The sequence below is a fragment of the Xanthobacter sp. NM-59 genome, assembly GCF_021401125.1.
Taxonomy (GTDB): domain Bacteria; phylum Pseudomonadota; class Alphaproteobacteria; order Rhizobiales; family Xanthobacteraceae; genus Xanthobacter.
On record NZ_JACBFQ010000008.1, the window covers coordinates 111,218 to 168,888 of the forward strand.

A 57,671-nucleotide genomic window follows, 5' to 3' on the forward strand; every position below is an offset into this window, starting at 1 on the left:
GCCCTGTGGCTTCCAGACATCCCGGCATCCGAGCGTTCGCTCACCCCCTTCCCGTTCCGGGCAGTTCAGGCTCGGCCGGTGAGCCTGAACTTCGCGCCGCTGTAATGGGCGTCAAAGGCGAAGCGGGTCCGTTCGGGCGGCAAGTGGAAGGCCTCGATGATCGCCGCGCGAAACGCATCGCCCGCCAGTTGCCGGTCGATATAGGCGGTGAAGACCTCATCACGCACGTGGTAGACCACGCGCCCACGGGGCCAGTCTTCATACTCGCCCATAAGCTTCAGCCTCTTCCTCAGCCCGGGCCAGAAATCGTAATGGGCCATCGCTTCGGTTTTGAAGTCGCCATAGTCCTCCGCATCGGGCCATGGCGTCTGGCAGGTGAGAAGCTCGGGGCAGCCGGCCTGCATCACGAACCAGAAGATGCCGACGCAGGCACTGGCGCCATCCACACCGCCCGCCGCCTCGGCGGAAGGGAGCGGGGCCGCGCTCGTCTGTGGCTTGGTGGTCATCGCGGGGTGCTCGTGTTCGGGGGCGCGAAGGGGATGCGACGTGCGTGGATCCGGCATCGGGAAACAGCACTATGTAACCACCATACCGTCTCGATCTCATCCGGGAATTGATACCTGGCACCGGGGCTTCGGGGCAAAATAGTCGCCCCCGGGCCGGGTTGCACCATCGCGCGGCCCGTATCGACCCGGCGCGAACCAGTGAAGGGATGCCCCATGGTCGTTCCGGATTGAATTGATGCACCTGCACTGCGTCAGTTTCGGTCGTCCGTCGGACCGGACCCTACCGCCGAACCAGGAGGCAGGACGGCAGGGGACAGGCGGCGCGGGGAGGCGTCAGGCTGCGATCCGGCAGCGCTCACCGCGATGGCCGATCCGGCGCAAAACCAGGGCTGGCAATGCGGATTAGCGCACGCCAAGGCTAACATTGACCAGACTAATGCTGCGCAATAACGGTAGAAACGTGCGTTGTGAGCTCGCCACTTCCGAGAGTGGACAGGTCCGCCGCCATCCTCAGCGCCCATGGGCAGCGGGGGGGATGATCGCGGCGGCCTCATGTGAGCCCGGGCACTTCCGCCCACATTGATACCCGGGAGAGCGTGGCGTGGGATTCAGTCGGTCGCCGGTGCGAAGGGCCCAGGTCGACGGACGGCTCGCGCGCAGGATGACGCTTGCCGATGCCTTCGGCCTCCTGGTTACCGGCCTCCTCACCACGGCCGTTCACCTGCTGCTTGATCGGGTGATCCTCGATCAGCGCGACTCCGCCACCATCATCAACGTCGCCGGGCGGCAGCGGATGCTGTCGCAGCGCATTGCCCTGCTCTCGAACCACCTGAAGAACGGCGACGAAATGAGCCGGGAGCCGCTGCATCAGAGCATTGCCCTGATGGCGCGTTCCCATGCCGCCCTGATCGACGGCAACGACCTGGGCATCATCCATCCCCTGCCGAAGGAGATGCGCGGGTATTATTTCGAAGGCCCCAATGCCCTCGATCCCGCGGTGCGCAGCTACATCGCGGCGGCGCGGGAGTTCACGGCCAACGGCTCGCCGGAGGCCTATGGGGAAATCCAGGGCACCGCGCGGGAGTCCATTCTGCAGGCCCTCGATGGCGCCGTGACGCTGTTCGAGCGGCAGGCCACCCGCCATATCGAGCAGCTGCGACGGGTGCAGAAGGCCCTGTTGGGCGGGCTGCTGCTCGCGCTGGTGCTCGAGGCCCTGCTGATCTTCCGGCCGCTGGTGCGCAACGTGGGAGAATACAGCGCCCGGCTCGGCGACCTTGCGGCGCATGACGGGCTGACCGGCCTGTTCAACCGGCGCTATTTCATGGACATGGCACAAGGCACGCTCGCAGCCGCCAGGCATCCGCCCCGACGGGCCGTCTCGATCCTGATGATCGACCTTGATCTCTTCAAGCGCGTCAACGACACCTATGGCCATTCCACGGGGGACCGCGTTCTCCAGCAGTTCGCCGAGGTGGCGCGCAAGCACCTGCGCGAGGGCACCGTGCTCGCGCGCATCGGCGGCGAGGAGTTCGCGGTGCTGCTTCCCGACACGAACCGCACGGATGCGGAAATCATCGCCCAACGGCTGCGCCACGCCGTCGCCACCTCCACCCCCCAAGGGCTGCCGGCGGTCACCGTGAGCGTGGGTGTCGCTACCCTCCGGCCCGAGGAAACGCTGCTGGACGAATTGCTCGGCCGTGCCGACCACGCGCTCTACCAGGCCAAGATGCAGGGGCGGAATCGGGTCTGCGTCGATTAGGCTTTGCGCGAACGCGCGGACCGGGCAGCGGCCGCCCCCTCATCGTCCACCGCTCAGGCCGGGTTCCACCCGCGCTCGCTCAGGGGCCGGTCGGGGGCCTCGATGGTGATGAAGCTCGCCAGTTCCGGGCCGAAGGTGGGCAGCGCCATGGGGCAGCGCACTCCGGGCAGCACCCGCACATCGAACAGCTCGCGCACCCCGCCTTCCAGCCGCAGCCATTCCACGATGTCGCCATGGCGCGTGTCGATGATCTGAACCCCGCACCAGGCGGATGCGCCGCGCCGCTCCAGCTCATCCTGCAAGGCGAGGCCCGAGAACACGCCTTCCCGCCGCGCCAAAGAGAGGCCGACCACCGCGTGGCCATCGTGAAAGGACAGCCCGCGCAGAAAGCCGGGGCAGAAGGCCACCCGCGCCCGCTCCCGGCTCTGAAGGTCCAGCCGGGTGAGATAGCCGTTCCCGGAATCCAGGAACCACAACGCACCCTCATGCAGTCGCGGCGAATGGGGCATGGAGAGGCCTTCCGCCACGATCTCGTCGGTGGCGATCTCCACGATCACGCCGCCATCGCGGCGCCGGTCGCGCCAGCCGTCCACGATATCGGTGGTGGACACGGCGGTGACGTAGCGCGGCACGCCCTCTTCCATGGTCAGGCCGTTGAGGTGACAGCGATCCTCCGGCGCGAGGCGGGAAATGAAGGGCGGCCGCCACACCGGCTTGAAACTGTGCACCGCGCTGTCGGTGGCGAGGCAGGAATACTTGGTGTTGACGAAGATCAGCCGCCCGCTTGTATCGATGCCGAGCTCGTGCACATCGAGATCGGACACGGTCTGGCCGCGCCGGGGCACATACAGCCGGTCGAAATGCTCATTCGCCCGCTCGTTCGGCGCCAGCACGTTCTCAAAGCGCCAGACCTGCGCGAGGCCGGCCAGAAGCAGCGTCTGTCCATCACCGATGAGGCCCATGGCGCGCACGAAATTGCGCTGGTGAATGGACAGCGCCCCATTCTGCAGCACCCCAACCAGGAAGAGCTGCCCGGTCTGGTAAGAGGTAACGGCGAGCGAGCAATTGTGCAGCGCCAGCCATTGCGGCAACCCGCGCGAACACGTGATGCGGGTGGCGATCTCCTGGGCGGCGGGGGCATCCGCCTGCGCCAGGGGGGCCGGCGCATCCGCAGAGGTTTCGCCGGCAGCTGGCACCGCGGCTTGCGGCGTGTCGTGGGAATCTGGCGTCAAGGTTGCGATGTCCCTCGGGTGGAGAAGGCCGGGCAACCCGGCCTTCCGCGTCGTGCGGTTTCCTGAAGCGGTTTTCTGGAGTGTCGTCACGCGAGCTGGAGACCAGAGCGCGTGAGGAAAACGCCCCTAGAACTTGTAGCCAAGGCGCAGGGAGCCGCTCTGGCTGAAGTAGTCGTCGGCAATGTTGGCGCCGTACTGCACCTTCATTTCCAAGCCGTTGGCGCCATAGAGGTCGACGCCCGCGAGCATCCGGCCCACCGTGTCGGCGATGGGATAGGTGGTCTCGAAGGGCATCATGCCCGGCGTTCCGGCAAAGCGCGCCCTTGAGGTCCACTCGCCGCTCGAGAAGAAGCTCACGCCCAGGTCGAGATAGGGCCGCACGACCAGCCCCGGGGCAAGCTCCGCGCGGGCGCCGAACTCGATGGCGGGAGTGACCCCGAAGACGACGGAGCTGGCGCTGTCCACCATCAGGTTGAGGGCGCCGGCCCCGGTCTCGGTATAGGCCCGCTGGCTCACACCGATCACGTCCAGATCCACGATCGGCTTGGCATAGAAGCTGTCGCCGAACAGGAACTGGTAGCTGGCGCGGAAGCGGCCGAAGGCGAAGCCTGAATCCGGCGTGCCTTCCGCCTGCGCGAACAGGGAGCCGGCCGCGATGGTGCGCGTGGATTCGCCCCAGCTGTAGCCGCCGCCACCCGCGAGGGCGAACAGCCACGGCCCGATCTGATGCTTGAGCGCGATGGCGCCGAAGGCGGTGGTGGTGTTCAGGGTTTCCGCCCGGCTGTCGCCCTCGTACCAGTTAGCGAGATAGCCGATGGTTCCGCCCAGGAACCAGTCATCGGCAAACTCCTTCTGCGCGCCCGTCTGCAGCCCCGCGCCCGAGCCGGAGAAGCCGGACATGCTGGCGGTGGAGCTGCGGTCCATGGTGCCGCCAAGGGCGCGACCCCACACGCAGCTTCCCTCCTCCAGCAACGCTGAGCCAGGCACGAAGTCCGGGCAGCTCAGCACGCTGGAGGCCACCGACACGGCATTTTCAGACGCCGTCGCCAACGGCACCAGGGAGGTGGCCGAATAGAGCTTGGACAGCAGGGTTTCATAACTGGCGGGCGTCGCCGCATAGAACAGGCCGAACACCGCGCCGAGGTCGATCTCGGTGGCGGAGGTCAGGCCCGCCCCGCCATTGGCGGATGCCACCCAGGCCGAGTTGAGGCCCTCTGCCGCCTTGGTGGCATTGGTGCTGGAGGTGCTCCAGCCGGCTGGCGTGAAGTTGGCGCTGGCGACCGAGAAGCCATACCAGCCATTCGACTGCAAGGTGGGCGTGGTGAAGTGGTAGAGGAGGGTCGGCAGCACGGTGACGGTGGCATCGTTGCTGCCCTTCACCTGGAACAGGTCGACCGTGTGTCCCGGCAGCAGGGAGGTCGGAGCCAGCGTCACGGCGAAGGCGCCCGAGAGGTTGCCATTCACGATGAACTGGTCCGAGCGCCCCTTCGCCATGTCCACGTCCACATGGGCGATGACACCGCCATTGCTGCCGGTGGGGGGAGAGCTCCAGGTCTGCGGCGTCACACCGCTGTAATAGGTCAGGGTCTGGCAGCCCCAGCTGGCGCAGCTGGCCTTGGATTCCGCCGCGGTGGTGACCGGAGTCGCGAGGCCCGCAAGGTCATTGGAGAAGGTGGTCGTGGTGATGTGCCCGACGCCGCCGACATCAATGCTGCCGTAATTGTTGAACACCCCCACATTGGCGACGCTGCCGGTGACGACCGTCGCGGCGCCGGCATTCTTCACCTCGGTGGCACCGCTCGCCGCAAGATCGATATTGCCGCGAATTCGGCCGAAATTGGCGACGGTGACGGTTTCCGCCAGCCCTCCGGACCGGACCGCATAGGCATCGGCCGCCTCCACCGAGAGGGAGCCGCCCGCCTCCACCTTCACGATGCCGGTCGCGGAAGCGCTGTAGATGCCGCCCGCGCTCTCGCCGAGGGCGAGCACATGGCCGCCATCCTGCACCGTGACATAGCTGGTGCCGAGGCCGCTCTGGGCCCAGATACCCCACGACCCTTCGCCGGAAACCGCGATGGTCCCGCCCACGGTGACGTCGATGGTGCCGGTGCTGCCGCCATTGCGGTTGAGGGGGCCGGCATAGGTGGTGCCGTTGGCCGCCTGGATCAGGCCGCCGCCGCCCGAGAAGGCCTGGGCGAAGATGCCGTGGGCATTGCTGCCCGTGGTGACGATGCGGCTGCCCGACGCGAGCGCGACCGACACGGAGGGATCGCCCCCCGCCGCCGCCTGGCCGGACGCATAGGTGAACGCCGTGCTGCTCCCCGCATTGGCGACGATGGCCTGTGAGGTGTCGGCAATGATGCCACCGCCGCCGCCGATGGACTGGGCCAGGATGCCGAAGGCGCCGTCGCCGCTGGTGACGATGCCGGCGCCCTCGCCGAGGGAGACGCCCACGGCATAGGCCGCGCCCGCCTGCCCGTCGGCATGCTGGAACACCACTTCGTCGATGAGCGCCGAAGGCACGCTGAGCGCGCCGCCACCGCCGCCGATGGATTGCGCCAGAACGCCGCTCGCCCGCGCGCCAGACGTTTGGATGGCGCCCTGCACATCGACGGTCACGGTACCGGCGTCGCCGGTGCTGCCGCTATTGGTGGTGATGCCGCCCAGCGTCGCCTTCAGCGCCTTCTCATAGCCGGCCCCGCTGGCCGCGGAGGCATTGCCCTGGGCGATGGCCGCGAAACCGCCGCCGCCGCCGATGGACTGGGCCACCACGCCGAAGGCATCGTCACCCGCCGTCTGGATCATCGTGCCGGCAAGGGTGGAGACGGTGACATCCCCGCCGATGCCGGTGGACGCCTGGGTGGAGCTGCCGCCGATATTGAGCTTGATGGAGGGCACGGCAAAGCCCGACACCGCGCCGGTGCCACCGCCGCCGCCGATGGACTGGGCCACCACGCCGCTGGAGCCGAAGCCGGCGGTGGTGATGTTGCCGGCATAGACCTCGACAATCCCGCCACCACCCCCGGAACCGCCCGAGGCGCCCAGCGAAAGCCCGGCATAGAACGGCCCCGACGAACCGCCCGCCGAGGAGCCGGTGGAGACCGCCGCCGCGCCGCCGCCGCCGCCGATGGACTGGGCCGTGATGCCGTTGGACAGGATGCCGGCGGTCGCGATGCTCCCGGACACGACGACATTGCTGCCGGCCGCGCCCGAATAGGCCCGCGCGGTGCGGCCGACGATCACCTCGCCGCCATTGCCGCCATCGCCACCGCTCTCGCCCGCCGTGATCGCAAGCTCGGAGGTCTGCGCCGCCGTGTCGCCGGAGGGCAGGTAATTGGTGATGGTGCTGGGGGTGGGAACGGTGATGGAGGAATCCCCCGCCCCCGCCATGCCGCCGCCGCCGCCCACCGACTGGGCCAGGATGCCGTCCGACCAGTCGCCGGACGTGACGATGGACCCGGCATTCCAAACCTGGAGGCGGCCGCCCGAGCCGCCATCCGAGCCTTTTGCGCCAAGGCCGATGCTCACGCCCACGGTGCCCGCCGCGGTGCCGCCACCCCCGCCGGCCGTACCGCCACCGCCACCGATGGACTGAACCAGCATGCCGCGTGAATTGTTGCCGGACGTGGCGATGGTGCCGGTGGTGCCATTGCCGGCATAGACATCACCGCCGGTGCCGCCGCCGCCACCCAGGGCGCCAAGGCCAATGGAGAGCGAAGCCGAAACCTTGCCGTCCGCCGCCGTGCTCTTGCCGTTGCCGGTGGTGGCATTGCCGCCGCCGCCGCCGATGGACTGCAGCATGATGCCGTCGGAAAACAGGCCCGATGTGACGATGGAGCCGTTGTTATAGGCGCTGGCGCTGGCGCCCGAACCACCGCTGCCGCCGCCACCGCCCAGCGTGACATTCACCGAGAAATCAAAGCTTTCCGGGTCGGACGCTCCGGTGGCGTAGTTCACCATCTTCTGCAACACGCCCGCCGACGCATTGGCGTAGGAATCGCCGCCCGCGCCGCCGCCGCCGCCAATGGTCTGGACCAGCATGCCCACCGAGCCGTCGGCATGGGTGGTGATGGTCCCGCCTGCCACGTTGCTGGCCGTGGCCATGGCGCCATTGCCGCCATCACCGCCCGTGCCGCCATGGGAGAAGCTGAGCGCCACCGAGAGGGTATTGCCCGATTCATCGATGGGAACGCCCGCCACCAGCGACTTGGCGGTGGCGGTGCCGCCGGCGCCACCACCGCCGCCGATGGACTGCACCGTAATGGCCGCCGCATCCGCGCCATAGGTGGTGATGGCACCGGCATTGACGGCTTTGGCTCCGCCACCCGCGCCGCCACCGCCACCGGTCCCGCCGAAGGCGAGGGAGATGCCGATGCCGATGCTGGCCGAAGTGGCCTTGGCGGCGCCGCCCGTGCCGCCACCGCCGCCGATGGACTGCACCAGCACGGCGCTGCCATTGGTGCCCCGGGTGGTGATGGCGCTGTCGGCCGTCAGATGGGCATAGGCGATTCCGCCTTCGCCACCGCTACCGCCGGAGCCGCCCTTCGCCACCGAGAGCGCGCCGCCCCAGGTGGTGGCCTTGCCGCCCGCGCCGCCGCCGCCGCCCACCGACTGGACGATGACGCCCGAGGCATAATCCCCGCTGACGACCACGGTGCCCGAATTGACCACCGTCGCCTCACCGCCGGCGCCACCGGGGCCGCCATTGCCGCCCACGGCGAAGAACAGGCCGTGCTTGTTGCGCCCCGCGCCGCCGCCGCCGCCGATGGACTGGGCGACGATGCCGTGGGCTTCCGAACCCAGGGTGGTCAGCGCTCCCGAATTGCTCACATAGACGGTGCCGCCGGGGCTGCCCGCGCCCGCGGAGCCGCCGCCGCCGAACAGGCCGGAGGCGCCCACACCCATATTGGTGCCGCCACCGCCGCCGATGGACTGGGCGAGAATGGCGATGCTGCCGCCCACGTCCGCATAACGAGACGCGCCGGCCCAGGCGAGATTGTTGGTGACGGTGCCCGCCGCATAGCCGCCGAAAGTGGAGATGGCCGCGGTGTTGGTGACTGTGACGGTGCCGCCATAGATGTTGGCGCTCTGCCCGCCCACGCCCTGCTGGGTGCTGGACTGGCCGTAATTGTTCGTCTCAACGGTGCCATTGGCATTGAGGGCGATGGCGCCGCTGGAGCTGAGCGCGCCGCCACCGCCGCCGACGGATTGGGCCAGGATGCCGTGGGAATCCACGCCATAGGTGCGGATGACGCCATGATTGGTCACGGTGACGTCGGCGCCCGCATCGGAATTGGCGTTCTGGTCGCCCCAGGTAAAGCTGCCGCTGGAGCTGTTGTTGTAGAGCCCGCCACCGGCCCCCGCCGAGAGGGCGAAGATGCCCGACGACTGGGTTCCCGAGGTGGAGATGGACATGACGTTGGTCACGGAGACCGCGCCTGCCTGCCCGCCTATCGCGGTGTTCTTATCGGCGCTGGTCTGCTTGCTCTGGCCAAGCCCGCCCAAGGAGACAGCCACGATGCCCGAGGAATAGGCGCCCTGTGTGGTGATCTGCCCGCTTCCGACGGTCGTCACCGTCACACCGTCGCTGCTGCCGCCCTTGTTGTCCTCGCCGTTGCCGCGCCCGCCATAGCTCAGGGCATAGATGCCCGCCGAGTTTTTCCCGGCGGTGACAAGCTGGGCGGTGGAAGTGCCATAGAGGGTCACCGCGACCTGGCCTGCATTGCCGCCATCATCGCGATAGGCGTCGCCGCCATAGGCAACGGCGGAGATGGCCGCGCCGGTGCTGATGGACCGCGCCGAGAGATTTCCCCCAAGGCTGTTGGGTGCATTGGTGGCGATCGAGCCGGAGAACCATGTCTCCCGCGTGCCCACCATCACCTGCACCCCGTCGGCATTGCCGCCGCCGCCGTAATTTCCCGTGCGCCCGCCATCACCGCCATACGAGGCGGCGAGGACGCCGGCGCCCCTTTCGCTAGACGCGACAGAACCGGTGACGACGATCTGCACCGTGCCGCTATTGCCGCCCGAGGCCGAACTTTCGGTGGTCAGGCTCGCCGCGCCGCCATGGCCGCCCCGCGATATGGCGACGATACCGAACGATTCCGCGCTGACCGGGGCGAACGACGAGATCACGATGGACCCGCCTGCTCCCCCCGTGCCCGCCGAGCTGGCGGTGGAGCCGGTGCCGCCCAGGGAATAGGCCTGGATGCCGGCACCCGGAGCGTTGGTGATGGCGCCGTAATTGGTGATGACGAGGGTGCCCCCGTCGCCGCCCGAAACGTTCTTGCCGGAACCGGTGGTGTCGTTGCCGCGGGAATAGACGGCAACCCCGTTGAACTGGGTGCTGGCCATGCGCGGCAGGCCGGTGGCCGTCGGATCAATCATGTTGACCGTCGGCGTGCCCGAGCTGACGTCGATGGTCGCGGAGTTGATGATGTTGATCGACAGACCCGGCTGGCTGATGTGCGGGCTGGAATTATCGTACCAGGTGTAGACGCCGGCATAGGCGTATTGCGATTGCGTCACCGCCCCTGAGGGGATGGTGCATGTGATGCTCTTGGTGGAGGCATCATAATTGGTGGTGATGGTCGCCACGGAAGGGCTGCAACTCGCCTGGCCATAGGCCCGCGAATAGGTCGGCAGCAGCACCGGCAGGCCGACGAGGCTGGTGGCCAGCGCCGTGGACTGGAACATCAGCGTGGTGGCGAGGCGCGCCACATGCCGCGCACGCTTGCCGTTTCGATCGGTCGCGACGTTCGCTTCCGTCTTGCAGCCTGTCTCCACGGGCGCGTGGAAATCGTCCCCGCCCGCAACCACGCTCTTCGTCTCCCGGACCATCATCAGGTCAAGCCTCCCCCCTGGCATGAACCCGCTCGGCCATGTGGAAACGCCGCAGGGCGCTCCGCAGGATCGAGATGCTCCTGAAGACCGTGGATCGAAGCAAAGACGACCGCGCACCCCAAGCTCCGGTGGAGCTTCGGGCTCTCCCCGTCCGGCGCCGCAGGACGCCCCCCGATCCGCTCCCCAAGGCCGAACGAACCATGCAAGGGCAACCGCCAGACGGCAGACCCCGACTGCCCTGACAGTCTTCGCCCCCAGAGCCGCGCCCAAGCGGGTGCCCTTGCGGCTTCAATAGGGCAACCGAGAGGAGCCGTGTCAATTACATTTAGGGAATGCGCGAATCTTCAGCGACTTAATGCAGCCTATCTGCTGGGACAATCGGAGATATTGGCGGGTTATCGCCCGTTATTCCGGAATCGATATGCGATTCCATTGTCGAAATGAAGTGTAATTACATAAAATTACATATATCGATATGCGACCCACGCGCAGTGTTCCACCGCAGGTATAGCGGCCGGGAGATCGCGGCTCCGGCGGCAAGGCTTCATCCGCCGGGGCGCACCGATGGGTCGCACGGGGCGTCGTGCATGAAGACATAGCCATAGCCGCGCACGGATTGGATCGGCAGGTCGCAGCCGCACCCCTTCTCCACTTTGCGCCGGAGGCGGAAGATCAGAACTTCCAGGTGGGCGGCGCGCACCGTTGGCCCCTCCTGGGTGTCCTGCACCGCGGCGGCGAGGTCGTCGCGGCTGACCGGGCAGCCGGGCGAGGCCATCAGCCGACGGATCAGGCTGCATTCGAGGGGGCTCAGGGTCACCATGCGGCCGGCTGGGCTGGTCAGCGCCCAGCGCTCGGGATCGAAGGACCAGCTCGTCGGGCGCTCCAGGCGCTCCAGCCGGGCGTGGAGGTTGCGGATGACGAGCGCCAGCTCGGTCATGTCGAACGGCTTCACCAGATAGTGGTCGGCCCCCAGCGAGAGGCCCGTGAGCCGGTCCTGGCGCGCCGAGCGGCCGGTGAGCATGACGATGCCGGCGCGGCGGTTCAGATGCAGCCGCTCAAGGGCGGCAAAGCCGGTTTCCCCGGGCAGGTTGATGTCCAGCACCACCACATCGGCCGGCGCCGCCTCGAGCGCCCGCTCAAGACCGCCGGCGCTGCCCGTGGCCCGCACCTCCATGCCCGCCAGCCGCAGATAGGCGGCGAGGCTCTCGCAGAGGTCCGCATCGTCCTCCACCACGATCACGCGGATCGCGGCCCTCGGATCCTCCAGGCTTCTCTTCGCGTCTGCCGCTGTCATCGGATGTGGTCCACTCCTTTGTCCCGGCGCCACGCCTGCCCCCCCGGTCAGTAGCCCCGGAACCGGCTCCCGACCATTCCCCATTCCAGGCGACGGGGGAATGCGCCAACCGATCGAGCGGACGCGTTTTCCTTACCCGAACCGGCATCCGGCCCTAGCCGGGGGATGGCGCGTCAGGGCGTTCCGGAAGGGTGATGACGAAGGCGCTGCCCGGCGCGCCGTCCTCCACCCGCGCGCTGCCGCCATGCAGGGTCGCGACCTGGCGGACGATGAACAGCCCCAGCCCCGCGCCCGGCAAGGCGGCATGGGAGGCCGAGCGATAATAGCGCTCGAAGATCGCCTCGCGCTCCGCCGGATCCACCCCCTGCCCCTCATCGGCAACACGGATCTCGATGGCTCCCCCGCCCGCGCGGTACCCGATCTCCACCCGCCCGGAACTGTATTTCAGCGCATTGCTCACGAGATTGCCCACCGCCAGCCGCAGCAACAGGGGATCGACCAGCGCCGGCAGGTCGCGGGGGCCACTGACGGCGATGGTGCGCTCATCCTCGGTCCGCGCATCGGCCGCCACCTCCGCCAGCAGGGCCCGGAGGTCCACCCGGCGCACATTGAGCTGCAGCGCGGCCCGGTCGAACCACTCCTCCGCCAGGAAGGTGTCGATGAGGCCGCCCAGGCGGGTGGCGGCCCGGCCGATCTTGCCCAGCTCACGCGCCTGCATTCCGCCGAGCGGGCTTTCCCCCTCGCGGATCACATGGACCGCCGCGCCGATGGTGGCGAGCGGCGTTCGGAATTCGTGGCTCACCATGGACACCAGGTTGCGCTGCTCGCGCAGGGCTTGGCGCAGCGCCCGCTCCGCCTCCTTGCGGGCGGCATTCTCTTCGCGCAGGGCCAGGGTGCGTGCGTCCACCGCCGCTTCCAGCACCTTCTCGTTCTGCTGCGAGGTCACGAGCAGGCGGTGCTCCAGCTCCCTGCGGGTTTTCTGGCTGCCCTGCATGGCGACGGCGATGCCGATGAAGATGGCGAGGATCTGCCCCAGCACCAAGGCCGGGAACACCCAGGCGCTCAGCGCCGTCAGGGGCAACAGGCCCAGCACCCGGCCCGCATAGGCCATGAGCCCCACATTGTAGACGGAAAAGCCGATGAAATACCAAAGGCCCGCCGTCTCCCCCGCGCGCATCCGGCGGTAGGAGGCGAGGATCGTCAGCGCGCAGAACACAAGCGAGAGCACCAGCAGCACCGGCAGCAATTGCGCGTGCTGCCCGAACGGCGCCAGAACCAGCCCCACCAGGCAGAAGGCCAGGAACCCCTGCATGAAGCGCCGCGTCCACGGCATCTGCCTGAAGCCGCGGAAGATGGCCATGATGGTGACGATCATGGAACAGGCGGTGAGATACAGCAGCGCCCCGTGCAGGGTATAGACGACGGTCGGCGAAAAGCCGGACAGAAGCTGCAGGGCAAGGCCGTTGATGACCACCTGCAGCCCCGTCATCAGGCCGGTGCTGACGCCGAGCAGCACCAGCGTGCGCTCCCGCAGCCACGCGCCCACCACCGCCGCCGCCACGGCCAGCAGCGCGGCCGCCCCCAGCAGCGCCGACAGCACCGTGGTGACGGATACGATACCGCCGACCAGCTCCGGCAGGCGCGACACCTGCACCTGCGCCCGAATGGTGCGGCTGCCGGCGAGACGCACATAGACCACCTGGCCTTCATCGGTCGGCAGATCCATGCGGAACACGAACAGCGACACCGGCAGGTCACGTGCCGCCACCGGCCGGTCGGTGCCAGACATGCGCCACGCATGGGCCGTCCGCCCATCCGCTCCGGCCACCGGCACCAGCGCATCCACCTCCCCCGTCAGCGGATGGGCATCCACCGCGAGCCACCACGCCCCGCCCCTTTGCCCGCCCCCCTGCCCGGTGGCGCGCAGCTCGAACCGCAGCCACCAGGCGCCAGCATTGTCGACGCCTGGATTGAAGGCGCCGGCGACCGGCTCGAAGGCACCGGCGGTGGCCGCGGCTTCCACCGCCGCAAGGTCCATCTCGCCGCCCACATCGTGGAACGCCGCCAGATGGCCTTCCAGGGAGAAGGTGGATTGCGCATCGCTCAACACCAGCGGGGCGGGTCCTTCGGCGGCGGCGCACAGCCCGCACAGCCAGAGAAGGCCCAGCAGGACCAGCAGCCCTCTCACAGCGCCGCTCCGGCCCACCGCTGGCACCATCCCATCCCCCGTCTGTGACCGCGAGAGCCGCGCGCCCTCGCCCGCCCCTTCATCTGATCGCGCCCAAACCGGGTGTCCGGCGCCGCTCCGAGCGGAGCGACCCTTTCGCATGGACGCGGCGGGCTGCATAGCCGTGCCGGCCGACAACCGGGAGCGGTGCCACAAAGTGGCCCAACAATCTCCCCGCGCGCACCGTGTGCCCGTAAGCGGCCTGTAAGCTCAGCTTTGCAAGGTCCGCTCGTTCCTCACGGCAGGACGAGCGGAAATGAGATTCGTGCACATCGCGGAGCCCGACGACGCCGACCGCGTCGACGTGGAAGCCTTCATTCAGAACATTTATGGCCGCCAATATGACGCGCGCATCGCGCGCTTCGCCCGCCAGCTCCTCTGTTGCACCGGGGCGGATGGCGAGATCCACTGCGCCGCCGGCCTGAGGCTGCCCGGCGACGGCTTCTTCTCCGAGCGCTACCTGGACGAGCCGGTGGAAGCCGCGCTTTCCCGCGCCGCCGGCCAGCGGGTCCACCGCGAGGACGTGTTCGAGGTGACGACCCTGGCGAGCCGCTCCCCGCGCGAGCTCTCCACCTTCATCGACGACATCATCGCCTTCGGCGCCAGCAACGGCCTGTCATGGTGCTTCTTCACGCTCACCCGGCGGCTCGCTTTGCTGGTGCAGCGCCGGCACCTCGCCCCCATTCAGCTCGCCGACGCGGACCCCGCGCGCATCCCCGGCGCCGAGGCCTGGGGCCGCTATTACGAGACCGAACCCAAGGTGTTCGGTGTCTGCGGCGCCCGCGTGGCGCGCGCGTCCTTCTCCCTGGCCACGGGGCCCTCGCAGCCGGCGGTGTCCCATGCGCTCCTTCCTTGAGGCAGTGACGGGGCTCGCCCGTCGCGATCCGCACAAGATCGCCTTTTCCGATGAGCGGGGCACGCTCACGCGCTCCTGCCTCCTGGCCAATGCCGCCAGGCTCGCCGCGAACCTGCCCGATGGGGCGCGCGTGGTCGGCCTGCTGCTGCCCAATGGGCGGGAATGGGCGGTAGCCCAGCTCGCCTGCGTCGCCGCCGGACGCATCGCGGTGCCGCTGCCGCCCTTCTTCAGCCCGCAGCAGCTCGACCATGTGATCCGCGATGCGGGCATCGAGCTGGTGCTGACGAGCGGGGATGGGGCGCCCGCCGGGCTTCCGGCACGCACCGTCGCCATCACCGGCGACGAGGGGGACGAGCCGGTGTTCCGCGAGGGCTTCGGCGCGGTCATCTATACGTCCGGCAGCAGCGGCCGGCCGAAGGGCGTGCGGCACGAGAGCGGCCAGCTCGGCTGGGAGGCGGCGGCCCTCGCCACCGCCATCGGCGCGCGGGAAGCGGACTCCTATCTTTCGGTGCTGCCGCTGTCGCTGCTGCTGGAGAACCTGTGCGCGGTCTTCGTGCCGGCCCTGGTGGGCGGGCGCACCCACTTCGACACCGCCCTGTCCGACCGGGTGGCGCGGGGCGCCCCGCGCGGCATCGCCACCGCCTTCGCCGCCCACCGCCCCACCACCAGCGTGGTGGTGCCCGAGCTGCTGCGGGTATGGGCGGGGGAACTCCTGGCCACCGGCGCCCGGGCTCCGGACAGCCTGCGCTTCGTGGCCGCCGGAGGCGCGCCGGTGCCGCCGCGCCTGGCGGATGCGGCCTGGCGGCTCGGCATTCCCGTCCATGAAGGCTACGGCCTTTCCGAATGCTGTTCGGTGGTCGCCGTGAACCGGCCCGGCCGGCGCGCGGCGGGCACCGTGGGCACGCCCCTGCCCGGCCTCACCGTCACGGTGCGTGATGGCGAGATCCTGGTGGAGGGTCCCTCCGTCACCGATGGCTATCTGGGCGGCGGCGATGCGGCGCACCCCTGGGCCACCGGCGACCTGGGCGCCTTCGACGCGCACGGCAATCTCATGGTGCACGGCCGCAAGGATAATCTCATCGTCACCGCCAACGGGCGCAACGTCAGCCCCGAATGGGTGGAAACCGCCATCCTCGACGACCCCGGCATCGCCGCCTGCGCGGTGGGCGAGGCGGAGGGCCAGCTTGCGGCCCTTATCGTCCCCACCCCGGCCGCCGCCGGCTGGTTCGCCGCGGCCCCGCCCCATGGCCGGGTGGCGCGCCTTGCCGAAAGCTGCGCGGCCCTGCCCGCTTATGCCCGCCCCGTGCGCGTCGCGGTGCTGGACCTCTCCGAGGCGCGCGCATGCGGGCTCCTCACCGATAACGGCCGCATCCGCCGCGCCATCGCCCGCGCGCTGCTTCAGCGCGCGGGGGCCGCCTCTTCCTCTCCCACCCCTGCCGAGAGCTGTGTCGAACCATGAGCTTCCACGACCGTCTTCTTGAGGCAACCGCGCCCGAGCGTGAGCGCTTCCTCTCCATTCCCCTGGTGCAGCAGGCGCTTACCTCCGGCGGGCCGCGCGACCTTTACGTCGCCTTCCTGACCGAGGCCTACCACCATGTGAAGCACACCTTCCCCCTGCTGGCACTCGCCGCCGCCCGCACCACCGACGGGCGCTACCAGGCAGCCCTGCTGGAATACATGGAGGAGGAGCGCGGGCACGAAGCCTGGATCCTCGACGACATCACCGCCATGGGGGGCGATGCGCAGGCGGTGCGCAACGGCCCGCCGGGGCCGGCCTGCCGCATCATGGTCGCCTTCGCCTATCACGCCATCGAGCATGTGAGCCCCTATGCCATGCTGGGTTCCGTCCATGTCCTCGAAGGCATGTCGGTGCGCCTTGCCGACCGGCTGGCGGATATTCTCCAGCGCCAGTTCGGCGCCGGCGGGCAAGGCGGCTTTTCCTACCTCACCACCCACGGCAGCCTCGACCAGGAGCATGTCGCCTTCTTCCGCACCCTGGTGGACAGCTTCAACGATCCGGTCATCGAAGACATCATCATCGATCACTCGAAGATGTTCTATCGCCTCTACGGCGACATCTTCCGCGATCTCGGCGCCGGCGTGGAGCTGAGCCATGCGGCTTGAAGGCAAGCGCGTCCTCATCACCGGCGGCGGCTCGGGCATCGGCCGGGCCCTGGCGGAGGAAGCGGCCCGGCGCGGAATGGACGTGGCCCTGTGCGGCCGCCGGCCCGCCGCGCTGCGGGACACCGCCGCCGCCCTGCCGGGCGCGACGCCGCCGCTCCTGATCCCCGCCGACATCACCTGCGCCGCCGATCGCGCCCGCATCGCCGCGAGCCTTGATGCTGAATGGGGCGGCCTCGACGTGCTGGTGAACAATGCCGGCGTGGTGGAGGGCGGCCCCGTGGAGCAGGTGGGCGATGCGGCGCTGGACACGCTGTTCCACACCAATGTGACCGCGCCCATCGCCCTGACGCGGGAACTAGCGCCCCTGCTCGCCGCCGCGCGGCCGGCACGGGTGGTGAATGTGGGCTCCATGTTCGGCGACATCGCCTATCCCGGCTTTGCCGCCTATTCCGCCTCAAAGTTCGCGCTGCGGGGCTTTTCCAGCGCCCTGCGGCGGGAATGGAAGGGGCTCGGCATCGGCGTCACCTATGCGGCGCCGCGCGCCACCCGCACCGATGCCGCCTCCGCCTTCGACGGGCTCATCGCTGCCACGGGCATGACCCTCGACGCGCCGGAGCGGGTCGCCGCCGGCATCTGGCGTGCGGTGGAACGGGAGCGGGACGAAGCCTATCCGCCGGGCGCCGAACGCCTGTTCGTGCTGGTCCAGCGCCTCGCCCCCAAACTCATCGACCGCGCCCTGTCCCGCACCGCCGCCGCCTGAGACGGCCGCCCGGACATCCTCCCCCACTTCATTCCAAGGACAAGATCCATGCGAACCTCTTCGCACACCCGGCTTCACGCCGGCCTCACCGCCCTTATGCTGCTGGCCGCCCCGGCCGCCTGGACCACCGCCGCCCGGGCGGACGATGCCCTGGGCGCCCAGGTGAAGCAGCTCCAGATCAAATGGGAAACCATCAAGTTCACCGTGCCCGAGGGCGACAAGCAGACCGAGCAGATGAACGCCCTCGGCACCGAGGCCGACGCCCTCGCCGCCAAGTATCCGGACCGGGTGGAGGCGCTCATCTGGGATGGCGTCGTGACCAGCGAGCGGGCGTCCATGGTCAATCCCATTTCCGCTTTGTCGCTGGCGACGCGCGCCCGCGACACGCTGGAGAAGGCCTACAAGATGAACCCGGACGCCCTGGAGGCCGGCGCCCCCACCAGCCTCGGCGTGCTCTATTATCGCGTGCCCAGCTTCCCGGTGGCGTTCGGCGACAAGGCGAAGGCCCGCCACCTGCTGGAGCAGGCCACTGCGGCCGCCCCCAACGGCCTGGACGCCTGGTACTTCTACGGCGACTTCCTGCTGAGCCAGGGCGAATACGCGAAGGCGCGCGAAGCCTTCACCCATGCCCTTGCCATCCCCACCCATCCGGATCGGCCGCTGTGGGATGAAAACCGCCGCCTCGTGATCCGCGAGAAGCTCGACACCATCAAGGCCAAGCTATGACCCGTCCCGAACCCGGCGCCCCGGCGGCGCCGACGGCGGCGCTCGATCCGGACCGGAGCCTGTGGCACCGGCTCGGCGCCCAGCTCGCCCATCCGGAAGGCCCGTGGGGCGCGCTCACGGGCCGCCTCATGGCCCGCATCAATGCCCGGCCGTACCGCCACGCCATCGCCGCGCTCGGGCCCTATCCGGACCACCGGGTGCTGGAGATCGGCTTCGGCCCCGGGGCCGGGCTCGCGGAGCTGGCCCGGCGGGTGACGCGCGGCCATGTGGCGGGCCTGGAAGGCTCGCAGGCCATGCTGGAGCTCGCCCGCGCCCGCAATGCCGAGGCCATTGCCGGTGGACGGGTGTCCCTCGCGGCCGGTGACTTCCGCCACCTGCCCTGGGCGGATGGGAGCTTCGACCGGGTGCTTGCCGTCAATGTCGCCTACTTCTTCGACCCGGCCGGCCGGGCGGTCAGCGAGATCGCCCGCGTGCTGAGGCCGGGCGGGCGTGCGGTTCTGTATGTCACCGATCGCGCCACCATGGCCCGCTGGCCCTTCGCCGGACCGCAAACCCATGTGACATATGATGAAGACGACCTGCGTCGCCTGCTGGTGAACGGCTTTCCGCCATCGGCCGTCAGTGTGCGGCCGCTCGCGCTGCCGTTCGGCATGAAGGGGCTGGTCGCGATCGCGCGGCGGACGGAAGATTGAGGCGCCTCACGCCCCATGGCCCGGCGCAAGGGCGGTGAAGATCATCTCCGCGCAGGCGCCGCCGGTCGCGGGGTTGGTGAGCTCCAGGCGGCCGCCGTGCACCTGCATGGTGCGCTCGACGATGGCGAGGCCCAGCCCCACCCCCTCGCGCCGATCGCTGCGCACCAGCCGGCGCCGCCGCCCCTCGGCATCCAGCAGCGGGCAGGGAAAGCCGGGCCCGCGATCGATCACCCTGATGGCCGGTCGCGGGGTGACCTCCAAGGTGATGAGACTGTTTTCGGGGGCATGCTCCAGCGCGTTTTCCGCAAGGTTGCGGACGGCCCGGAACAGATCGTCGCGGCCGCCGGGCACGATCACCGGCTCAGCGCCGGCGAGAACCTCGATGTGCCGCCCCCGCGCGATCACCCGCGGCGCCAGGAAGGCGGCCGCCTCCCGCGTCACCTCCCGGAGGTCCACCTCATCGCCGGGCTCGATGCGGAAGCGGCCGAGGCGCACCCGGTCCAGAAGCTGTTCCACCAGCCGTTCCATGCCCGCCAGCTCGCGTTCGAGCACCCGCGCATAGGGCGCATCCACCACCGCGAGCTGCGCCTTCATGACCGCCAGCGGCGTGCGCAGCTCATGCGCCATGTCGCCGGAAAACTCCTCCTGGGCGCGATAGCCCTCGCGCAGGCGCTCCAGTGCCAGGTTCACCGCCCGCACCAAAGCCAGCACATCGTCGGGCAGCCCCTTTTCGCTCAGAGCGACGGAAACCCCGCCCGGCTGGATCGCCTCGGCCTCGGTGACGGTCTGCTCCAGGGGGCGCAGCGCGAGGCGAGCCACCAGGAGATTGGTGCCGAGCATCAGCAGCATGAACGGAATCCAGAGCCAGGCGATGTCCTGCAGGAACTCCTCCAGCACTGAATCGAACACCACATCGCTGCTGGGAAAGGCCACCTGCACATAAGCCGGCGGCGAAAAGCCATCGAGCCGCAGCGAGACGCCATAGAGCGTTTCCGGCGAATTGCCCCTGGGCAGCTCGAAATAATGCTCCTCCACGTCCTCCACCGGCATGAGCGCCTCACGGGTGTCGGCGGAGCCGGCGAGGCGTGCGCCACTGGGGCCGAGGACGATGAAGTGGCCCCCTTCCTGGTTCATCCGCCGGGTCGTGGACTGGCGGATCGTAGCCACCGCCTCGCCTCCCGCCATGTGCACGTCCTTGGCGATGCTCACGGCGAAGCTGTGCAGCGTGCCCTCGCGAAAGCGCGTGTTGATGGCGTCGAAGCGGATGTAAAGGAAGACGGCGGTGATGCAGACCGCCAGCACGCTGACCGCGATCATGCCCAGCATCAGACGCCCGAACAGGCCGCGGAAAACGCGCCTCACGCCTGCCGCCCCGCCAGCAGATAGCCGATGCCCCGCAGGGTGTGGATCTCAACGTCGGCGCCGATGCTGGCGAGCTTGCGGCGCAGACGATGAATAAGCACCTCGATGGCGTTGGAGCTCACTTCCTCGCCGAACCCATACAGCGTGTCCTCCAGCGCCGGCTTTGAAATGACGGTGCCCGCCCGCCGCATCAGCAGTTCCAGGGCGGCGGTTTCGCGGCGGCTCAAGTCGAGCACGCTGCTGCCAATGCGGACGCGCCGCGCCGCCGCGTCCAGCTCCACATTGCCTTCGTGCAGCACCGGGCTGACCGCGGCGCGCGGCCGCCGCAGCAGGGCTCGCACCCGCGCGATCAGCTCATCCATGTCAAACGGCTTGCGCAGATAGTCATCTGCGCCGCCATTCAGGCCGGCCACAACCGAGGACGCATCGTCGCGCGCCGTCAAAAGCAGAATGGGCGTCGACACGCCGCGCTGCCGGGCGATCTCCAGCAGTTCCATGCCATCGCGGTCCGGAAGGCCGAGATCCAGCACCACCGCATCGTAGGTCGCGACCGCTATCGCAGCTTCCCCATCGGAAACATTACTCACGGCGTCGACGGTAAAACCCGCCCCGCGCAGCGCGCCGGCGACCAGAAGATTCAAGTGCCTGTTGTCTTCGACCAGCAGCAATCGCATCAATGAAACTCGATGAGCTCGCCACTTCAGAAATATAATTGTGGCGGAATCGCGCTTCCCCCGCGCCAGATTGCCGGGGAGACCTGATCAACATCGATAAAATTATCCGGTGCGCTTGGCGGCATGCGCGCGAGAGGCGCCATGGCCGGAGCGCAGGCACGGGCCGCGGGCGCCAGCGGTTGCCTCTTGGCGGCCTCTCAGGGGGCTCGCGCGGCGACGTAACGAAAAATAAACAACTTGATCGCGCGTATTCACCATTGCACAATCATTACGGGTATCGGCCATGATCGGGTGTGCAGGAACATGGGGCGGCGTGGCTTTTCGGGGGTGGCAATCCTCCTCTCCACCATGATGGTGGCAAACTCCGCCGAGGCGGGATCGCGGGACGTTCTGCTTGGCATCGGCGCGGGCATCATCGGCGGCGCGGTGCTGCACGGGCTCGCTCACCCGCCGCAGCCACAGTATCAGGCGCCAGCGCGCCAGCGCGCGCCGGCCAGCGCACCGCGCCGCCAGCAGCCCTCGGCCGAGGACCAGGCGGCGCGCCAGCGCGCGGCCACGGAGCGTGAGCGGGTGGCCGATATCCAGGCCCGCCTCAACACCCTGGAGTTCGACGCCGGAACGCCCGACGGCGTTGCCGGCAGCCAGACCCGCGCCGCCATCCGCGCGTTTCAGATGAGCCTCGGCCACCCCCAGACCGGGGAGATGACCACCGAGCAATATGAGACGCTGAAAGTGACGACCAGCGCGACCCCGCTGCCGGTGCAGCAGGCCGCGCCGCTTCCACCCGCTCAGGATTCACCATCCGCACCGCTGCTCTCGGCGTCGACCACGGCGGCTTCCGTCCCCGGGCGTGTCTCCTTCGGAACGCCTGAGCGCGTCATGCCCGACCTCGACGTGTTCGGCATCCGCCCGCTGGACAGCCGGAGCGACATCCAGGCGAAGCTGGCGCAGGCCGGCTTCAGTGACTGCCGCGAGCAGGGCTCCACCGTGTCGTGCAGCATGGCCACGGACACCATGTCCGACACCGTGCTGGTGGCCCTCTCCGGCGCACCGGAGGCCTCCGCCTATCTGGTGATGCGCACCGTGCGCCTGAAGATCGCAGCCGAGCGCGGCGGCGTCGTCAACCGCATGCGCGAGCGCTACGCCGCGCTGGTGGACGCGCCAGACACCCTGCTCGCGTCCGGCGAAGCCTGCCGCCAGCAGGCGCTGCCCGTCGTGCGCGCCGGCATGGGCTCCTTCACGCGGGACGCCGCCAATGGCGGCCCCGGCGAGCAGACCCTGGCGCTTGCCAGCGTCTGCGACACCTTCGCCGCCATCAGCGTGCCGACTGGCGAGCGGGTGGACCAGATCTCGCTGGCCCTGTTCTCTGGACGCCCGTTGCAGCCGCCAGCCGCCAATGCGGCCTCGGCCGTCAACGACATTCGCTTCTGACGCTGCGGCCATGGACGCAGCACGGCCCTGGGGACCGCGCCGCCGGATCAGGGCCCTGAGGCCATGGTCCCCCGCAATCTCATGACGACATTCGGCGCGCCGGATCGCGGAGACGGGTGGGCGGATCGAGGCGGAAACGCGTGGGGCATTCAGGCAGGATCGCGGGGGCACCGGTGAGCGACAGGAAGGCATCAAGGTCGGGCGACCGGCGCATCGCCGCGCCGTGCGTGTGGGCATGGAGCACCGGGGCGGCCCGTCGGCACGCGTTCCGGAGCGCCGGGGCGGCGCGCGGCGCGCACCCGCGAACGGGTGCGTCATGGTGAAGGCGAGCGGTCAGATCTCCGTTCTGGCCTCCACCGCGTTCGGGCCGCAGGAGGTCGCGCATTGCGACGGGCAGGCGGTTCTGGCGCAGTTCGGCCGCCTGTTCGACTATCTGGGCGACTATCGCGGCGGTGAGCTGGCGGGTTTCTTCGCCATTCCGGAAGTCCGGTTCAGCGCCGCGCGCAACCTCACCCTGGTGACCTGGTACACCGATCGCGGCGGCGCGTTCCGCCCGTTCGGCGAACTTTCCGAACACGAGCGCGCCGGCGCGCGCCAGATGCTGGCCGAACGCCTTCAAGCCCTCGCGGACGTCCCCGACCCGGCCATCCTGGCGCTGCTGCGGCTGGCGCTCAACGTGCCGGACGAGAATGATATTTTCTTCAATGGCGAGGATGTGGCCCTCACCCGCTGGGGTCATCTGAGCGGGGGCGAGGCCGGGGCGGCGCTGGCCCCCTTGCTGCCACCCGGTTTCCTCGAAACCCGTGCGCCGGAAGCCGCGCCCCCAACCGCCGACCAGCTCGACGGCACGCCCCCAGCCGCCGTCGCCATGGAGGCCCAGCCTTCCTCACCACAGGAAACCTTGCGTGTCGCGCAGGCCCCCCTTGGCGCGACTGCGTGCGAGGCGGCTGGCGCTTTCAGGGAGCCGGTGGTCGTCGCCGTCGACGAACGCCCGCGCTGGTGGTCGGGTCCCCTCGCCCCGATGCTGGCCTTCGTGATCTTCCTGGCGCTTTTCCTGGCGTACATTCTATGGCCGGGCAATCTCATCTATCCCGTCGCGGGAAGCCTGACGGCGGGGCAAGCTCAACCTGCCGCGGAGGCCGGCCTCACCGATGAGATCCGGCGGCTCCATGGCGCCCTCAGGGGCGATGTCTGCGCCATCCAGGACGTGCCGTCCGGCCTGGCGGGCGAGATCGCACCGTCGACGCCGCAGACGGGCACGCCGCCCCTCACACCCCCGCGTGCCGACACGCCCGCCCCCGCGCCCCGCGCCGGCTCCGCAATCCCTCCCGAGCAGCGCGCCCCGGCCGCCAACGGCGCGCCCGCGCCAGCGGCACCCGCGGCCCCGCGCACGGAGCGGAGCGGACCGCGCTCCGGCGTGGCGGACACTCCGAACCATCCGAATCCCGTCCCCGCCGGCGCCGCACCGCAGCCGCCCGCGAGCCCGGTGCCGCCGGGCACGTCGCTGGTGCAGCGGCTGGACCAGAGCACGGTTTTCCTCATCGGCAACACCGCCGACGGTGTCGCCATGGGCAGCGGCATCCTTTTGGGACCGCGTCACGTGCTCACCAATTTCCATGTGGTGGAGGGCATTTCCGGCCAGGTGATGGCCACCAACCAGCATCTGGCCGCCATCGTCCCCGCCCGGGTGGTGGCGCGTTCCGCCTCTTCCGACATCTCCACCCAGGATTTTGCCCTGCTGGAGCTGTCGCGGCCGGTGGAAGCGCCCGCGGTGGCCTTCAGCACCGCCGCCGAGCGGCTCGACGGCGTGGTGGCCGCGGGCTTCCCCTCATTCGTCATCTCCAGCGATCCGAGCTTCATCGCCGCCTTCCGCGACGGCGATGCGGAACGCATTTCGGATCTGCAGCTCGCCCTCACCCGGGGCGAGATCACCGCCAAGCAAGCCGGCGCCACCGGCACCACCCTCATCGCCCATTCCGCCACCATCTCACAGGGCAATAGCGGCGGGCCGCTAGTGGATTCCTGCGGGCGCATCGTGGGCATCAACACCTTCGTGCGCACCGATGCGGAAAACTCGCTCCGGCTCAATTACGCCCTGAGCGCGACCGACGCCGTCGCCTTCCTCCGGCAGAACGGCTTCGAGCCACAGGTGGAGCCCACGCCCTGCGCGCCCGCCCCGGCCCTGCCGGCAACAGCCAATGGGGGCGGAGCGCAGCAAGGGAGCGGCCCGCAATGAGCACCTTCATCGTCTCGACGCCCCTCGCCCGCATGCAGCCGGTGGGGTCTGAGGGCGAACGCTCCCACGCGCGGCTGGCATCCCTGCTGAAGGCCCATCTCACGCCGGCGCACGCCGCCCTGTTCGCGGACCCGGTTCCGCTGCGCGACGGCAGCGGTATCGACTGGTATGTGGAGGAAGACGGCATCGCGCGGCCGCTGTCCTCGCTGCCCCCGGACCAGGCGCAGGCGGTGGGGGCGGAGGCGGAGCGCCTGCTGGCGGAAATCCGCGCCAAGGCGGACGAGATCGCGGGTCAGCCCGGCGGCCGCAGCGCCGCCGCCATCGCCCTGCGCAACGCCACGCTCCATCCCGACGCCGCGGACCTCTTCGCACTTGATACCGCGGGGAAGCTGAAGCCCGTTTTGGTGGCGTGGGGGCACCAGGCGCACGAAAGCGATGTGCCCCCGGACTTCCACATGGCCGCGCCCGGCGCCGCGCCACAGACACCGCGGCCGAACACCCCCGCGGACGCGCCTTCCCCGCGACCCGAGCAGACACCTCAGACGCCGCCGGCGGACTCCTCCCGGCCGCAGGCCCGGAACGAGACGCCCCACGCCGCCGACGCGCAGACAGCCGCACCGCCGTCGAGCCGCACCGCCATTTTCACGCGGGTGGCCGGCGCCGGGCTCTGGAGTCGCGGCTTCCTCGCCTCGCTGCTGCTGTTGCTGGCGGCGCTGGTGCTGTTCGGGCTGATCGTCGGCTATCTGGTTCCGGCCTGCGGCCTGCGCACGCCGTTCGGCACCTTCGCCTTCGGCTTCTCCCCGGCCGGCGCCTGCGGCGGCCCGGTCGCGCGCCTCTCCCTCGATCGCGAGCTGGCGGTGCTGCGGGAGCAGGTGGCAACGCGCCGCCAGGCTTGCGCCGCGCCCGCCGCTTCGCCTCCTACCGCTCCACGTTCCCAGGATTTCGAGCAGCGCATCGACCGGCGCGGCCAGGTTCAGGTCACCCTGATCTGGGACGGGACCGACGATCTCGACCTGATGATCAAGTGCCCCAGGGGGCCGCTCATCCATTTCGCGCGCGGCGAGCGGCAGCACTGCGGGGGCTCGCTCGACGTGGACCGCAACGACACGCCCGACAACCTGACCACCCGCCCGGTGGAGAACATCACCTTCCAGAACGGCCTGAGCGAGGCCGGAACCTATCCGATCTACGTCAAGCTCTACCGCAAGCGCGAGCCGAACATGCCCGTTCCCTTCCGCCTGAGGGTGCGCGAGGGCGAGCAGATTCGCGAGATCGAAGGCCAGCTCACGGAACCCAACCAACTGCTGCCCGTCACGGAGCTGAAGCATGCCCGCTGACACGGCCATGAAGAGGTCCACACTGTGCTCAACCGGACGATGAACGGGGTCGAAGCCCTCACCCTCATCCCGCAAAGCGGGATCCAGTTTGTCGAATATGGCTTCGACCTCCAGGGTTCGGGACAATTCTCGCGCGCCTTCATCGAACGGCCGCAGCCGCCGGCCGCCGATGGGTCCATTGAAGCCACGCTCCTGCCCAACTGGAACGAATTCCAGCCCAGTGCGGAGCCGCCCATCGACGAACGCGATGGGGACGACGCCTATTCCCTCTCGAAGACCCGCGCCATCGAGGTTTTCCTCAACCGATGGGTGCCGGTTCCGTTCCTGAAGATCCAGCCGGGGCGGGACGCGCTCGGCAACGAGACCTATGCCAACGGGCCGGTGGACTGGGTGCGGGTGCGGGTGGTGGAAACCCGCAAGACCCATGGCGACACCGAGTTCAGCCACCGCGCCGTGTTCGCCTTCGACACCACCTTGGTGAACGAGGTACCCGGCCGCCCCTATCTCGGCATCAGCCCCACAGACGCGGTGCAGAGCGAGGCCTTCCGTTTCGTGCACCGCCCGCGCGACATCGCCGGCTTTCTCAAGAACGAAACCTTTCCGCAGGGGCCAGGCACGCCGGCCGTGGACAGCCAGGCCTGGCTCGTCGCCTGGCTGAAGGAGATCTTCCGCGACGCCCGCCAGCGGCAGTTTCCCCACCGCGACCTGCGGCCGGACGACTTTCCCCACGTGCTGGAGCACGTGGCCGCCTACATGACCTTCCTGGGCTATCTGGCCGAGGTGACACGCCCCGCGCGGGTGACGCTGGTGGACACGGTGAGCCGCGACCCACGGGTCGCGCCCATCGACGTGGACCTGGTGCTCGACGTCGGCAACAGCCGCACCTGCGGGCTGCTCATTCAGAGCTTTCCCAACGACCAGGGCGTCGATCTCAACCGCTCCCTGGTGCTGGAGCTGCGCGACCTCGGCAACCCCATCCTCGCCTATCGCGACCCGTTTGAGAGCAAGGTTGAGCTGGTGCACGCAGAGTTCGGCGCCGAGGATTTCGCCAAGCGCTCCGGCCGCAGCCGCGCCTTCTTCTGGCCGAGCCTGGTGCGGCTCGGCCCGGAGGCGGCACGCTATCGCAGCCAGTCGGAAGGCACCGAGGCCACCACCGGCCTGTCCTCCCCCAAGCGCTATCTGTGGGATGTGGACCCGGTGCCGCAGAGCTGGCAATTCCGCAATGCCGAGGGACACGGACCGGACATCCATCCCCTCATCGAACGATCCATCTACCGCTATGTGAACAATCGCGGAGATGTTCTCGACCAGCTGGAAGACGACCGGAAGAACTACGGCCTGAACGTGCGCGCCGCCGATCGCGACAGTGCGGAGATGCTGCGCTTTTCCCGCTCGTCCTTCTTCACCTTCATGCTGGTGGAGATCATCAGCCAGGCGCTGATGATGATCAACAATCCCGGCACCCGCCGCAAGGACCGGGAAAAGGACACGCCGCGCCGGCTGCGCTCCATCGTGATGACCATTCCTTCCGCCACCCCCGTGCAGGAGCAGCGCATCATCCGCTCGCGCACGGAGGCGGCCATCAAGCTGCTGTGGTCGCTGATGGGCTGGACCGCCGAGGTACCCGGCGCCCCCAAGCCGCCGGTGCTGCACACCTTCTGGGACGAGGCCAGCTCGGTCCACCTCGTCTATCTCTATGGCGAGGTCACGCAGAAGCTCGGCGGCGACATCCAGCGCCTGTTCGAGGTGCTGGGGCGGGAGCGGCCACGGCTGGACCAGGACGGCAAGGTGATCTCCGAACGCCCCGAGAAAAGCCTTAGAATTGCCAGCGTGGATATTGGCGGCGGCACCACGGACGTCATGGTGACGACCTATCACCAGGTGGACAACCGCGCCCTCATCCCGGTGCAGAACTTCCGCGAGGGGTTCCGGCGCGCCGGCGACGACCTGGTGCGGCTGGTCATCGAGCGGCTGGTGATGTCCGCCATCGAGGTGCAGCTCACGGCCTGCGGCCTGGCTTATGCCCGCAGCCTCCTGCGCGACCGCTTCTCCGACGACAGCCCCGGCATGTCGGAGGCGGACAAGCACTTGCGCCGGCAGTTCGTGCAGGGCCTGCTGCGTCCGGTGGCCCTTGCCATCCTGGAGGCCGCGGAAAATGCCGCGGGCCCCGCGCAGGTGCCGGAAACGCGGCGCTTCGCCGATTTCTTTCCGCCGCTGGAACCGCTGCTTCAGCCCGGCAACCCGATCCTGGCGTATCTGGAAGCCGATGTGCGCCGGCGCGGGGCAGTGGGCTTCAGCCTCGCGGATGTGCCAGTCGCCCTCGACTTCCAGGCGCTGGACGACTGCATCCGCGCCACTTTCGACACCATCTTCCGGAACATCGCCGACGCCATCTACAAGCTGGAAGCCGATGTGGTGCTGCTGACCGGCCGCCCCTCCTGCCAGCCCGGCCTGGTGCGGCTGTTCCGTAACCACCACGCCGTCACGGTGGACCGGGTGGTGGCCATCGCCGACTACCGGGTGGGCAACTGGTATCCATTCCGGCGCGCGGCCCAGAGCGTCATCAGCGATCCCAAGACCACGGCGGTGGTGGGCGGCATGCTGCTGACCCTGGCCTCGAGCCAGCTCGTCAACTTCACGCTCTACACCTCCGGCATCGTCATGCGCTCCACCGCCCGTTTCATCGGCGAGATGGAGACCGATGGCATGATCAAAACGGAGAAGATCTACTTCTCCGACATCGAGCTCGATGAAAAGCCCAGCGGCGAGGAAAGCTTCACCTTCACCTATCACTCGCCCCTTCGCATCGGCTACCGCCAGCTTGCGCGCGAAGACTGGGTGGCGGCCCCGCTCTACCGGCTGCGCATGATCCCCAGCGAGAGGATCAAGCTCGCCCCGCCCATCCAGGTGATCATCGCCCGCAAGCCGGCGGAGGTGGAGCCCGACGCCTCCGCCCTCGCCCTGCTGAAGAGCGAGGCCACCCGCGAGGAATTCATGATCGAGGAGGCGACCGACGCCCAGGACCGATCCGTGACCGCCCTCATGGAGCTGAAGCTCGATACCTCGCCACCGGATACGGACGGGACCTACTGGCTCGATTCCGGCATCCTCAAGATCGCTTAGGTGTGGTGATGCAGCACGATTGGCATTCCGAGTGCGGGCAGCTCCTCGACGAAGCGAGGCAGGCCATCGCCTGGGTGAAAGATCCGGGAAACGAGCGCGTGCTCGGCCCGGAGCGCGGGGGGACGGAAAAGGGCCTGCGCCGGCTGGTGACCGAGGTGGCGAAGCTCGACCGCGCGGTCGACCGGCCAGCCTGCGTCGGCATCTTCGGGCCAAGCCAGGCGGGCAAGTCGTACCTCGTCTCGGTGCTGGCGAGCGGCACCGGGCAATCGCTCCGGGCCAGCTTCGCCGGACAGGCCGAGCCCATCGATTTCCTGAAGGAGATCAATCCCGGCGGCGAGCGGGAATCCACCGGCGTCGTCACGCGCTTTTCCTGCCGTCCCCGCACCACGCCCGAGGGCTTCCCGGTCTGTCTGCGGCTGCTGTCCGAGGCCGACATCATCAAGATCCTCGGCAATTCCGCCTTCCTCGACAGCGCCCCAGGCAAGGGCCCAGTGCCGGACACCGAGGCCATTCGCGCCGCCTTGGCGGCCGCCGAGGCACGCCGCCAGCCGGCCGCGCCGGACGACAATCGCCTGACGACGGAAGACATCTGGGACATCCAGGACTATTTCGAGCGCAGTTTCGAGGGGGTCCGCGCCCTCGAGGGCTTACGCAGCCTATGGGACGAGCTCGCCGAGCTCGCCCCGCGCCTCAGCCTCGCCGACCGGGCGGAGCTGTTCGCCTTCCTGTGGGGCGGGCTGCCGCAGTTCACCGCCGTCTATCGCGAGCTGGTGGGGGCGCTGGCGCGTCTTGGGTTCGCGGCCGAAGCCTATTGCCCCATGGATGCGCTGCTGCCGCGCAGCGAGAGCATCATCGATGTGCAGACCCTGGCGGGGCTCGGCCGACCGGGCCAGCAGGACTTGCGCATCACCTCCGCCGGCGGCACGCCGATCACGCTGCCGCGCCCGGTGGTGACAGCGCTGGTGGCCGAGCTGCACATCACCATGACGAGCCGCCCCTGGCCGTTCCTGGAACACACCGACCTGCTGGACTTCCCCGGCGCCCGCGCGCGCCAGCGGCTGGACCTTGCGGAATTCCTGGCCGACGAGAGCCGCAACCCGCTGAAGGAAACCTTCCTGCGCGGCAAGGTGGCCTACCTGTTCGACCGCTACGTGGCCGAACAGGAGCTGACCACCATGCTCCTGTGCATCAAGCCCTCCACCCAGGAGGTCACCGACCTTCCGGACATGATCGACCGCTGGATCTCCATGACCCACGGCTCCACCCCGCAGAAACGCGCCGGCAAGGCGGTGGCCCTGTTCCTGGTTCTCACCTGGTTCGACACCCATTTCGTGGACAAGGCCGGCGAGGAGCTCGCCGATCCCGGCGACCGCTTCAAGGGCCGCCTGTCCTCCTCCATCGAAGGCTTCTTCGCCAAGGCGCACGATTGGCCCAACAATTGGGTGCCCGGCGCCGCGTTCACCAATGTCTTCTGGTTCCGCAATCCCAGCTATCCGGCGGAATCGATCATGCAATATGACGACCGGCGCCGGGAGATCGGCCTGCGGGCGGACCGGGCGGAGTACGTGGAGCGGCTGCGGGCCGGCTACCTCAACGTGCCAAGCGTGCGGCGCTATTTCGCCGATCCCGGCCGCGCCTTTGACGAGGGGCTGCGGCCCAATGACGGCGGTGTCAGCTATCTGGCCGAGCGCCTGGAGCCCATCTGCCGGCCGGAGCTGAAGCAACAGCAGGTCGCCGCGCGGTTCGAAACCCTGTGCGAACAGCTTCTCGACCTGGTCGGCCGCTTCCATGTCAGCACCGATGTGGAAAAGCGGCTGGAGGAGCGCCGGGCGGTGGCCCAGCAGATCCTGACCCATGTGGGCCAGCTCTTCCAGGAGGCGCGCTTCGGCGACCTGCTCACCGCGCTGCTGTGCTCCGAGCACCTGTTCTCCGAGGTGCTGTACAGCGCTTATACCCGCCGCTCCAAGGCCCCGGAGCACACCACCGCGGCCAGCACCGCCGAGCCGCCCCACCCGCCCGCGATTCCACGGCCGACACCCGGGCTTCCCCCCCTGCCCGGCCTTCCACCCATGCCGGGCCTGCCCCCGCGCCCCGGCCACCCGGCAGCGAACCCGGCGCACGGCACGGGTGCGAACGGCCGGCCGACCGGCGCGGGTCGGTCCATCCCCGCCCTGCTGGCGCGTGCCGCCGTGGAATTCTGGATCAATGGCCTGCGCGCCGCGAGCGAGAGCGATGCGCTCGGGCAATACTTCCACGGCGACCCCAGAATGGCGCGTGAGCTGGTGAACGAGCTGACCGCCACCGCCCGCCGCACCGGCCTTGAGGACGCGGTGGCCGCGGCCATGGAGCGCCTCGCCGGCAACATCAGCGAGAGCGCGGACATGGTGCTGGAAAAAGCGGCCTTCGCCTGCGCCACCACCATCAATGGCTTCGTCACCCATTTCCGGTTCGGCGAGACGGCCCCCGCGGCACGCCCCCTGGCCCCCAATGGCGATGGCCAACAGGTGCCCCTCTTCACCCGGCCGGCGGCCGCCAATTGCGCCCGCGAGCTGGCCCTGCCCCCCGGACATCAGGAGTACGACGCATTGTCGTTCTGGATGTACGGCTTCCACGCCGTGGTGGAGGACAACGCCAAGTCCCAGGACGGGCTCGACATCGACATCACCCGTAACGCCGCCCTCGGCAGCATCCTCGACCATGTGCGCCGCCTCGGCGCCCCGAGCGCGCAGCGAGGCTGACGTGACGCGACGCCTGACCATCCGCGAAGACCAGAGCCTGCCCCCCGGCTGGGCGGCAATCACCATCAGCGCGCCGCCGGCAGGCCTGGCGCCGCTTTTGTCCATCACCCGCCGCGGCTATGCGGACACGCCCCATCTCGGCCCGGCCGGCTGGCAGTCCGCCGAATGCCTCATTGAGGCGTCCCGTGTCCGCGCCATCGACGGTGCGCAGGAATGGCTGTTCGGGCCCCAGGTGACGCAGCATCTGTCCCTGGAAATGGACGTGCTGATCAAGGTGCCCGGCGCCGGCATCGAGGAACGGCACTTCTGGCCAGAGGTGAGCCATGGAGCCGCCGTCGCCATCGCCCCCCTCACGACCACGGGCGCGGGGCCGGCACCGGTCCCGCCGGCGCCCTTCGCAGCCAGGAGGGAAACGGCCGCCCCGGGCGAGGCTGCGCCCGCGAGCGGCCCCGTGGGCGCCCCCATGGATGCCCCGGCGTCGCCGGAGCCCGAGGCATCCGCCCCCTCATTGGGGCCGGAGTCCGACCACGCGGCGGCGGTGCCCCATCCACGCGGGCAACGCGCCTGGTGGCGGAGCCGGCGCGGCATGCTGACATTGACGGGCCTCGCGGCGATCGTGGTGCTGTGCGTCCTGTTCGCCACGCAGATGCTCCCGCTGGCGGACACCACCGCCACCGCCTCCTTCCAGGAGCGCTATGAGAGCTACAGCCGGCAGGGCGGCCACGCGGACGAGCTTTACACTCTCGCGCGCGAAGCCATGGGCACGGGCGAAGACGAAATCGCGTTCAAGGCCCTCACCCTGTCCGCCGACAGGGGTGGGGCCGCGGCCGCCCTCCAGCTCGCCCGCTGGTACGATCCGAACGCAGCCGACCACGGCCGCCTGAGGCCCGACGCCGCCAGCGCCGCCATCTACTATCTGGAGCTGAGCCAGCGGGGCGACCCTGCGGCGCAGGACAGCCTGCGCGCCTTGTGCCGCGCCGCGTCCGATCCGGAGCGAAGCCGCGATGAGGCCTTCGCATCCTTTGATTTCGCCAGCTTCTGCACTCCGGAGGTTCGCCGATGAGCGCCATCCGCATTCGCGCATTTCCATCGGCCTTGGCCGGTCTCGTGATGGCCGTAGCGGCAGCTTTTGGAGGCGGGCCGGCTGCGCACGCGCGTGAGCCGCTTCCGGTTCCGGGAAAGACCTCGCTCTATCAGCGGGTTCTCACCCGCCCCGATACCCCGCTGACCACCGCGCCCGGCGCCGGCCGGCCGAGCGAGCTGCTGCCCGCCTTCAGCATCCTCTATGTCTATGGCCGCTTGAACGAGGCCGGCGCAGGCTATCTGGAGGTAGGCCGCACCCTGCAGGGGGGCAGCGAAGGCTGGATTCCCGCTGACAAGGCCATCGAATGGCGCCAGTCCATCGTCCTCGGCTTCAACAATCCGGCGGACGGGGCCCGCAGCCTCATCTTCAACACGTCCGACGCGCTGGAGCAGACCTACGCCACGCCCGACATCGCCGCCCGCCTCGCCGAGCTGCGCCAGCAGGCGGACCAGCGCACACTTCCGCCGGGCAGTCCGGTCATCTCCATCGCACCGTCGCGGTTCGTGGATATCACCCGCGAATTCTACATCCTGCCCATTCTGGAAGCGCGGCGGATCCGCCTTCCCGGCAACCCCGCCGCCAAGCTGCTGCGCATTGCCTCGGTGTCGGAGCGCGCGCAGGCGTCGCGGGCCGACATGGGCGCGGAGGACGCGCTGCGCGACTTCAAGATCGGCATCACCTTCGTCATCGACACCACGCAGTCCATGCAGCCCTACATTGACGAGGTTCAGGCCGCCATCCGGCGGCTGCGTGATCGCATCGCCGGCAGCCCGCAGGCCGACCGCTTCCGGTTCGGCCTGGTGGCCTTTCGCGACAGCACGCGGATCGTGCCACAGCTCGATTACGTGACCCGCGTCTTCCTGCCGCTCAGTGAGACTTCCACCGCCGACCGCTTCCTGGACGCGATCCGGCAGGTCCAAGCGGCCCACGTCAGCAGCGACGGCTTCACGGAGGATTCCATCGGCGGCGTGGCCACCGCCATGGAGCAGATGAACTGGGCGCCGTTCGGCGGCCGCTACATCATCCTCATCACCGATGCCGGGCCGCGCCCGGCCGACGCGGACGCCCTGAAAGGCGCCCTCGCCCCCCGCGAGCTCCAGACCATGCTGGAGCGCCAGCACCAGCTCGCCCTGTTCACGCTGCACCTGAAGACGCCGCCCGGCCGGGCCGACCACGCCAGCGCGGAGAACGCCTATCGCCAGCTCTCCTTCTACGCCGAAACCCCGCTTTATTTTCCCATCGAGGGCGGCGAACAACAGGCCTTTGCCCGGCAGATCGACGCCCTGGCCAACGAACTCGAACTCATGGTGAAGGGCGCCATGGACGGGCGCCTGCAACAGGCGCGCGCGGGCCGCGGCGCGGATATTTCCGGCACGGCGGGGCGGGTCGGCCTAGCCATGCAGCTCGCCTATCTCGGCAGCCGCACCTCCACGGCCGCCCCACCCGTGTTCGAGGGCTGGCTCACCGATCGTGACCCGGCGGACCGCATGGCGCTGCCGGTGACGCCCTATCTGCTGATGTCGAAGAATGAGCTGGCAGCCCTCCGCGACGTCATCAAGCGGGCCGTCGATATCGCCACCGATCCCATGCGATCCAGTCGCGGCGACTTCTTTCGCCAGCTCCGCGAGTCCGTCGCCCTCGCGGCGCGGCGCCCCGAGGCGGTGCAGAGCGCCGGCACGCTCGGCGCCCTGCTCGGCGAATACTTGCAGGACCTTCCCTACAACAGCCAGGTGATCAATCTCACCATGGAAGACTTCCGCAACATGTCGCCGGAGCGGGAGCGCCAGTTGACCGACGCGCTGAAGTCCAAGCTCCGGGCGCTGGATGGCCTCCACCAGGACAGCACCCGCTGGCATGCGCTCGCGCCCGGGGCCCCTCCCGGCGAGAGCGTCACCATCGTGCCCATGACTTTGCTGCCATGACCCCGCTTGCCATCTCCCCGCTTGCCATCTCCCTGCTGCCGTGAGCGTCCCGCGATGACCGCCCCCTCTGCGCTCCTGCCAGCCTCCGCGCCGCTGCTCAGCGTGGAATGGGCGCGGCGCCGCCTGTCCGACCGCGAGCGCGCGACACATATCGTGCTCAGCGACATTCGCCTGGAGCCGGGTATCGCCTATGCGCTGTGCGGGCCCACCGGCATCGGCAAGACCACTGCGCTGGAAATGCTCTCCCTGGCGGCGCCCCCCCAGGGCGTCGAAACCGCGCGCATGCGGGTGCGCGACGGCGGCCGCGACATCGATGTTTCCGCACTGATCGCCGCCCGACGGCGGGCGGCCATCGCCGCCCTGCGCGGACGCCTGTTCGGCTACATCGCGCAGACCAGCCGCCTGCTGCCCTTCCTCACCGCGGCCGAGAACATCCGCGTGTCGCAGGACATCGCCGGGACCCGCGACAGCGAGGAGGTCGGCCGCCTCATGGAACGGCTGCAAATCTCCCGCCTCGCGAAAAGCTATCCGTCCAAGCTGTCGGGCGGACAACGCCAGCGGGTCTGCATCGCCCGCGCGCTGGCCCACCGGCCACCTCTGGTGTTTGCCGACGAACCCACCAGTGCCTTGGACGAAACCACGGCGGACACTGTCCTGCGCCTGCTCGTGGACTATGCGCGCGCGGCAGCGGCGGCGGTGCTCATCATCACCCATGACACCACCTACGTGGAGCGCTTCGGGCTGCGCCTGCTAAGGATGGAGGGCTCCGGAACGGGCAGCACCTCGCGCACCCTCATCCGTGGCGCGGACGAAGAGCCGGGCCGGCTCCCCTCCCTGCCGCAGGCCCTGGAAGAGCAGCCATGATCCGCGCGCTCGCACTGGCCATCCGGGCCCTGCACCACTCGATCCTCACCAATGTCCTGGGCGCCGTCACCCTGGCGGCCGTCCTCACGCCCCTGCTGGTGCTCTATGGGCTGAAGCTGGGGGTGATCGAGGGCCTGCTCGACAAGCTGCGGGCCGACCCCTCCATTCTGGCGGTGAGCGTCAGCGGCTACCGGACGATCTCGGAAGCCGAGCTCGCCGCCATTCGCGCATGGCCGGAAACCGGCTTCGCCGCCGGCGCCCCGCGCAGCATCGTCGCCTCGGCCGAGATGCGCCCCTCGCCCCAGAGCCGGGAATATGTGGACGCCGACTGGCTGCCCTCAGCCGCGGGCGAGCCACTGCTGCCCGCCGGCGCCCCGCCCCTCGGCGACAACGACATCGCCCTGTCCGAACCGCTCGCGGAGAAGCTCGGGGCCAAGGTGGGCGACATGGTCCAGGCCGCCATCTACCGCGACGGCAGCGCCCACGAGCTCACCATGGACATGCGGGTGGCCGCGGTGCTGCCCCGGGCTGCGCTGGGCGGCAGCCGGGCGCTCGTCAGCGAGGGGCGGCTCGTCACCATGGCGCGCTTCTCGGATGGCCTGGACGAGGGCCAGGCGTCCGCAACCGCGCCACGCACCTTTGACAGCCTGCGCCTTTATGCGCGCGACCTCGACGCCGTCGCCCCCCTGGAGCGGCGCATCGCCCAGCGCGGCTTCCGGACCGGCAGCGCCGCCGAGAACATCGCCTGGGTGCGGAACCTCGAGGCCATCATGACCGGCATATTCGCCATCGTCTGCGTGGGCGGCATCGTGGGCTATCTCGTGTCCCTCTGGGCGATGATCCAGGCCACGGTGCGCCAGGCGCGCCCCTCCCTCGCCCTGCTGCGGCTGATGGGGATGCCGGGGCGCGCGCTGCTCGCCTTTCCTCTGGTGCAGGCGGTCGCGGTGACCGCCGCCGGGATCGCCGGCGCGCTGCTGCTCGCCGGCGCCGCCGCCTTCGCGCTGAACCATTTCTACCGCATCGAGGGCACCAGCGGCGACATCTGCCGCTTGGAGCCGGCATCGCTCGCGATCGTGGCCGCAGCCTCGCTCATCACCGCGCTGCTGGTGGCGCTCACCCAGACCTTTCAGATCCGGTCGATCGTGCCCTCCGAGGCCCTGGCGGAGTCCCTCGCATGACCTCATCCCGCCGCGCCACGCCGTGCCCACGGCATCGCCTGCCTATCGGCCCATGGGTCCTGCTCGCCCTCGGCCTCCTCGCAGCGCAGCCGGCGGCGGCGGACGATGGATGGAACCCGAGGCCGGCGGCGGGCGACGTCATCTTCCCTCTGCCCTGCGACCAGAAGATCGTGTTCCGGCAGGTGGTGACCAGCGAAGGCGCGGGCGGGGCAAACGATGTTCTGGCCGACACGCCCATCCGCCTCGGCTCCCCGGCCCGCGAGGCGGCCTATCTCAATTATCTGCGCAACGACTTCGTCGCCGGTAATTTCCAGCAGGGGCGCCGCCGCTTCTACCTCATCGGCAAGTATGAGGTGACACTGGCCCAGTACAAATCGCTCATGACCGAGGGCTGCGCCCGCGCGGCTGACGACGACATCATGCCGGCCGCGCGAGTGAGTTGGTATGACGCGGAGAATTTCGCCCGGCGCCTCACCTCCCACCTCATCCGCAACGCCAAGGAGCAGCTGACCCGCGAGACCGGCACGCCGAAGGCCTTCGCACGGCTGCCCACGGAGACGGAATGGGAATTCGCGGCGCGGGGCGGCCTCGCGGTCTCGGTCGCCGATTTCCAGGCCGAGCGCTTCCCCATGCAGGGGCCACTCGTCAACTATGCCTGGGTCAACGACCCCATGAGCGCGACGAACGTCAACCCCATCGGCACCCGCGACCCCAATCCCCTCAAGCTCTATGACATCTACGGCAATCTGGCGGAGATGATGTTCGAGCCGTTCCGGCTCAACCGGGCCGGACGGCTGCACGGCCTCGCCGGCGGCGTCATTCTCAAGGGTGGCTCGTTCCAGCACGACCCGGCCTTCGCCACCTCGTCCGGACGGGAGGAGGACACCCTGTTCGACCCCGAGAGCGGCGATGAGCGCCGCCTGCCCAACACCGGCTTCCGGCTCGTCCTGGCTGGCCCAGCCGTGCCCGCCCGGGCCAGCGACGCGCTGCAACGTGAATGGTTGCGACAGGGCGAAAGCCGGACCCCGGGCGGTGACGCGCCCCTCGCCATCATCGCCAAGGTGCGCGAATCCGTCTCCGACCTCCAGATGCTGAACGCACTCGCCTCGGTGGAGCGGGCGGTTCGCAGCCAGGCCGCCGGCGACCGCGAGCAGCAGAAGCAGCTGCTGGGCGCCCTCCTCACCAACCTCGGCGCCACCATTCAGGACATTCGCGAGCTGAAACGGCGGATCGACCACCGCGAGGGGCTGCGCCAGGACCTGCTGAGGCGCGGCAATACCAGCCAGGCAAAGGGGCTCGCCGACGAGAATGAAGAGGACGCGCACAGGATGTACGGCCTCGTGCCGTTCGCGGCCGACACCATCGTCCTGGCGGCCAACCTCTTCTTGCCGCAGACCATTACCGACCAGGCGCGGGCCACATCCGGCGCGCTGAAGCAGCGCGGCTTCGAGAGGATCGCAGACGCCACCCTGCTCGGCGGGTCCATCGCCGCGGACGTCGCACGCGGGAACCAGACCTTCAGCCGCCAGGATTTGCTCAACCGGTTCGGGAGGGAGCCATGATGTCCCATCCCACCATACGGCTGCTGCTGGCGGCGCTGCTGCTCGCCACCATGGCCCTCCCCGCCGGGGCGCAGACCTGTTCCGCCGGAAACGAGAGCGCGTGGCGCGCGAAAGCCCTCGCCTCCAACGACCCGGCCGCGTGCGAACGCTATCTCGCCTGCTTCCAGCTGGAGGACGGCGCCGCTTCCGTGCGCCAGCGCTTGCAGGACTTGAAGAACGATCTCGCCTGCCGGCAGGCCCTGGCGGCCACCGACGCCAACGTGCTGCAGGACTTCATCGTCCGCCACGGCGATCTGGCCTGCGCCCGGCAGGTGGCCGGGCGCCTGGAACAGCTGCGCGCCCGGCGCCAGTACGTGCCCTATCCCAACATGATCCTCGCCGGGAGCCCGCTCTCACGCGGTGCGGCCGACAGCACCGACACCTGCCAGCTGCGATGCGATGCGACCCAGCGCTGTACGGCCTACTCTTTCGAGATCACCAACCGCGCCTGCACCCTCTGGTCCACTGCCACCACGCGGATGCCAAACGGCAAAGTGAATTCCGGAGCCCTCGCCGCCGTGCCCCTGCTGACAGCGCGCGTTGAAAAGCCGCGCGTTCAGAACGACACCCAACCCACGCCCGACCCTCCCATCTTTCGGCGGATCGACGTGGGGCTGGAATATACCAACGATACGGATCGCGGCGCCGACTACAGAACGCGGCCCAGCTCCCAGCAAGGCTGCATCGATGCCTGTGCGCGGGACCCGCGCTGCCGCATGTTCTCTTACTACAGGGGCCTCACCACTTGCGTTCTCAAAAGCCGGGCGCAGGGTGCGCGGCCGAGCCGGAACGTGGTCAGCGGCATCAAGCGCTGAGAGGCCCCCGCATCCGCCATGGCTTTCGGAGGAACACGGGCCACGAGCCCGTCACCACCGCCTCCGCGCTTACGAGCCCGGGGGCACGCCCCACGGCCGCCTGCAGCATGGCCGCTGGAGGACGACCGATTTCGGGGCGTGCTGACGCGAGATGGAAGCCAGCTCGCATGAAGAAGACGCGTTGAATCAATCATTCGGAGCATGCCCAGGGGCACGAAACGAGGGTGAGCCCCGTCGCGCGGACGGTACGGTCCCGGCGACCAGAGCGGGATTGACCGCTCACGCCCGCAACCGACCGGCTTGCGTCTCAACGCAGCCCGCCATGCGGATGTTATTTTGGTGAATTCCACCGGATCTCGGGGAGAGAGTGGTGGGCGCACAAGGGCTCGAACCTTGGACCCGCTGATTAAGAGTCAGCTGCTCTACCAACTGAGCTATGCGCCCGTTCCGAGTTGCCCCGGAAGAGGTGGCCCGTGTAACAAACCACCCGGGGGCTGGCAACCCCTTTCATTCGAAAAATGGACAAACCGGAAAATCCGCCTGGGGATAACTCAACCCCACTTTCCCCCCTACCGGACGACCGGCGCCACACTCCCGGCGGCGCCAGTGCCTCGGGAAGCCCGACGGCGCAGGGCGCCGCGCACCGGGCCGCCGGAACGGGACCCACACCCACTCGAGCGCTTTCATGACCCCTCGGCCCGCTCCTCCCGCGCACCGCAGGCAGCGCCAGAGCATGCGGAAGTGCAGGCGCCCCTCCCGGGGAGACGCTACAGGGAGGAGACGAGGTGACCGCCGTCCACCACCAGCGAGGTGCCGTTCATGTAGGCGGCCGCCTCCGAGCAAAGGAACAGCAGCGGCCCGGACAGATCCTCAAGCCGGCCCAGCCGCCGGCTGGGAATGCGCTTCACCAAGGCCTGGCCGGCCTCGGTGGCGAAGAAGTCGCGGTTGATGTCCGTTTCCACATAGCCGGGGCAGAGCGCATTGGCGCGGATGCCGAAGCGCGCCCATTCCAGCGCCATGGAGCGGGTAAGCTGCACCAGCCCCGCCTTCGATGCCGCGTAGGCAGCCACCTGCCCCGCCACCCGGTGGCCGAGAATGGACGCCACATTCACGATGACACCCTCCCCCTGCCCTTTCATGTGCCGGGCCGCCGCCTGAGCGGTGAGGAAGGCGCCCTTGAGATTGGTGTCGACAATGCGATCCCAGCTCTCCTCGCTCATGTCGAGCAGCGGAACGGTGGCGGTGACGCCGGCATTGTTGACCAGCACGTCCAGCCGCCCGAAGGACGCGACCACCGCCTCCATGCCCGCTTCCACCGACCGCGGATCGGTCACGTCGAGCGCCACCGGCAGGGCGGTGCCGCCGGCCTGCGCGATCCGAGCAGCGAGCGCGCTACACGCCTCCAGGTTGCGGGCGCCCAGCGCCACCCGGGCCCCCGCCTTCGCCAGCTCCCCGGCAAAAAAGGCGCCCAGCCCCTGCGAGGCACCGGTGACCAAAACCACGCGCTGATCCAGCGATACCTGAAACCCCATGACCGCCTCCCTGACATCACCACCCGCCCGCCGTCTTGTTTTCTGAGCGAGCGCTCGTTTTTTTAATCGAGGTGGCGGGCCGCGACAAGCTTTCGGCGCGCCCCGGGCTGCCAGCTGGCGGCGCGAGTGTGGCCATGGACATATCCCCATGCCGCGCGCGCTTCTTCTTCGCGCGCCATGAGCAATCCGCCGACGTTCAAGCTTTCGCGAATTTTGTGCTACGCACAATTCCGTAATTGAGTATGCTGCAGCGCCGTCATCGATTTGCAGTGGATTTGCTCTAGGCGTTCGGCTGGCGCACAGCGATTGGGGAGAGGTGCTCTCATGTTTTCACTGGCGGGTCAAAAGGCTCTCGTCGTGGGCGTGGCGAATGATCAATCCATCGCCTGGGGCTGCGCCAAGGCTTTCCGCGAGCAGGGTGCGGACCTCGCCATCACCTATCTCAACCCGAAGGCCGAGCCGCATGTGCGCCCGCTGGCCGAATCCCTCGGCGCTGAGCTGATTCTGCCCCTGGACGTGACCGACGACGCGCAGATGGATCAGGTCTACGCGACCATCGCCGAAAAATGGGGCCGGTTGGACACGGTTCTGCACTCCATCGCCTTCTGCCCGCGGGAGGACCTGCACGGGCGGGTGGTGGATTCTTCCCGTCAGGGCTTCGCCATGGCCATGGATGTGTCGGTGCACTCCTTCCTGCGCATGGTGCGGCGGGCCGAACCGCTGATGCCCGCCGGCGGGACCTGCATGACCGTCTCCTTCTACGGTTCCGAGAAGGTGGTGGAGAATTACAACATCATGGGTCCCGTGAAGGCGGCCCTTGAGGCCTCGGTGCGGTACGCGGCCGCCGAGCTGGGCGAGAAGCGCATCTCCGTGCACGCCCTCTCGCCCGGGCCGCTGAAGACCCGGGCCGCCTCGGGCATCGCCGAGTTCGACGAACTGCTGGAGCTGGCCGCCGAGCGCGCCCCGACCCACCTTCTGGCCACCATCGAGGACGTGGGCGCCTACGCCGCCTTCCTCGCCAGCCGCGAGGCCGCCAACGTGACCGGCGGCGTTCACCTCATCGACGGCGGCTACAGCATCATCGGCTGAAGGCGCCGTCCGCGCGCATTCGCCTCATCCGTTTTCGTGGGTACACCCGCGCCAGGCATGGGAAGCTGGATTCCCTCCCGGACAACTCCAAGGTAAGGTTCCACCGCATGATGCGCGAAAACAAGACCTTTGACGAGCTCAAGCCGGGCGATAGCGCCGAGCTGCGCCGCTCCTGCACCACTGACGACCTGATCGTCTTCGCCAACGTCTCCGGCAACCACAACCCGATGCACCTGCCGAACCAGGACATCGACCACGACGGCAAGGAAGACGTGGTGGTGGCCCCCTCCATGTGGGTGGGCTCGCTGATTTCCGCAGTGCTCGGCAATGTGCTGCCTGGTCCCGGCACGCTCTATCGTACCCAGATGTTCCGGTTCCACGCCCGCGCCTCCGCCGGCGACGAGCTGAATGCCAAGGTGACCGTGCTCGACAAGGCATTGGACGGCTCCGTGCGCCTCTCCACCGAGGTCCGGCGCGTGAGCGACGACGCCCTGCTGCTGGAAGGCGAAGCGGTGGTCGAGGCGCCCAAGGTGAAGTTCACCTATGAAGAACAGGAACTGCCCGGCCTCATCGTGCAGCGCCATCGCCACTTCGACGCCCTGCTGGAGCGGGCCGAGACCCTGCCGCCCCTCTCGGTGGCGGTGGTGGCACCGGAAGAGCCTGCCTCCCTCGGCGGCGCCCTGCTGGCCATGCGCGAAAAGCTCATCACCCCCATCCTGGTGGGCAGCGCCCGCAAGATGGAGGCGGCCGCCAAGACGCTGGGCCTGAGCCTCGACGGCGTCGAGATCATCGACATGCCGGAGAACGCCGCCGCCGCCAACACCGCGGTGGACGTGGTGGCGGACGGCCGCGCCCAGGCCCTCATGAAGGGCCACCTGCACACCGACGAGCTGCTGAAGGCGGCCCTGCGCAAGGAGCGGGGCCTGCGCATCGGCCGGCGCTTCACCCACATCTTCGTCATGGACGTGCCCGGGCTCTCCCACCCGCTGCTGGTGACCGACGCCGCGATCAACATCGCGCCCGATTTGCTCACCAAGGTGGACATCTGCCAGAACGCCATCGATCTCGCCATCTCGCTGGGCATTGAGACGCCCAAGGTGGGCGTGCTTTCGGCGGTGGAGACGGTGAACCCGGCCATCGCCTCCTCGGTGGATGCCGCCTTGCTCTCCAAGATGGCCGAGCGCGGGCAGATCACCGGCGGGCTTGTGGACGGGCCGCTGGCCATGGACAATGCGGTGGACATCACCGCCGCCCGCATCAAGGGCATCCGCTCGCCGGTGGCGGGCAGCGCCGAGGTGCTGGTGGTGCCGGACCTGGACGCCGGCAACATGCTGGCCAAGCAGCTCACCTTCATTTCCCACGCCGAGGCCGCCGGCCTGGTCATGGGCGCCAAGGTGCCGATCATCCTCACCTCGCGCGCCGATGGCGAGAAGGCCCGTCTCGCCTCCTGCGCGGTGGCGGTGGTCCATCAGGCCCGCATGGCGGCCGAGAAAGAGGGAGCGTGACCATGACGCGTCCCGTCGCGCTGACGCTGAACGCCGGCTCTTCCTCGCTGAAGTTCAGCCTTTACGACATCGCGGAAGGCACCGCGGAACCGACCCTGATGGCGGTCGGCCAGGTGGACAGCATCGGCGGCAAGCCGAAGCTGAAGGCCACCCTCTCCCCGGCCACGCCGGCCATGTCCCGCGAGCTTTCCGCCTCCGAGGCATCCGACCACACGAGCGCGCTCGCCACCGCCCTGGGCGTGCTGCGGGCCCAGTATCCGGAAGCGCGGGCCTGCGTCGTGGGCCACCGCGTGGTGCATGGCGGCCCGCATTTCTCCGCCCCGGTGGTGATCACCGATGCGGTGATGCAGGAGATGCGCGAGCTTTCGCCCTTCGCGCCCATCCACCAGCCGCACAATCTGGCCGGGGTCGAGGCCGCCAAGGCCGCCTTCCCCGAGGCGCTGCAGGTGGCATGCTTCGACACCGCCTTTCACCGCGCCCACCCCAAGGTGAACGACACCTTCGCCCTGCCGCGCGAATATTACGACAAGGGCGTGCGCCGCTACGGCTTCCACGGCCTCTCCTACGAATACATCACCGGTGAGTTGCAGCGCATCGCCCCACTGCTGCATGACGGCCGCGTGGTGGTGGCGCACCTGGGCAATGGCGCATCCATGTGTGCCATCCTGGGCGGGCGCTCGGTGGCGTCCACCATGGGCTTCACCGCCCTCGACGGCCTGCCCATGGGCACGCGCTGCGGCCAGATCGACCCCGGCGTGATCTTCTACATGGTGCAGCAGGAGGGGAAGACCATCGACGAGGTCCGCGACCTTTTCTACTACAAGAGCGGCCTGCTCGGCATGTCGGGCATCTCCAACGACATGCGCACCCTGGAAGCGGCGGACGTTCCGGAGGCCCATGAGGCCATCGACTATTTCGTGTTCCGCATCCGCCGCGAGCTCGGCGGTCTGGCCGCCGCTCTGGGCGGGCTCGACGCGCTCATCTTCTGCGGCGGCATCGGCGAGAATTCCCGCAAGATCCGCCGCCGCATCTGCGAGGGCATGAGCTGGATCGGCCTTGAGCTCGACCACGACCAGAACGACGTGGGCGCCCGCGTGATCTCCACCGAGTTCAGCCGTGCCCGCATCATGGTGATTCCCACCAACGAAGAGCTGGTGATCGCCCGCGCCTGCAAGAGCCTGCTGGCCCGGCAGCGTGCGCAGGCGGCTGAATAACCATTGCTGGATGACGCCGCGACCTTTCCAAGGTTCGGCGAGAGACGAGGAAACTCCATGAAGAAGGCCATCAAAGCTGAGGCCGCCGCAGCGCTCATCCCCGATGGGGCAAGCCTGATGATCGGCGGCTTCATGGCCGTTGGCAGCCCGCTGCGCCTGATTGAGGCGCTGGTGGAACGCGGCGCGCGCGACCTGACCATCATCGCCAATGATGCCGGCCTGCCCACCAAGGGCATCGGCCGGCTGGTGCATGCGGGCGCGGTGAAGCACGCCATCATGTCCCATATTGGCCTCAACCCCGAGATCCAGCAGAAGATGATCTCCGGCGAAGTCACGGTGGAGCTGGTGCCCCAGGGCACGCTGGTGGAGCGCATCCGCGCCGCCGGCATGGGCCTGGGCGGCGTGCTCACCCCCACCGGCCTCGGCACCTCCGTGGAAGAGGGCAAGCCGGTGATCGAGGTGGACGGCAAGCGCTATTTGCTGGAAAAGCCCATTCATGCCGACTTCGCGCTCATCGGCGCGCGCCAGGCGGACTATGTGGGCAATCTCGAATATTCGCTCACCGCGCAGAACTTCAATCCCATCATGGCGCTCGCCGGCAAGACCGTGATCGCCGAGCCGGACGTGATCGTGCCCGTGGGCGTCATCCCGCCCGACGAGGTGCGCACCCCCGGTGTGCTGGTGGACCATCTTCTGGCGAGGGCTGCGTGATGCACGATAAGACCCATGCTCCGGCCGGCGCTGCCGCCCCCGAGTGGAACCCCAAATCCATCATCGCCGCCCGCGTCGCGCAGGAGCTGAAGCCCGGCATGCTGGTGAATCTGGGCATCGGCCTGCCGAGCCTGGTCGCCAACTTCCTGTCTCCGGGCTCGGACGTGTTCTTCCAGGCGGAAAACGGCGTGATCGGGCTCGGCGCCCACCCGCCGGAAGGCATGGAAGACCCCTATCTCACCGATGCCGGCGGCGGCTTCGTCTCCGCCGTGCCGGGCGCGGCCTCCATCGACAGCGCCATGAGCTTCGGCCTCATCCGCGGCGGCCATCTGGACCTCACCGTGCTGGGCGGCCTGCAGGTGGACGAGCGCGGCTACCTCGCCAACTGGATGGTGCCCGGCCAGAAGGTGCCCGGCATGGGCGGCGCCATGGATCTTGTGGCCGGCGCGAAATCGGTGATCGTCGCCATGGTGCATGCGGCCAAGGGCGATCCCAAGATCGTGCCCGAATGCACCCTGCCCCTCACCGCCGCCCGACGCGTGACGCTGGTGGTGACGGAGATGGCGGTCATCAAGCCCACCGACGACGGCCTCGTGCTGCTGGAGCGCGGGCCCGGCGTTTCGGTGGAGCAGATTCTCGCCGCCACCTCGGCCAAGCTTATCATCCCCGACGATGTGCCGGAAATGGTGCTCGACTGACGGCTACCCTCAGGCGCCCGAACCCACGGGCGCCTGTTCCACCTTTCGGGCGGAGCGTTCCACCGCCGGCTCGGCCCCCTTGCCGATGGCCCCCACCCGCGCCTTGAAGATGGCGAGCAGCGGCCCGTCGATCTCGGCGAGGCCCTGCACCGTGACATCGCCGGGAACGAGCCCGCTCTCTTCCGGAAAGATGAAGCGGTAACCGGGATTGGTCTTCGATTCGACGAACTCGAACAGCCGCCCCTTGCGCTCCATCTTGTAGAACACCACGAACTTGCCCTGGTAGTCGCGATATTCCACCGCGTCGATCTCCGCGAACAAGGCGTCCTCGCGCACGAGGAAGGCGAGGCGCTGCAGGGTCCAGTTGAACACCGCGAGCTCCCGTTCCGTGGTCACGATGGCCTCGGGCGCAGGTGGCGCCGTGGGCACATCCTGGACCGCGGCGGCGGCAGCGGCCGGTTTCGGCAAATCGAGCCGATGCAGGATCTGCCGGCTGATGAATTCGCGCAGCGCCCCCTGGATCACAGGCCGGTATTCCTCCAGCGCCTTCTGGGAGATGTGGCCGATTCCGGCCTTCTTCAGCAGGGGGCGGGAGAATTCCTCCGGCGGGTCGGCGAAGATGGCGGCCACCTGCGTCAGCACCGAATTGTAGATGTGTTTGCGCTTGGCCTCGGCGCCAATATTGTCGGGGTCGAAGACCGCCTTGCCCAGGCTGTTCAGCCCCTCCAGCGCAGAATCATCCACCTTGCCGCGCGCCACATCCTTCAGGTCGAAGCGCAGGAAGGGATTGGCGTCCATCATATTGGGCTCGTCGGAATCGGCGTAGAATTCCCACACCAGCCCGTCGGTGAGAATGCCCATCTTCACCGTGCGCGCGGCATTGAAATAGCTGCGCAGCTGGCCGCGGTCATCCCGCAGGCTCGGCGCGTTGGCGGGCTTGGTCTCGATGGCGATCACCGGCTCGCCGCCCTTGAAGATCGCGAAATCCACGCGGTTCTTGTATTTCTCCGAGAAGTCGCAATGGTGCTCGGGGAAGACCTCATTGGGGTCCATATGGTCGTAGCCCAGGAACGAAATCATGGGCACCACCAGAAACATCTTGGTGGATTCCTCATTCTGGCATCGCGGCGCGGCCGCCACCGCCCGCTTGGCGAACTCGGTCAGCTTGTCGCGAAACTCCGATAACGCCCCCGCGTCCATGGCAGCCCTCCCATCACGGCCAACCTTCAGTTGCGCGATGATGGGAGCGTGTTCAGCGCGGAAATACAATTAAAAATATTACACCGCACCGCGCAACCCCCTGGGTTGCACCGCGACATCACAGATCCACATAGACGAACTTGTCAGCCTTCAGCGCCGGATAGTTGGCGCGCAGGGCCGTTGCCAGCTTGCCGATCAGCGTTTTGTCGCCGGCAGCCGAGGGGCCGACGAAATCCGTGCCGGCCATCCAAGTTTCGAAATAGCAATGCAGACCCTCGTCATAGTCCGCACCCGTGGGATTGGCGGTCTTGTCGGCGAGGGCGGCGAGGCCAGCGGCGCTCACCTCCAGGCGCCAGTCGCGGTCATCCACGACGGAGGCGATGAGGCCCGCCAGATCAGCGTCGGTCCATTCGGTGTTGAGGTCGAGCGGCATGGCAATCTCCAGGGCAGGACGCGCAAATGCCCGTGACGCGCGTCGGCAATGGAGAGAGACAAAGCAAGATCCGGTCCAGCGCCTCAGCGCGGATAGAGGGGTGCCAACCGCGCGCCCCGAGCCGGTCGGCTGGCGCGGGCATGACGCCGCTCCGCCCGGCGTACAGCGGCCAGCAGCGCCCGGCCATTCCACGAGCGACCTTCGCCCCGATAGAGATGGCGCGCCAGCGCGTCCGCCGCCTCGGCGAGATCCGGCGGGGGCGGAGCGAAGGCGCCCAGCCGCACCAGCGCGCCATAGGCTTCGTGCGCGGCCAGCGCCTCGCCTTTCCGGCAGGCGGAAACCAGGCTCGCCATGGCCTGCTCTCGATCCGGCCCCTGCCGGCGCAACGGACCGCGGCGCCGGCGCCCGGGGCCCGCCCCCAATGTCGGATTCACCGCGGTCGGGTTCGCGCCGCGCCTGCGACGGCGCAGCCATAGCCCGGCAACCGCCGCGCCGGCCACCACGGCCGCGCCAAGGCTCACCGCAAGCCGGTTCTCCTGCAGCAGGGAGAGCAGATCGCCGCTACCCACGCTCTCGCGCGCCGCATCCTCCAGAGGCGTCGGCGCGGTCGTCGCCATGGGTGCCGGCGTGGGGGTTGCGGGCAGCAGCGGCTCGGCGCCGGGGCGCACATTCAGCGTCACTGCCGGCAATACAGCCTTTTCCTCTCGATTGGTGGCCAGGTTCCACCACGGCACCTCAATGGCGGGCAGCGTCACCGGTCCCGGCTGCGTGGGCACCACCGCGAAGCTCTTGGTGAGCACCGCCGCCGATGCGCCATCGATGAGGGTGGCGTCCGAGCGGCTGTCCTCCGCATATTGGCGCAGGCCCTCCACCGGCGCCGCCTCCAGGGGCGGCAGCTGGTTCGGGCTCGCGCCCTTGGCCGCGACGGTGATGGTGCGGGTCACCGTGTCGCCCACCTTGATCTGATCCACCGGCATCGACCATTCCTGGGAAAGGGTCACGCCGCGCGCGGGCAGGAACCACCCCGTGACCCCCGCCGGCCGCGGCTGCACGGTGATGGACACCGGCTGCGACTGCACCGTGAGGGTGCGTTCCCCCAGCCGGTCGAGGCCCGACATGCCGCCACGCCCCAGGACGTTCGCCAAATCCGACGCCGCCGAACTGCCCTTGAAGCCCGGCACCACCGCATTGAGCGCGACCGGGGGAATGGTGATGACGCCGCTCTTCTGCGGCCGCATCAGATAGCTTTGCTCGATGACCCGGTAGCGGCGCTTGCCGATGGTCTTCACATAGCTGCGCTGCCCGCCCTCGGCGGTGAAGGTGGCGCTGTCGGACACCGGCTTCTCCATGGCGCCGCCGCGCATGCCCAGGGCGTCATAGATACGAATGGTGACCGGCACGTCACTCTGCACGAAGGCGGGGGTGCGGGCGGCCTCGAGGCGCACGAACAGCGGCTCCTCGCTGGTCTCCGCCGGGTCGGATGCGGCAGCCGGCACCACCTGCACCTGGGCGGCGGGTGTGGTCATTCCCCCCACCGCGAGCGACGGCAGGGTGAGGGTGCCGGTGCGCTTGGGCAGCAGCGTCATCACCCACTGGTCCACATGCACGGGCTTGCCGTCCACCATCTCCGCATGGCTGGCGCGGCGCCGGTCCACAATATCGAAATCGCGGGTGAGCGCGCTCACGTCCGGCGGTTGCCAGCTTTCGCCGTCGGTCAGGCTCACCACGAAATCGAAGGTCTCGCCCGCCGGCACCACGAAGCGGTCCGGCGCGGCCGTCACGCTCGCGGCCTCGGCCGGCCCCGCGAGGCAGAGGGCCAGCGCCAGGAGGAAAGAGAGGCGGCTAATTGTCTTCATCCTGCACCGCTGCGCCATTGCCGCCATAATAGGCCCTGATGCGGGCGCGCAGCAGTCCGGCCGGATCGTCCGGCACCATGCGCAGCGCCTGCTCGCTGTTCTGATCCTGCTCGCTCATGGGCCGAAGCGCCGTGGCGGGCTGCCCCTTCTCCTCATCCTTGCCGGCTTCTTCACCGGAGCCCGGCCCCACCGGCCGGGCCGGCTCGGGCTTGGGCTTGGGCGCAGCCGGCTGCTGGCCAGGGCCCTGGGGCGCATTGGCGCCCTCGTCCTTCGGCGGCTCCGGGCGGGCAGGCGCCGACGGCTGGCGCGGGGGAGCGGCCGGCGGCTGCGGCCTGGGCGCGCCCTGCGCAGGATCAGCGGGCTTGGGTGCCTTGCCATCCGGGCCGCTGTCCGGCTTGGATTCGGGCTTGGGCGCATTGGGCTTTTCGCCCTGGCCCTTGCCGTCGTCCGGCTTGTTCTGCTCCTGCTTGCCGGAATCCTGTTTCTTCGGGTCCTGCTTGCCCTGATCGGGCTTGGCCTGATCCTTGTTGCCGTCCTTCGGCTTCGCGTCGTTCTGTTTGCCGGAATCCGGCTTCTGCTCGGACGTGTTGTCGCCCTTGCCGCCGGATTGGCCCTTGCCGGATGACTTCTGGTCGTTCTGCTGGCCCCCGCCCTGGCCGCCGCCACCCTGTCCGGCGCCGCCACCGGATTGGTTCTTCTTCTGCTCGTCCTTCTGGCGCTTGAGAATCTGCTGCACCAGATCGCGATTGAAGAGGGCGTCCTTGTCGGCGGGATCGGCCTTCAGCGCCGCGTCATAGGCCGAGATGGCGTCCTCCAGCTTGCCGGCGCGGGCCAGCGCATTGCCGCGATTATAGTCGCCGCCCGGCACCCCGGCATAGGCGGACGCCGCATCCTCGTACCGGCCAGCCTTATAGAGGGCACTCGCCTTCCATTGCGGATCCTCGAAGCGCGTCGCCGCGCCCGCATAATCGCCGGCGGCATAGGCGTCCGCGCCCTGCTGGTCCGGACGCCGCCACAGGTCGGCCCACCGCGTGTCACCGGCCGGGGCCAAGGCGGGGGTGGAAGCGGGGGCGGCGGACGAGGGGGGCGCGTCGAAATCCTGTGCCCGCGCCGTCTCGTGCGACACGGAGAGCACCGCGCCGAGCAGCGCCAGGATGAGGCCGCGCCGGAAGGCCAGCGGCGCCACCACCAGCAGCAGAACCAGGAGATAGGGACCCATGTCCGCCCACTGGTCCGCCGTCATGCCGCTGTCCTGTACCGGGTTGCGGCCGCGCGGGTCGATGGCGGAGGCGAGCACAGCGTCGAGGTCGCGTCCGTCCACGCTCAGCGGCGTGAAGGCGCCATGGCCCTCAGCAGCCAACTGGGTCAGGCGGGCCTTGTCCATGCGGGTGAGCACGGGGGCACCGCCGGCGCCGCGCACCACCTCGCCGTCCGGCCCCTTGAGCGCCGCGCCCGTGACGGTGCCGACGCCGATCACGCTCAGCCGGTAGCCCGCCTTCGCGGCCGCCTCGGCGGCAGCCAGGGTCTTGTCGGGATCATCCCCCAGGCCATCGGTGACGAGCACGATGCGGCCTTCCCGCGCGCCCGCCCCCTGCAGCAGCTCCATCGCCTTGTGAATGGCGAGATCCGGCCGGTTTGCGGCCACCGGCATCAGGTCGGTGGCAAGCTCGGGCAGCATCTGGGCGATGATGCGCCCGTCCTCGGTGAGCGGCGCCGCGACGAACGGGACATCGGCATAGACGATGAGCCCCACCTGCCCGCCGCGCATCCGGCCGAGCACGTCGTCCATCTTGTGGCGGGCGGCGGTGAGACGGCTCGGCGCCTGGTCCGTGGCATCCATGGAGCGGCCGAGATTGAGCACCATCACCGTGGGGTCGAGCCGGCCGAGGGCCGGGGTCGGCAGACGCTGCCAGGTGGGACCGGCCATGGCGAGGCTCGCCAGCACCCAGCCGGCCAGCAACAGCAGCAGCGGCCCCCGCTGGCCGCCGCTCTCGCCCCGCACCGCCAGGTGGCGCAGAAGGTGGGCATCCACCAGCCCGCGCCAATCGTCGCGACCCGCCCGCAGCGCGCGCCAGCCCATGAGCGCGAGCACCGCCGCCGGCACCAGCGCCAGCAGCCACAGCGGGCGCAGGAAATGGAAATCGCCCAAGGCCGCGATGCCGCTCATGGCCGCGCCTCCTCCGCCACTGCCTTCGGGACGCGGGCAGGGCGGACCGGCAGCAGCAGCGCCGCGCCGGTGAGAAGGGAGAGCAGCAACGCCGCGCCGAGCGGCCACTGGAACAGGGCCTGGGTGGCGTTGAGGTAGAGCGGATCACCCGCCACCGGCTCCAGCCGGTCGATATCGGCATAGATGCCGGCGAGGCCCTGCACGTCGCGGGCGCGGAAATAGCGGCCACCGGTAATGGTGGCGATCTTGCGCAGGGCGTCCTCGTCGAGATCGCTGGGCGTGTTGAGCATCCAGGGATTCATGGTGCGCGGGTCGGCGCCCACGCCGATGGTGTAGATCTTCACATGCTCCCGCCGCGCCAGCTCCGCCGCCTGGATGGGGTCCAGCATGCCCGAGGTGTTCGCGCCGTCGGTGAGCAAAATCAGCACCCGCTGATCGTCCGGCCGGTTGCGCAGGGTCTTGATGGCGAGGCCGATGGCGTCGCCGATGGCGGTCTCCTGCCCGGTCATGCCGATGCTGGAGGCCGCCAGCAGCTCGCGCACCACGTTGCGGTCAAAGGTGAGCGGCGCCTGCACATAGGCCCGCGTGCCGAACAGGATGAGCCCCACCCGGTCGCCCTTGCGGCGGGCAATGAAGTCGTCGGCCACCGCCTTCACCACCGACAGGCGGTCCATGGGGATGCCGCTCACGGCGAAATCCTGCCGCGCCATGGAACCGGAGAGGTCCACCGCCAGCATCAAATCGCGCCCCTCCACGGGCACGGCGATGGGCGGGCCTACATAAGTGGGCCGGGCCGCCGCCGTCACCAGCAACAGCCAGATCAGCGCCAGCGACAGCACCCGCCACAGGCGCCCGTGGCGGCCCCGGCCGCCGATCAGCCCCTCATCCTCCAGCTCGTGGAAAAAGGGCACCTTCAGCGCCCCCGCCTTGGGGGTGGGGGCGGCCGGCAGCAGCAGCCAGGCGACCAGGGGCAGCGGCAGGAAGGCAAACGCCCAGAGCCATTGGAAAGTGATCATGCGTGGCTCCGGATCCAGCGCCGCACCGCCGAGACCAGGGCCCGCCGGTCCACATCGTCGGCCTCCGGCGCGCCGGGCGGCAGATAGGGCGCCATGGCGAGGAAGCGGCCGATCTCCGGCGGCATCCCCTTGGGCCCGGCCGCCATGAAACGCGCGAAGGCCTCGCCGGTGAAGGCGGCGGCGGCGGCGTGGGGATCCCGGCTCAGTAGCACCCGACGCACCAGGATCGCGGCAGCGGCCCCAACGGCACGGGTGTCGCCGCTGCCCGCGGTGGCCTTGAACTCCTGCAAGGCGCGATAGGCCAGGGTCTGCCGCCGCCGCCATTCGAGGAACAGGCCGACCAGCACTAGGGCCACCACCAGGCCGGCCAGCGCGAACCAACCCGGCGCCGGGGGCCAGAAGGCCACGGCGTGGGGCAAATGGATGTCGCGCAGGGTGGCCAGCGGGTCCGCCGCCGGATCGAGAGTGACCGGCGCGTGCTGCGGCAGAACGAGATCCTGCGCCATCAGGCCACCGCCCGGTGCGCCTTGCGCCCCGAAGTGCCGCCCCCATCGCCCCGCGAAGCCCGCCCCTTGCCGATGCGCTCGGGGTGCAGGATGTCGGAGGCATCCTGGCCGGTCTGCAACGGCACGAAGGCCATGCCGTGCTGGCGGGCGAACAGCTCGATGCGCGACCGCCGGGCCGCAAACCGCTCGGCATAGCCGGCGGCAAGATCGCCGCGCCCGGTGTCGAGCCGCGCCACATCCTCGCCATCGCTGATGCGGTAGCTGCCGCGCGGCGGCAGGCGCGCTTCCAAGGGGTCGTAGGTGAAGATGGCCGTGACCTGGCTGGCGTGGGAAAGGCGGTTCAGCTCCCGCGCCGCGGCCATGTCGAAATCCGCGAAATCGCTGGCGAGGAACACCAGCGTGCCGGGCCGGGCGGCGCTGCGCAGGCGCGCCAGGGCCTCGGTCAGGCTGGGTTCCGGCTCCTCCCCCTCGGCGCCGAGGCCATCGGCGGTGGCCGCCGCCACCGCCTTCACGAAATGCAGGATGCGCCGGCGGCTGCGTTCGGGCCGGAAAGCGGCGATCTCAAATGGGGTCAGAACCACGCCGCCCACCCGGTCGCCACCGGTGATGGCCACCCAGGTGAGCACCGCCGCCACCCGTGCCGCCAGCACCGACTTGAAGCAGTCGCGGGTGCCGAAGCGCATGGAGCGCCGCGCATCCACCAGCAACAGCACCGGCCGCTCGCGCTCCTCCTGGAACAGTTTGGTGTGAGCCTTGCCGGTGCGGGCGGTCACCCGCCAGTCGATGGTGCGGATGTCGTCGCCGGGCTGGTAGGCGCGCACCTCGTCGAACTCCATGCCGCGCCCGCGGAAAGAGGAGCGGTGCCCGCCGAACTGGTGCGTACGCACCTTGCCGCCAGGCGCAAAGCCCCCCACCCCGTCGGCGGGCCGCGCCGCCACCAGCTCTTCCAGGCTGGCGACGAGGCCATAAAGGGGATCGGTCGCGGGTGCGGCGGGGCTCTGCGGCATGGGACGGCAGTCAACTCTCGAAGGTCAGCTCACGGGGACGCGGGCGATCAGGGCATCCAGGAAATCGTCGGTGCCCATGCCGTCCGCCTCGGCCTCGAAGGTCATCAGCACCCGGTGCCGCAGCACCGGCTTGGCCACCGCCTGCACATCCTCGGGCGTCACGAAGTCCCGGCCGCGCAGCCAGGCATAGGCGCGGGCGCAGCGGTCGAGGGCAATGGAGCCGCGGGGGCTGGCGCCGAACGAAACCAGCCCCTCCAGATCGTCGCCATAAAGGGTGGGGTTGCGGGTGGCGAACACGAACTGCAGCAGATATTCCTCCACCGCGTCCGACATATAGGTGGAGAGCGCGGCGCGCCGGGCGGCGAAGATGGTGCTTTGGGAGAGCGGCTCGCCGAAGCCCACCGTCTCGCCATTCGCCTCCCCGCGCACTAGGCGCAGGATGCGCCGCTCGGCCTCCAGGTTCGGATAGTCGATCTTCACATGCAGCAGGAACCGGTCGAGCTGCGCCTCCGGCAGGGGATAGGTACCCTCCTGCTCGATGGGGTTCTGGGTGGCCATCACCAGGAACAGCTTGGGCAGGGCATAGGTGACGCCGCCCACGGTCACCTGCCGCTCGGCCATGGCCTCTAGCAGCGCCGCCTGCACCTTGGCGGGGGCGCGGTTGATCTCGTCCGCCAGGATGAAGTTGTGAAACACCGGGCCCGGCTGGAAGCGGAAGGAGCCATCCTCCGGCCGGAAGATGTCGGTGCCGGTGAGGTCGGAGGGCAGAAGGTCCGGCGTGAACTGGATGCGCTGCTCGTCGCAGTCGATGGCCTTCGACAGGGCCTTGATGGCCTTGGTCTTGGCAAGGCCCGGCGCGCCTTCCACCAGAAGGTGCCCATCCGCCAGCACCGCCACCAGCAGCAGGTCCACGAATGCCGGCTGCCCCAGAATGGCGGTGTTCATATAGTCCGCGAGGCGGGCGAAGGCGCCGGGGAGATCCGGAGCGGCAGGGCTCGCGGCGGCACGGGCACTGATGTCGAAAGCGGCTTCGGGGGTCGAGGACATCGCGGGGTCGGTTCCAGTTCGGGCCGTCTGATGGGACCTTATAGCGCCAGTGCGGCGCAATACGCATCGTTGTGTTCGTCATACTTCGCGCGTGAAAAGGGGCACGGCATGGCTGCGCGCCCCCCTGCGGCAAGAGTACGCATGGGCTGCCCGCACGGGCCCGGGCCCATGCCGCAAACCCGCATGGCCGCGCACTTCCCCGCGGCGCCCCTCTGCTTCGGGGACGGTTACCGCGGGGGAGAACGCCTTGTGGAGGCGCCCGCGCACACCCAGTTGTGAAGCTGAAGGCAGCTTTCGGTGCCAGGCGGACGTGTATGACTCGCCCTGGGAGCGGGGCCAGCCCTCAAGGCAGCGGAGGCGTGCGGGTATGACCTTGCGTCACGTTAACCAGATGGTGCAATGCCACAGGCCGCGCGGCACGGCTGGTAGCCGGTTCCCAGCGCCGGAAGCGGGACCGGCCAAGGACCGCCGCCATCGCACCTTAATCTTGCCTTTTCAATCTGTTCCGGTGCCCGTAAAGACATTGGTTACGAAACCGGCCTAGGGTTCCGGGCGAAACGTCGAAGCGGACCGCCGCAGTGCGGCAGGACTTCAGGCGCACGGCCCTTCCCTGGCCCGAGGGAAGAGCATCACGAGATTCGGCGGGCGTCCGAGCGGATCGGGTGTGGTGATCGTGGGCTGGCGTCAGAACAACGGACCGCAATCTGCGGAGGCTTCCGGCAAGGCAGGCTTCCAGACGGCCGACCTGAACCATCCCGGCATGAATGACGGGTACCCGGAAGACCGGGACCGGCAGCAAAACGAGGCAGCGTTTCGAGCATCGAGGGTCATGGCGGAACCGGACTACACAACAGACCCGTATTTTGACGATACGGAACCGCGCCGGCGGTGGCGCGCGCCCCATTTCGTGGCGGCGGGTCTGCTGGGCTTTTCGGTGGTTGGCGCCGCGGCGATCGCGGCCACGACTGGCTTCGGCCCGAGCGGACCGGCCCCGAGTCTCGACCGCATTCCCGCGCCGGTAACGGGAACCACCCTGAGCACCGGGCCGCGCAGCTTCAACCTCGCCAGCGCCGCCGACGCTATGAGCCGGACCGATCGTCTGCCCGCATCGGGCTCGCTGGCGGTGGATTCCTATTGGATCTTGAGCCCCCGCCTCGCCATGGCGCCGCAGGGCTTTGTGATGGCTGGCGGAGCGGTGAGCTCCAATCCGGACCGCGATGCGCGCATTGCCGCCATCATCATTGAGAGTGTGCCGACGCCCTCGCGCAATCCGCTGATGGCCGGACGCCTGCCGGAGGTGGAGCCGCGCGCGGTGCCGCTGCCCCTGGGCAATCCCCTGCTGCGGGGTCGCCGCCAGCTCGCATCCCTCACGCCCACAGACGTGCCGTCGGTGGCACCGCCGCCTGCAAGCCGGCCCGCCGAGCCCGCGCCGCAGGCGCCCTCGGCGCCAAGCTCGGCCGCCCAGGAGGTGCCCCTGCCCACGCCCGGCAGCGGCTTCGCGCTGTACGATATCGAGGGCCGTATCCTCTACATGCCCAATGGCGAGAAGCTGGAGGCCCATTCCGGCTACGGCGACGCCATGGACGACATTCGCCAGGTGGCGCTGAAGATGCGCGGCCCCACGCCGCCCAACGTCTATACGCTGCGCCCGCGTGAAGCCCTATTCCACGGGGTGGAAACGCTGCGCATGTCACCGGTGGGCGGCGGCAAGATGTACGGCCGCGACGGCTTCCTGGTGCACCCCTTCATGATGGGACCGCGCGGGGATTCCAACGGCTGCGTCTCGGTGAAGGACCACGAGAAGGTGCTGGCCGCCTATCGCCGTGGCGAGTTGAAGAAGATCGTGGTGGTCGCGCGCCTGCCCAACAGCCAGAAGCCCGCGCCGAACCTGCTCTCCTGGCTGCTGCCCAAGCAGCAGAACGAAACGCCGGCCCAATAGGCGCGGCGAGGCACCCGCATTCACTCCGCGCGTCCTGCGTCTGAGGCACGTCCGCCGCTGCGTGTTCGCGAGCGGCGTGGGCACAGTTCGCGCCAGAAACGCACATAAGATCAATACGCTGCAGCATCTCGTCCGCGCCGCAGGTGCGGGCGAGATGCGCCGTCCGTCAAGCGCTACCGAACGCCGATACCGGCGCACGGCGAACACCCATGAAATCCGCGATCTCACACCGGTCCCCGATCGCGGGTGACACGGTCGTGCTCCGAAGGCGAGCCACACCCAAGACATGATAGCTGGCCGGAGGCGCGTCCTCACTCCTCCTTGGGCTTGAGAAGGCGGCTGGACGGCTTTCCGGCTGCGAAGCACC

At 69.2% G+C, this 57,671-nt stretch carries 40 protein-coding genes and 1 tRNA gene; 24 read left to right on the forward strand and 17 right to left on the reverse strand.

The features are described 5' to 3' along the window. Nucleotides 1–65 precede the first annotated feature (65 nt). Nucleotides 66–506, reverse strand: a complete 441-nt coding sequence (locus tag L0966_RS15005) for a hypothetical protein (protein ID WP_234052763.1) — start codon at nt 504–506, stop codon at nt 66–68. 661 nt (nt 507–1,167) lie between these two features. On the opposite strand from L0966_RS15005, the gene L0966_RS15010 reads away from it, so the two are divergent. Next, nucleotides 1,168–2,265, forward strand: coding sequence for a diguanylate cyclase (locus tag L0966_RS15010; RefSeq protein ID WP_234052764.1), 1,098 nt, complete (start codon nt 1,168–1,170; stop codon nt 2,263–2,265). 53 nt (nt 2,266–2,318) lie between these two features. Here L0966_RS15010 and L0966_RS15015 read toward each other — a convergent pair whose 3' ends face one another. The 4 genes from L0966_RS15015 to L0966_RS15030 all read right to left on the reverse strand — a co-directional run bounded on the left by L0966_RS15015 (nt 2,319) and on the right by L0966_RS15030 (nt 13,822). Continuing rightward, a complete protein-coding gene (locus tag L0966_RS15015) occupies nt 2,319–3,497 on the reverse strand; it encodes a TIGR03032 family protein (protein WP_234052765.1) in 1,179 nt (392 codons plus the stop codon). 126 nt (nt 3,498–3,623) lie between these two features. Then, nucleotides 3,624–10,340 (reverse strand): autotransporter outer membrane beta-barrel domain-containing protein, encoded by a 6,717-nt coding sequence (locus L0966_RS15020; protein ID WP_234052766.1) that lies wholly within the window; start codon nt 10,338–10,340, stop codon nt 3,624–3,626. Nucleotides 10,341–10,884: 544 nt separating this feature from the next. Beyond that, entirely contained in the window at nt 10,885–11,634 is a 750-nt protein-coding gene (locus L0966_RS15025) for a response regulator transcription factor (RefSeq protein ID WP_234052767.1), read from the reverse strand. A gap of 154 nt (nt 11,635–11,788) precedes the next feature. After that, a complete protein-coding gene (locus L0966_RS15030; protein ID WP_234052768.1) occupies nt 11,789–13,822 on the reverse strand; it encodes a sensor histidine kinase in 2,034 nt (677 codons plus the stop codon). A gap of 295 nt (nt 13,823–14,117) precedes the next feature. On the opposite strand from L0966_RS15030, the gene L0966_RS15035 reads away from it, so the two are divergent. Genes L0966_RS15035 through L0966_RS15060 form a run of 6 tightly spaced genes read left to right on the forward strand, consistent with a single transcriptional unit; the run spans nt 14,118 to nt 19,019 of the window. Continuing rightward, entirely contained in the window at nt 14,118–14,717 is a 600-nt protein-coding gene (locus L0966_RS15035; RefSeq protein WP_234052769.1) for a thermostable hemolysin, read from the forward strand. After that, nucleotides 14,701–16,176 carry an AMP-binding protein gene (locus L0966_RS15040; RefSeq protein WP_234052770.1) on the forward strand — a complete coding sequence of 492 codons (1,476 nt, stop codon included), beginning with the start codon at nt 14,701–14,703 and terminating at the stop codon, nt 16,174–16,176. The genes L0966_RS15035 and L0966_RS15040 overlap by 17 nt, the downstream gene beginning before the upstream one ends. Then, complete coding sequence (locus L0966_RS15045; RefSeq protein WP_234052771.1) at nt 16,173–16,841, forward strand: TenA family transcriptional regulator; 669 nt, start codon at nt 16,173–16,175, stop codon at nt 16,839–16,841. The genes L0966_RS15040 and L0966_RS15045 overlap by 4 nt, the downstream gene beginning before the upstream one ends. Beyond that, nucleotides 16,831–17,601, forward strand: a complete 771-nt coding sequence (locus L0966_RS15050; RefSeq protein WP_234052772.1) for an SDR family NAD(P)-dependent oxidoreductase — start codon at nt 16,831–16,833, stop codon at nt 17,599–17,601. The genes L0966_RS15045 and L0966_RS15050 overlap by 11 nt, the downstream gene beginning before the upstream one ends. A 48-nt stretch (nt 17,602–17,649) precedes the next feature. Further along, nucleotides 17,650–18,327: a tetratricopeptide repeat protein gene (locus tag L0966_RS15055; protein WP_234052773.1), complete on the forward strand. Its 678-nt coding sequence runs from the start codon at nt 17,650–17,652 to the stop codon at nt 18,325–18,327. Then, the gene (locus tag L0966_RS15060) at nt 18,324–19,019 is read left to right on the forward strand and encodes a class I SAM-dependent methyltransferase (protein ID WP_234052774.1); all 696 of its coding nucleotides are present in this window, start codon (nt 18,324–18,326) and stop codon (nt 19,017–19,019) included. Before L0966_RS15055 ends, L0966_RS15060 begins: the two co-directional genes overlap by 4 nt. 6 nt (nt 19,020–19,025) lie before the next feature. Here L0966_RS15060 and L0966_RS22560 read toward each other — a convergent pair whose 3' ends face one another. Together L0966_RS22560 and L0966_RS15070 are read right to left on the reverse strand one after the other, a co-directional pair. Next, entirely contained in the window at nt 19,026–20,381 is a 1,356-nt protein-coding gene (locus L0966_RS22560) for a HAMP domain-containing sensor histidine kinase (protein ID WP_234052775.1), read from the reverse strand. Continuing rightward, entirely contained in the window at nt 20,378–21,055 is a 678-nt protein-coding gene (locus tag L0966_RS15070; RefSeq protein WP_234052776.1) for a response regulator transcription factor, read from the reverse strand. The genes L0966_RS22560 and L0966_RS15070 overlap by 4 nt, the downstream gene beginning before the upstream one ends. Nucleotides 21,056–21,382: 327 nt before the next feature. Between L0966_RS15070 and L0966_RS15075 the strand changes: the two genes are divergently transcribed. From L0966_RS15075 to L0966_RS15125, 11 genes are all read left to right on the forward strand, one after another. Further along, nucleotides 21,383–22,486 carry a peptidoglycan-binding domain-containing protein gene (locus L0966_RS15075; RefSeq protein ID WP_234052777.1) on the forward strand — a complete coding sequence of 368 codons (1,104 nt, stop codon included), beginning with the start codon at nt 21,383–21,385 and terminating at the stop codon, nt 22,484–22,486. A gap of 316 nt (nt 22,487–22,802) precedes the next feature. Beyond that, nucleotides 22,803–24,722 (forward strand): serine protease, encoded by a 1,920-nt coding sequence (locus tag L0966_RS15080; protein ID WP_234052778.1) that lies wholly within the window; start codon nt 22,803–22,805, stop codon nt 24,720–24,722. Beyond that, on the forward strand, nt 24,719–26,059 hold the full coding sequence (locus L0966_RS15085; protein WP_234052779.1) for a hypothetical protein: 1,341 nt from the start codon (nt 24,719–24,721) through the stop codon (nt 26,057–26,059). Before L0966_RS15080 ends, L0966_RS15085 begins: the two co-directional genes overlap by 4 nt. 24 nt (nt 26,060–26,083) lie before the next feature. After that, the gene (locus L0966_RS15090; protein WP_234052780.1) at nt 26,084–29,182 is read left to right on the forward strand and encodes a virulence factor SrfB; all 3,099 of its coding nucleotides are present in this window, start codon (nt 26,084–26,086) and stop codon (nt 29,180–29,182) included. Between the two features lie 8 nt (nt 29,183–29,190). After that, complete coding sequence (locus L0966_RS15095) at nt 29,191–31,920, forward strand: virulence factor SrfC family protein (RefSeq protein ID WP_234052781.1); 2,730 nt, start codon at nt 29,191–29,193, stop codon at nt 31,918–31,920. Nucleotide 31,921: 1 nt separating this feature from the next. Continuing rightward, nucleotides 31,922–32,983, forward strand: a complete 1,062-nt coding sequence (locus L0966_RS15100; protein WP_234052782.1) for a hypothetical protein — start codon at nt 31,922–31,924, stop codon at nt 32,981–32,983. Then, on the forward strand, nt 32,980–34,926 hold the full coding sequence (locus tag L0966_RS15105) for a vWA domain-containing protein (RefSeq protein WP_234052783.1): 1,947 nt from the start codon (nt 32,980–32,982) through the stop codon (nt 34,924–34,926). Before L0966_RS15100 ends, L0966_RS15105 begins: the two co-directional genes overlap by 4 nt. A gap of 54 nt (nt 34,927–34,980) precedes the next feature. Next, nucleotides 34,981–35,790: an ATP-binding cassette domain-containing protein gene (locus L0966_RS15110; protein WP_234052784.1), complete on the forward strand. Its 810-nt coding sequence runs from the start codon at nt 34,981–34,983 to the stop codon at nt 35,788–35,790. Beyond that, complete coding sequence (locus tag L0966_RS15115) at nt 35,787–36,968, forward strand: hypothetical protein (protein ID WP_234052785.1); 1,182 nt, start codon at nt 35,787–35,789, stop codon at nt 36,966–36,968. The genes L0966_RS15110 and L0966_RS15115 overlap by 4 nt, the downstream gene beginning before the upstream one ends. Continuing rightward, complete coding sequence (locus L0966_RS15120; RefSeq protein WP_234052786.1) at nt 36,965–38,530, forward strand: SUMF1/EgtB/PvdO family nonheme iron enzyme; 1,566 nt, start codon at nt 36,965–36,967, stop codon at nt 38,528–38,530. The genes L0966_RS15115 and L0966_RS15120 overlap by 4 nt, the downstream gene beginning before the upstream one ends. Next, entirely contained in the window at nt 38,527–39,384 is an 858-nt protein-coding gene (locus tag L0966_RS15125) for a PAN domain-containing protein (RefSeq protein WP_234052787.1), read from the forward strand. Before L0966_RS15120 ends, L0966_RS15125 begins: the two co-directional genes overlap by 4 nt. 368 nt (nt 39,385–39,752) lie before the next feature. Here the strand turns inward: L0966_RS15125 and L0966_RS15130 are convergent. Together L0966_RS15130 and L0966_RS15135 are read right to left on the reverse strand one after the other, a co-directional pair. Next, nucleotides 39,753–39,828 (reverse strand) — tRNA-Lys (locus tag L0966_RS15130). 323 nt (nt 39,829–40,151) lie between these two features. Next, nucleotides 40,152–40,916: an SDR family NAD(P)-dependent oxidoreductase gene (locus L0966_RS15135; RefSeq protein ID WP_234052788.1), complete on the reverse strand. Its 765-nt coding sequence runs from the start codon at nt 40,914–40,916 to the stop codon at nt 40,152–40,154. 324 nt (nt 40,917–41,240) lie between these two features. Between L0966_RS15135 and fabI the strand changes: the two genes are divergently transcribed. The 5 genes from fabI (at nt 41,241) to L0966_RS15160 (ending at nt 46,133) form a co-directional block, all read left to right on the forward strand. After that, nucleotides 41,241–42,005, forward strand: a complete 765-nt coding sequence (gene fabI / locus L0966_RS15140; protein ID WP_234052789.1) for an enoyl-ACP reductase FabI — start codon at nt 41,241–41,243, stop codon at nt 42,003–42,005. Between the two features lie 107 nt (nt 42,006–42,112). Further along, on the forward strand, nt 42,113–43,510 hold the full coding sequence (locus tag L0966_RS15145) for a bifunctional enoyl-CoA hydratase/phosphate acetyltransferase (RefSeq protein WP_370640752.1): 1,398 nt from the start codon (nt 42,113–42,115) through the stop codon (nt 43,508–43,510). A gap of 2 nt (nt 43,511–43,512) precedes the next feature. Further along, nucleotides 43,513–44,724, forward strand: a complete 1,212-nt coding sequence (locus L0966_RS15150; protein ID WP_234052790.1) for an acetate/propionate family kinase — start codon at nt 43,513–43,515, stop codon at nt 44,722–44,724. Nucleotides 44,725–44,781: 57 nt separating this feature from the next. After that, on the forward strand, nt 44,782–45,435 hold the full coding sequence (locus tag L0966_RS15155; protein ID WP_234052791.1) for a CoA transferase subunit A: 654 nt from the start codon (nt 44,782–44,784) through the stop codon (nt 45,433–45,435). Continuing rightward, complete coding sequence (locus L0966_RS15160) at nt 45,435–46,133, forward strand: 3-oxoacid CoA-transferase subunit B (RefSeq protein WP_255684086.1); 699 nt, start codon at nt 45,435–45,437, stop codon at nt 46,131–46,133. Before L0966_RS15155 ends, L0966_RS15160 begins: the two co-directional genes overlap by 1 nt. Nucleotides 46,134–46,142: 9 nt before the next feature. Here L0966_RS15160 and L0966_RS15165 read toward each other — a convergent pair whose 3' ends face one another. From L0966_RS15165 to L0966_RS15200, 8 genes are all read right to left on the reverse strand, one after another. After that, nucleotides 46,143–47,333 (reverse strand): type I restriction endonuclease, encoded by a 1,191-nt coding sequence (locus tag L0966_RS15165; RefSeq protein WP_234052792.1) that lies wholly within the window; start codon nt 47,331–47,333, stop codon nt 46,143–46,145. Between the two features lie 118 nt (nt 47,334–47,451). After that, complete coding sequence (locus L0966_RS15170; RefSeq protein ID WP_234052793.1) at nt 47,452–47,766, reverse strand: hypothetical protein; 315 nt, start codon at nt 47,764–47,766, stop codon at nt 47,452–47,454. Between the two features lie 83 nt (nt 47,767–47,849). Further along, a complete protein-coding gene (locus L0966_RS15175) occupies nt 47,850–49,622 on the reverse strand; it encodes a BatD family protein (RefSeq protein ID WP_234052794.1) in 1,773 nt (590 codons plus the stop codon). Continuing rightward, complete coding sequence (locus tag L0966_RS15180; protein ID WP_234052795.1) at nt 49,609–51,789, reverse strand: VWA domain-containing protein; 2,181 nt, start codon at nt 51,787–51,789, stop codon at nt 49,609–49,611. Before L0966_RS15180 ends, L0966_RS15175 begins: the two co-directional genes overlap by 14 nt. Continuing rightward, a complete protein-coding gene (locus L0966_RS15185) occupies nt 51,786–52,805 on the reverse strand; it encodes a VWA domain-containing protein (RefSeq protein WP_234052796.1) in 1,020 nt (339 codons plus the stop codon). The genes L0966_RS15180 and L0966_RS15185 overlap by 4 nt, the downstream gene beginning before the upstream one ends. Continuing rightward, entirely contained in the window at nt 52,802–53,311 is a 510-nt protein-coding gene (locus L0966_RS15190; RefSeq protein WP_234052797.1) for a DUF4381 domain-containing protein, read from the reverse strand. Before L0966_RS15190 ends, L0966_RS15185 begins: the two co-directional genes overlap by 4 nt. Continuing rightward, the gene (locus L0966_RS15195; protein ID WP_234052798.1) at nt 53,311–54,318 is read right to left on the reverse strand and encodes a DUF58 domain-containing protein; all 1,008 of its coding nucleotides are present in this window, start codon (nt 54,316–54,318) and stop codon (nt 53,311–53,313) included. Before L0966_RS15195 ends, L0966_RS15190 begins: the two co-directional genes overlap by 1 nt. A 24-nt stretch (nt 54,319–54,342) precedes the next feature. Then, complete coding sequence (locus tag L0966_RS15200) at nt 54,343–55,263, reverse strand: MoxR family ATPase (protein WP_234052877.1); 921 nt, start codon at nt 55,261–55,263, stop codon at nt 54,343–54,345. Between the two features lie 931 nt (nt 55,264–56,194). On the opposite strand from L0966_RS15200, the gene L0966_RS15205 reads away from it, so the two are divergent. Then, a complete protein-coding gene (locus L0966_RS15205) occupies nt 56,195–57,304 on the forward strand; it encodes a DUF2778 domain-containing protein (RefSeq protein ID WP_234052799.1) in 1,110 nt (369 codons plus the stop codon). Nucleotides 57,305–57,671: the final 367 nt, after the last annotated feature.

Excerpts from the sequence above, each read along its gene's own strand:
- L0966_RS15005 (WP_234052763.1), bottom strand. The coding sequence starts at position 506 with ATGACCACCAAGCCACAGACGAGCGCGGCCCCGCTCCCTTCCGCCGAG.
- L0966_RS15010 (WP_234052764.1), top strand. The coding sequence starts at position 1,168 with ATGACGCTTGCCGATGCCTTCGGCCTCCTGGTTACCGGCCTCCTCACC.
- L0966_RS15020 (WP_234052766.1), bottom strand. The coding sequence starts at position 10,340 with ATGATGGTCCGGGAGACGAAGAGCGTGGTTGCGGGCGGGGACGATTTC.
- L0966_RS15025 (WP_234052767.1), bottom strand. The coding sequence starts at position 11,634 with ATGACAGCGGCAGACGCGAAGAGAAGCCTGGAGGATCCGAGGGCCGCG.
- L0966_RS15035 (WP_234052769.1), top strand. The coding sequence starts at position 14,118 with ATGAGATTCGTGCACATCGCGGAGCCCGACGACGCCGACCGCGTCGAC.
- L0966_RS15040 (WP_234052770.1), top strand. The coding sequence starts at position 14,701 with ATGCGCTCCTTCCTTGAGGCAGTGACGGGGCTCGCCCGTCGCGATCCG.
- L0966_RS15045 (WP_234052771.1), top strand. The coding sequence starts at position 16,173 with ATGAGCTTCCACGACCGTCTTCTTGAGGCAACCGCGCCCGAGCGTGAG.
- L0966_RS15050 (WP_234052772.1), top strand. The coding sequence starts at position 16,831 with ATGCGGCTTGAAGGCAAGCGCGTCCTCATCACCGGCGGCGGCTCGGGC.
- L0966_RS15055 (WP_234052773.1), top strand. The coding sequence starts at position 17,650 with ATGCGAACCTCTTCGCACACCCGGCTTCACGCCGGCCTCACCGCCCTT.
- L0966_RS15060 (WP_234052774.1), top strand. The coding sequence starts at position 18,324 with ATGACCCGTCCCGAACCCGGCGCCCCGGCGGCGCCGACGGCGGCGCTC.
- L0966_RS15070 (WP_234052776.1), bottom strand. The coding sequence starts at position 21,055 with ATGCGATTGCTGCTGGTCGAAGACAACAGGCACTTGAATCTTCTGGTC.
- L0966_RS15080 (WP_234052778.1), top strand. The coding sequence starts at position 22,803 with ATGGTGAAGGCGAGCGGTCAGATCTCCGTTCTGGCCTCCACCGCGTTC.
- L0966_RS15085 (WP_234052779.1), top strand. The coding sequence starts at position 24,719 with ATGAGCACCTTCATCGTCTCGACGCCCCTCGCCCGCATGCAGCCGGTG.
- L0966_RS15095 (WP_234052781.1), top strand. The coding sequence starts at position 29,191 with ATGCAGCACGATTGGCATTCCGAGTGCGGGCAGCTCCTCGACGAAGCG.
- L0966_RS15105 (WP_234052783.1), top strand. The coding sequence starts at position 32,980 with ATGAGCGCCATCCGCATTCGCGCATTTCCATCGGCCTTGGCCGGTCTC.
- L0966_RS15110 (WP_234052784.1), top strand. The coding sequence starts at position 34,981 with ATGACCGCCCCCTCTGCGCTCCTGCCAGCCTCCGCGCCGCTGCTCAGC.
- L0966_RS15115 (WP_234052785.1), top strand. The coding sequence starts at position 35,787 with ATGATCCGCGCGCTCGCACTGGCCATCCGGGCCCTGCACCACTCGATC.
- L0966_RS15120 (WP_234052786.1), top strand. The coding sequence starts at position 36,965 with ATGACCTCATCCCGCCGCGCCACGCCGTGCCCACGGCATCGCCTGCCT.
- L0966_RS15125 (WP_234052787.1), top strand. The coding sequence starts at position 38,527 with ATGATGTCCCATCCCACCATACGGCTGCTGCTGGCGGCGCTGCTGCTC.
- L0966_RS15135 (WP_234052788.1), bottom strand. The coding sequence starts at position 40,916 with ATGGGGTTTCAGGTATCGCTGGATCAGCGCGTGGTTTTGGTCACCGGT.
- fabI (WP_234052789.1), top strand. The coding sequence starts at position 41,241 with ATGTTTTCACTGGCGGGTCAAAAGGCTCTCGTCGTGGGCGTGGCGAAT.
- L0966_RS15145 (WP_370640752.1), top strand. The coding sequence starts at position 42,113 with ATGATGCGCGAAAACAAGACCTTTGACGAGCTCAAGCCGGGCGATAGC.
- L0966_RS15150 (WP_234052790.1), top strand. The coding sequence starts at position 43,513 with ATGACGCGTCCCGTCGCGCTGACGCTGAACGCCGGCTCTTCCTCGCTG.
- L0966_RS15155 (WP_234052791.1), top strand. The coding sequence starts at position 44,782 with ATGAAGAAGGCCATCAAAGCTGAGGCCGCCGCAGCGCTCATCCCCGAT.
- L0966_RS15160 (WP_255684086.1), top strand. The coding sequence starts at position 45,435 with ATGCACGATAAGACCCATGCTCCGGCCGGCGCTGCCGCCCCCGAGTGG.
- L0966_RS15165 (WP_234052792.1), bottom strand. The coding sequence starts at position 47,333 with ATGGACGCGGGGGCGTTATCGGAGTTTCGCGACAAGCTGACCGAGTTC.
- L0966_RS15170 (WP_234052793.1), bottom strand. The coding sequence starts at position 47,766 with ATGCCGCTCGACCTCAACACCGAATGGACCGACGCTGATCTGGCGGGC.
- L0966_RS15175 (WP_234052794.1), bottom strand. The coding sequence starts at position 49,622 with ATGAAGACAATTAGCCGCCTCTCTTTCCTCCTGGCGCTGGCCCTCTGC.
- L0966_RS15180 (WP_234052795.1), bottom strand. The coding sequence starts at position 51,789 with ATGAGCGGCATCGCGGCCTTGGGCGATTTCCATTTCCTGCGCCCGCTG.
- L0966_RS15185 (WP_234052796.1), bottom strand. The coding sequence starts at position 52,805 with ATGATCACTTTCCAATGGCTCTGGGCGTTTGCCTTCCTGCCGCTGCCC.
- L0966_RS15190 (WP_234052797.1), bottom strand. The coding sequence starts at position 53,311 with ATGGCGCAGGATCTCGTTCTGCCGCAGCACGCGCCGGTCACTCTCGAT.
- L0966_RS15195 (WP_234052798.1), bottom strand. The coding sequence starts at position 54,318 with ATGCCGCAGAGCCCCGCCGCACCCGCGACCGATCCCCTTTATGGCCTC.
- L0966_RS15200 (WP_234052877.1), bottom strand. The coding sequence starts at position 55,263 with ATGAACACCGCCATTCTGGGGCAGCCGGCATTCGTGGACCTGCTGCTG.
- L0966_RS15205 (WP_234052799.1), top strand. The coding sequence starts at position 56,195 with ATGGCGGAACCGGACTACACAACAGACCCGTATTTTGACGATACGGAA.